This is a genomic window from Yersinia massiliensis CCUG 53443, from assembly GCF_000312485.1.
Taxonomy (GTDB): Bacteria; Pseudomonadota; Gammaproteobacteria; order Enterobacterales; family Enterobacteriaceae; genus Yersinia; species Yersinia massiliensis.
The window spans coordinates 107041-164711 of record NZ_HE997643.1 but is presented as its reverse complement, the minus strand read 5'-3'; the positions used below and the strand labels follow the sequence as shown (position 1 = coordinate 164711).

Sequence of the window (57671 nt, the reverse complement as noted above, 5' to 3'; positions counted from 1 at the left end):
ACTAACCCTACCCGTTGACCTGCCCGGATTAATTCGCTGCCCGCCAGCCCAACGAGGCGCAATGATGAATCGACAGCTTTAACCGCCTGAGCAATGGCATCAGCCAGTAAGGGGTCAACCGCAGCTTGGTTGTACAACATGCCATGGGGTTTTACATGCTGCATCACGCCCCCTTCAGCCTTCACGATAGCCGCAAGGGCACCCAACTGATAAATCACTTGGGCATAGACCGTTTCGGGGGGAAGTTGCATGGCAGTGCGACCAAAATTCTCTCGGTCAGGAAAACTGGGGTGCGCACCAATAGCAACACCGTATTCGATGGCCCAACGCACTGATTGACGCATAGTTTGCGCGTCACCCGCATGGAAACCACAGGCAATATTGGCCGAACTCACCAACTGCAACAAGGCCTGATCATTGGTGCAGCCTTCCCCTAAATCCGCGTTTAAATCAATGTTCATTTGGCCTCCGTGGCATCGAAACCTTTCTGCAAACTCCACTCAATTTGTTGCAAGAAATGCTGTTGTTCTGATTTGGCACGCAGTGCATCTTCAACGGTACAAGGGATAAAATGCACCGGTTCACCGAGTCGAATTTGGGCTAAATGGTAGAGATCGGCTTCGATCACACAGGCAATGCGTGGGTAACCGCCCGTCGTTTGTGCATCTGCCATCAGTACAATTGGTTGGCCGTTATGTGGCACTTGTACCACGCCGGGTAATAAGCCGTGAGATAGCATTTCACGCGAGGTCGTGCGGGATAATTCGCGGCCGGTCAGTCGATAACCCATCCGGTTACTTTGCGGGCTAAGTTGCCAAGCTTCACGCCAGAAAGCCCCTTGCGACACATCGTCAAATTCATGATATTCCGGCCCGGGTACGGCTCGAACACGATTCCCGAATAGCAGTTGTTTGATGCCGACAGATTCACGCGGTAACCGAGTGGGTTTCCCTAATGGCAGCGTATCGCCTTCTTTGATCAGCCGTCCTTGATAACCGCCAAAACCCGCTTTCAGATCTGTACTGCGTGATCCCAACATTTCGGGGACATCTATACCGCCGGAAATGGCCAGATAACTGCGCATCCCACGGTGTGGCACACTGAGTTTTAACTGTTGCCCTGACTTAACCGGATAACGCCAGCCCGTCCATAACAACTGATCATCGAGCCTCGCATCACAACCGGCCCCTGTCAGCGCGATCCAACCTGATTGGGTAAACTCAACCGTCAATTGGCCTAGCGTCACTTCCATCCCTGCAGCATTCGCGTCGTTCCCCACCAGCATGTTTGCCATCTGCATCGCAGGTAAATCGAGTGCCCCACCCTGACTGATCCCTAACCGACGAAAACCACCACGGCCACTGTCTTGTACCGTGGTGTAAATGCCTGCACGAATAATCTTCAGCATACGCCCTCCATTAAAGGCAGAAAGCGCACATTATCCCCAGGCCGTAGCAGGGTTGGCGGCATCTCTAGCGGGTTAAATAACGCCAGTGAGGTGCGGCCGATTAACTGCCAACCACCGGGCGTGGCTAACGGATAGATACCGGTCTGGCTACCACCGATACCCACTGATCCTGGGGCAACCACCAAACGCGGTTCGGCACGCCGCGGGGTCGTCAACTGTTCTGGCATACCGCCCAGATAGGAAAAGCCCGGCTGAAATCCAAGGAAATAGACGATGTAACTTGCCCCTGCATGGCACTCGACCACCTGACGCTCACTCAGGCCGGTATGGCGCGCCACATCAGCCAGATCAGGACCCGCTTCGCCGCCATAAATCACTGGAATAGTGATATCACGAGACTCAGGGATTAATGATTCGCTCTCTTCCCACCAACGCTGGAGTTTTTCGATGGCATCCAGTGCGGTACTTTGCGGATCAGCCAGCAACAAGGTCAGATTGTTCATGCCGGGGATCGCCTCAAGGATATCGGGATGATGAATAAGGCGATCAGCCAGTCCCCAAATCCGCTGCTGGCTCGTTAACGTTATCGGTGGTTCCAGTTCCAGAACCACCGCACTTTCTCCTAGTAAATAGCATCGTGCTCGTTGCACTCACGTCCCCCTGATTAATTTGTATTTTTAGTTTTCATTTTTATTTGGATAACTAACAGTTATAAGTACATATTTATGCGATAGCACATAGCCGCTGTCAATAGAGGTGAATTTAGCGCTTGTAAGGTTAAACCTTAATTTATGAAGGGCTAATGGCGCATAAGAATGAGAGTCGATGGAATGAAAACAGCCATGCACCAATGAAAATCATCAGTGCACATTGCATAAATGCGGTAAATAACGGGTTACGCGGGGTTAGGAATATCGATAAAAATAACCTCGAGCTGATGCTCAGACGCTAACCATTCGCCCAACGCTTTGATACCGTAACGCTCAGTCGCATGATGCCCCGCAGCATAAAAATTCACCCCCATCTCACGGGCAATATGGATGGTTTGCTCAGAAACCTCGCCAGTGATAAAGGCATCCACGCCGAACTCAGCCGCTTGCTGAATAAAGCCCTGCCCACCACCACTACACCACGCAATACGTCGTATATCTGCCGGTGCATGGTCGCCACAATGTAATACGTCACGGCCCAGCAATTTTTCCAGCCGCTCGTGTAGAATCACTGCATTTAGCAGGGCATCAAACTCGCCGTAGGGCAAAAAAGATTCAATTTCCCCCAATACCCGAATGCCCAGTAACTTAGCCAGTTGCGCGTTATTACCCAATTCTGGGTGTGCATCCAGTGGCAAATGATAGCCATACAGATTGATGTCGTTGGTCAGTAACGTTTTTAGGCGGTTGCGTTTCATGCCGCGCACTACCACCGGCTCATTCTTCCAGAAGTAGCCGTGATGGACCAAAATAGCATCGGCTTTCTGCCCCACGGCTGCGTCCAACAGCGCTTGGCTAGCTGTCACACCGGTCACAATACGTCGTACCTCTTGACGCCCCTCAACCTGTAACCCATTAGGGGCATAATCCTGAAAGGCTGTCGTATTAAGCTGATTATTCAGTAGAGTTTCTAGTTCAGTATTACGCATGATGCCGATCCTTACATCTGGGTTATCGTATTGATATTCTATAAATAAAAAACAAATCGCATGTATGGGAAGAAGGAAAATTCCCCGGCTATGAGATCAGTGAAAGAGGATAACTAGAACTGCTGGCGATCCCCTTGCTCCATCAGAATAAAATTCACCCCCATATCATTGCCAGCCTGCAACTCAGTGGCGATGGTTTGACGTACATCTTGCCCCTGCTGTAATGAGGGTTTTATATGGCTAATCACTACCGGCAATCCTGTTAATGGCTGCCCTTCACCACTGTATTTTTCTAAATTTTTCAATTCTTTCAGCAACCACTTTGGCGTCATATGGCCGTACAACTTGCTATCACTCGCAGCATTAGGATAAGAAACTTCGATAATCATCCCTTTGAGTTGCTGCTGTTTGACCTTCTCTGCCAGCTTACGCCAGACAGTATCCAGATTTTTTGACTTCTCAATCTCATCGGGGCCGGTATCACCAAAATAAGCGAACACATTGTTATTGCTACTCACCAGTAGCATCGAAGAGGGAGACTTATCATGGCTGAGTGGATACATTTCACCTGTTAGTCGGGTCAGCCCCAAGCTCAGCGACTGGGCAGGTCGCACGAGTTGCATCCGGTAAGTCCCTAGACGAGTCCCACTGCCACTGTCAGTAAAATTGGGCCAGACGCGCCAGTTAAAATAGTAGTTTCTCAGCACGTCGATAGTATCAGCCGATGCATAAATCGTTTTCTTACTGTCTTCCGGTGAACCAATAATCAATCCAGAGACATGATCAAGATGGGCATGGCTAATAAAATAACTATTGATGCGTTGGCGGAAAATATAACCCTGCCGCGTTAATGGCGCGGCCATTTCGTCGGTAATATCAGGGAAATTGCCCTTCTCTAACGCTTTGGCGATACCCGGTAACACTGATCCTGCATCCAAGGCCAAATACAAGGGTTGGCTGTCATCACGAATCAGATAAGAGGTCAAATTGCCATCGGTGACTCCCCCATCCACGCCAAGCGCCACCACCTCAAAACCTGCCGTCGCCAGCGAACTGAATAAGCCAAAGGAGACAGCCAACCCCACATTCAGGGCTTTTTTAGTCATATTGTTGGTGCGTAGCAGGGAATTACCCGAATAATTCATTAAAAACATGAAGGCTCCTTGTGGTTAGGGATCCTTGCTGCCATCCCGCTTAGCGGCGTCAAATGCCGCGAGTGTAGCCAATCTGGCCTGCTTATGGTCCACCAGCGGTGGGGGATAATTGAGCTGTTGCTGCTGTTGTTGCGCCCAACGCCAAGGTTGGTGAATATCACTGTCTGGCACCGAGGCCAGTTCTGGCAACCAACGGCGAATAAACGTGCCGTCTTTATCAAAGCGCTCTCCTTGCGTGGTGGGATTAAAAATCCGAAAGTATGGCGCTGCATCCGTGCCGGTTGAGGCTGCCCATTGCCAGCCGCCATTATTGGCCGCTAAATCGCCGTCCAACAGTTGGGACATAAAATAGCGTTCACCGAGTCGCCAATCGATAAGCAGATCTTTGACCAAGAAACTGGCACTGATCATTCGCAAGCGGTTGTGCATCCAGCCAGTTTCATTCAATTGCCGCATGGCAGCATCAACAATAGGATAACCCGTCTGCCCCTGTTGCCAGGCGTTTAATTGCTGTTCTGAGTCATTCCATCTTACTGCATCAGTCCAGCCAATAAAGGGGTGGTGTTGGCATAAACGAGGATAGGCCACCAATAAATGGCGATAAAACTCACGCCAGATCAACTCATTAAGCCAAGTAAACGCGCCACTGTCGCTGTTTTCCAATAGGTCTGGGCATTCCGCTCTTAGACGGTTAAAACATTGGCGGGGCGAGAGTATTCCCAGTGCCAGATAAGGTGACAAAACACTGGTCCCCTCCACGGCGGGCAGATCTCGCTGCTGTAGATAATCCTGAACCTGCTCACGACAAAAATGACGTAGGCGCTGCAATGCAGCTTCTTCACCCGCTGGAAATAGTTGGTTATCAACCGGTTGCTGCGGATAATCAAAGGGGGCGAGAGGTTGTACCGTGATGATAGCTGCATTTTTCCGCGCTTTAGGGGCGGGGACACAGCGGCAGTCACTCATCATCAAACGCTGAATAAAAGCACGACGAAACGGGGTAAATATTTTGTACATCTCATTGTTGCCAGTCTGCACGCTCCCCGGCGGCAGTAGCACGCTGTCATGGAAACGGTGGCAAGCAATCGACAAACGATGAAGCTGTGCCATGAGTGCGTCGTCTCGCCGCTGCTCATTTAACTCATACTGTTGATTAAAAAATAGCGCATCGACCTGTTGCTGCTGGCAAAAATCGGCTAGCCAGTCAATCGAATCCAGAAAATCATCACATTGATGATAATGCAGCGGGATGCTCCGTTCGGCGAGCGCGGTCTGTAAAAGTTGCAGATTTTGTCGCAAGAATGTCGCTTGCCTCGGCGCCATATCATGAGCAGCCCATTGCGCAGGGGTCGCAATAAATACCGCCATCACGGTAGCTTGCGGATCCTGACAAGCAGTATGCAAGGCTAAATTATCCGTCACGCGTAAATCATGGCGAAACCAAATCAAATGCGTTGCCATACCTTATCCTTGAGGTGAATAAAACGTGAAGTAGTGCTGCCCAGACAAATACTCATTCGGGAATTCAGCCAGATAAGCCATTATCTGCGCGATAGGTGCACTCAAAGGCAATTCACCCAGTCGATATTGGTCGATAAGCTGCGCCAGCGCCTGACGTTGAGTGGAGCTGAGATAGGGCCGGAAATAGCCCTGCACATGCATTAACACATTGGTATGGTTCGCGGCGGTGGGTTGATGTGACAACAAATGCAGTAAACGTTGGCGGTACTCGGTAGTGAACTCAATGAGCGACGGCCATTTATCCATTGCAGCAATAAAAGGGCCGATCTCTCGATATTCTGGCTGAGAATGAGCCAGTAGCACCAATTTGTAGGCACTATGAAATGCCATCAGTCCCCCCCGAGTGACACCTGCCGCACATAAGGCATCTAATTCATCGCGCGCATGGCAATACTCACGGCTTTGTGCCACCTGATTGCTTTGTTGCATCCTCGCCTCCCTCTACCTGACTGTTCTTAACTTAACCCTAATCATCATAACAGCTATAACCGCTGTCGCCGAAGTACGAGGATATTGGGTGATTGCTTGACTTATCAGTGCAGTAACGCGAGCAATAAAAAGCCCGCGAGCGTTAACTCACGGGCTAGCTGTTTGATTGTGCATTGACCACCGCAAAATGCAGGGTTTTAGCTATCAATAAAAATCTTGAGCGGCCATTTCAGACTGTGCCAACCAAACCGGTTTATCACTGGTTTTCGCCCAAACACGGTGCAGATAGCTATAAAAACGGGCACGGTCTTTACGGAAAATCATCACTGGCAATGCCAGTAACCCAGCCAAAATCACTGCGCAACGGCGCAGGAGAACTTGATGTAATGGGTATGCGTTGTACAGGGACATAACAATCCTCCTTTAAAAACGCCTTCGTGTAGTGGGTGGCCCGAGTGTTCGGTGAGCCAATTTACCCTGTGGCGCTGAAAGTAAAATAAGATAATTGGAAACTGGACAAAATTTTACCGCATTGGTTGAAAGTTTACCACTCATCCGACCACTTAATTTGCATAAAATCTGATAAAAAATGCCATTTCTGTAATTTTGTTACATCGAAGTTAATTTAAAAATGATCATTCGTTACATCACCGTTATCGGTTATCTAGCAATCGACAAATTGAATGTCATCCGCCAATCAATACTCCTTCAGCGGAGCAACATTGCTCCCCCATTTTGTCATCAGAATAACTTACACCCGATATGTGATGATTTTTTGACCGTTTTTATACTTTTTTTACACGCTTCCCCACTCTTTTATCAAGAACTTTTCACCCAACTTCCTAAGCTGCTGTTATCAGGCAATTAGCCATCACAGAGATGGGCTATCAAAAATAGGGACTGCGGAGGTGTATGGTGAATATTGGCATCATGGGTGGTGCGTTGCTGGTTCTACTGCTGCTGGGATATTTGGTTTATGCCCTGTTTAATGCGGAGGACTTTTAAATGGCAGCGTCAGGATTTCTGCTTATCGCCAGTTTCATGCTGGTGCTCTTGGTGCTGTCCCGTCCGTTGGGCAGTTTTTTAGCGCGAATCATCGAAGGCGAACCTTTTGCGCCGTTACAAAAAATTGAGGCCGGTTTATGGCGTTGTAGTGGCGTCAAAAATGAGGAAATGAATGGCTGGCAATATGCGCTGGCGATCCTCAGCTTTAACCTGCTGGGTATTGTCTTGCTCTTCGTATTGCTGATGGCGCAAGGTGCGTTGCCGCTAAACCCTGAAAACATGCCGGGTATGTCTTGGCATCTGGCCCTGAACACAGCAGTGAGTTTTGTCACTAACACCAACTGGCAAGCCTATAGCGGTGAAAATACACTCAGCTATTTGAGCCAAATGGCAGGGTTGACCGTACAAAACTTCCTCTCTGCGGCCACCGGTATCGCAGTCGCTTTCGCCCTCATTCGTGCCTTTGCTCGTCATTCGGCGACCACATTAGGTAATGCGTGGGTCGATTTAGTGCGTATCACCTTATATGTCTTATTGCCTATAGCGCTCATTATCGCACTGATCATGGTCAGTCAGGGCGTCTTGCAAAATCTGGCGGGCTACCAACACATCATGACATTAGAGGGGGTTAGCCAAACCTTACCGATGGGGCCAGTGGCGTCGCAAGAGGCCATCAAGATGCTGGGCACTAACGGGGGGGGCTTCTTTGGGGCCAACTCTGCACATCCGTTTGAAAACCCAACCGCATTGACCAATTTTGTGCAAATGCTCGCCATTTTCCTGATCCCTTGCGCACTGTGTTTCGCCTTCGGTCAGGTAGTGGGCGATAGCCGCCAAGGCCATGCGCTTATCTGGGCCATGTCGCTTATCTTCATCGTCGCGGTCGTGGTCGTGATGTATGCAGAGTCGGCAGGTAACCCGCATTTAATGCAGTTCGGCGCTGACAGCAATATCAACATGGAAGGTAAAGAATCCCGTTTCGGCATCCTTTCCACCAGCATGTATGCCGTGGTGACGACCGCCGCCTCTTGTGGCGCAGTCAATGCAATGCATGACTCCTTTACTGCGCTGGGCGGCATGGTGCCGATGTGGCTAATGCAAATTGGGGAAGTGGTGTTCGGCGGCGTCGGTTCAGGTTTATATGGCATGCTGCTATTCGTGCTGCTGACCGTCTTTATTGCCGGATTGATGATTGGCCGCACCCCAGAATATCTCGGCAAGAAAATTGACGTCTTTGATATGAAGATGACTGCGCTCGCTATTCTGGTCACCCCAGCAGTCGTACTGCTTGGCACCGCGTTGGCACTCTGCACCGATGCGGGCCGTGCTGGCATTCTCAACCCTGGCGCACACGGGTTTAGCGAGGTGCTTTATGCCCTTTCCTCTGCGGCAAACAACAACGGTAGTGCCTTTGCGGGTCTGAGCGTCAACACACCGTTTTATAACCTGCTGCTCGCCGTTGCGATGTTCTTGGGCCGATTTGGCGTCATTCTGCCGGTGTTAGCGATTGCCAGTTCATTGGTCACGAAGAAACGGCAGCCGGCGGGTAACGGCACCCTGCCCACCTTTGGGCCGCTGTTTATCGGTTTGTTGGTCGGAACAGTGTTATTGGTCGGCGCATTGACCTTTATCCCAGCACTGGCCCTCGGCCCTGTGGCTGAACACCTGCAAATCTGGTTACCCCATTGATGACTTTACCCGTTGTCATTGACGTTGCAAGCCGCGCACCCGCCCTTGCGACTCCCCGTACTAACGGTATCGCTAAGAGAGAAGAATGATGACTCACAAACAACGCGCGATTTTTGAACCGGCACTGGTTCGTACGGCGCTGATTGATGCCATTAAGAAACTGGATCCGCGCGTCCAGTGGCGTAATCCAGTGATGTTCGTGGTGTATCTGGGCAGTTGGCTGACGACCCTTATCTGGCTGGCCATTTTAAGTGGGCAAACCACCGGTAGCGCCAGTTTTACCGGCAGTGTCGCCGTATGGTTATGGTTTACCGTGCTGTTTGCCAACATGGCAGAAGCCTTAGCGGAAGGACGTAGTAAAGCGCAGGCTGAAAGTCTACGCGGGGTGAAAAAAACCAGTTGGGCTAAAAAGTTGTCCGCCGCCCGTATGGACGCACCGCAGGAAAGGGTCTCTGCCGACAGCTTGCGCAAAGGTGATTTAGTGCTGATCGAGGCCGGTGATACCGTGCCATGCGACGGTGAAGTACTGGAAGGCGGCGCATCAGTCGATGAAAGCGCCATTACCGGTGAATCCGCACCGGTTATCCGCGAATCTGGTGGCGATTTCTCTTCCGTCACAGGGGGGACTCGTGTGTTATCAGATTGGCTAGTGGTGCAGTGCAGCGTCAACCCAGGTGAAACTTTCCTCGATCGAATGATTGCCATGGTTGAAGGTGCAAAACGGCGTAAAACGCCTAACGAAGTGGCACTGACCATCTTGCTGGTGGCACTGACGATTGTCTTTTTACTGGCGACGGCGACCCTGTATCCGTTCTCCGTATTCAGCATTGAAGCCAATCATGCCGGTGATCCGGTGACCATTACGGTTTTGGTGGCGCTACTGGTTTGCCTGATCCCAACCACGATTGGTGGCTTGTTGTCCGCCATTGGGGTGGCGGGTATGAGCCGCATGCTAGGGGCAAATGTGATCGCCACCAGCGGTCGTGCCGTGGAAGCCGCCGGTGATGTGGATGTGTTGCTACTGGATAAAACCGGCACCATCACGCTGGGCAACCGTCAAGCATCAGAGTTTTTACCCGCACCGGGAGTCACCGAACAACAACTGGCAGATGCCGCGCAACTCTCTTCACTGGCAGATGAAACGCCTGAAGGCCGCAGCATTGTCGTGTTAGCGAAACAACGCTTTAACTTGCGTGAACGTGATTTACGCAGCTTAAATGCCACCTTTGTGCCCTTCTCAGCGCAAACACGGATGAGCGGCGTTAATGTGCAGGACCGGATGATCCGCAAAGGCGCGGTCGATGCTATTCGTCGCCATGTGGAATCCAATGATGGCCACTTCCCGCGCGCTGTCGATGATGCGGTAGAAAGTGTTGCTCGCACAGGCGGCACACCATTAGTCGTGGCTGATGGGGCACGGGTGCTTGGCGTCGTGGCGCTGAAAGATATCGTCAAAGGCGGCATCAAAGAACGTTTTGCTGAACTGCGCAAAATGGGCATCAAAACCGTGATGATCACCGGTGATAACCGCTTAACCGCGGCGGCCATTGCGGCTGAGGCGGGTGTGGATGATTTTCTCGCCGAAGCAACACCTGAAGCCAAACTGGCACTGATTCGTCAATATCAGGCAGAAGGTCGCTTGGTGGCAATGACGGGGGACGGTACCAACGATGCCCCTGCGCTGGCGCAGGCAGATGTGGCTGTGGCGATGAACTCAGGGACTCAGGCCGCCAAAGAAGCAGGCAACATGGTGGATTTGGATTCAAACCCTACCAAGTTGATTGAGGTGGTGCATATCGGGAAACAGATGCTGATGACCCGAGGTTCCCTGACCACGTTTAGTATCGCCAACGATGTCGCTAAATATTTCGCCATCATCCCCGCCGCTTTTGCGGCGACCTATCCGCAACTTAACGCGCTGAACGTGATGCAACTGCATTCACCCGCATCAGCCATTTTGTCGGCGGTGATTTTTAACGCATTGGTGATTGTGTTCCTGATCCCACTGGCGCTTAAAGGGGTCAGCTATAAGGCGATGAGCGCCGCCGCTCTGTTGCGCCGTAATCTGTGGATCTATGGATTAGGTGGCCTGTTAGTGCCTTTTGTCGGCATCAAACTGATCGACTTAGTGCTCACAGCGTTAAGTGTCGGCTAGTCGCGCCTATTTTATTGTGGTCATCACCCGTTCGTGGTTTTAGTCATTTAAGTGGCCGCAGCAAACTCACGCTGTGGCCGGTTTTAAGTTCTATCTGTTTTTAAGTTCTATATTGAGGGAATAAAAGATGTCATCGACCATCAATGTGTCATCTACCGCACGCCAATCTTACTTACGGCCTGCCCTAGTACTCCTTATTTTGCTGACGCTGATCACCGGCATCGCTTACCCATTACTCACCACAGGGCTGGCAAATATCTTGTTTTCCCACCAAGCCAAGGGATCGCTCGTGATGCTAGACGGTGAAGTGGTCGGTTCGAGTTTGATCGGCCAACACTTTACCCAACCAGGTTATTTTGTTGGCCGCCCATCGGTGACGGCGGATATGCCTTATAATGCACTGGCTTCAGGCGGCAGCAATCTGGCGATTAGCAACCCAGCACTGGATCAGGCTATTCATGAGCGAATTCAGCAACAGCGTAAAGCTAACCCAACGCAAACGGGTCCAGTGCCGGTTGATCTGGTCACCGCTTCTGGCAGTGGCCTAGACCCCAGCATTTCGCTGGAAGCGGCGTATTATCAAGCGCCTCGTATTGCTAACATCCGCCAGATGCCGTTATCTGAGGTCAAGCAATTGATTGATAGCAGCGTAGAGAAAGCCACACCGAATTTCTTCGGCGAATCAGTCGTTAACGTGTTAAACCTGAATATCGCATTGGACGCCCAAAGTCACGTATCAGTACCGGCTACCCCGACCCAACCTTAAGGACACATGATGGTGGATGCAGAACCAACCCGCCCAAATCCCGACAGCTTACTGGCCGTCGCCAATGAAAAGCCCCGTGGTCGGCTGAAAGTTTTTTTCGGCGCTTGTGCTGGGGTGGGTAAAACCTACGCCATGTTGCAAGAAGCTCAACGGCTGCGGGCTCAAGGGCTAGATGTGTTGATTGGGGTCGTCGAAACACATGGACGGAGTGAAACTGCCGCTTTATTGGCGGGGTTAACCTCGCTGCCGCCAAAACGCATCCACCACCGCAACCGTCAGGTCCGTGAGTTCGATCTCGATGCCGCACTGGCACGCCATCCGGCCTTGATCCTCATGGATGAGCTGGCACACAGTAATGCCCCCGGTTCCCGCCATCCCAAACGTTGGCAAGATGTCGAAGAACTGCTTGATGCTGGCATTGATGTGCTAACGACCGTGAATGTGCAGCACTTAGAAAGTCTCAATGATGTGGTGGGCGGCGTAACGGGGATTCGGGTGCGGGAAACCGTCCCCGACCATATGTTTGATGAGGCTACCGAAGTGGTCTTGGTTGACCTGCCTCCGGATGATCTGCGCCAGCGCTTAAATGAAGGGAAAGTCTATATTTCAGGTCAGGCGGAACGCGCCATTGAGCATTTCTTCCGCAAAGGTAACTTAATCGCCCTACGCGAACTGGCTTTGCGCCGCACCGCCGATCGGGTTGATGACCAGATGCGCGCTTTCCGTGACACTCAGGGGCGCGAGCGCGTCTGGCATACTCGTGATGCCATCTTGCTGTGTATCGGTCACAACAGCGGTAATGAAAAACTGGTGCGTACGGCTGCTCGACTGGCTGCCCGATTAGGGTGTGTCTGGCATGCCGTGTATGTGGAAACTCCGCGCTTGCACGGTTTGCCCGAAGCGCGTCGTCGGGCAATATTGCGCACGTTGAAACTGGCGCAAGAATTGGGTGCAGAAACCGCTACGCTGTCTGAACCTCAAGAAGAAAAAGCGGTATTACGCTACGCTCGTGAACATAATTTAGGCAAAATCATTATCGGCCGTCGGGTCGAAAAACAGTGGAAACTGCGCGGCAGTTTTGCCGATCGCCTGGGCAAATTAGGACCCGATCTGGATTTGGTGATTATCGCGTTGGAAGATGATCGTGCCGCCAATGTGACGAAAGAGAACGATTCACGTAGCTTCACGGAAAAGTGGCGGATGCAGTTGCGTGGCTGTGCCGCGGCCATCGGTTTATGCGCGCTGATTACCGTTCTATCGCAATGGTTAATTCCCGGTTTCGATCAAGCCAACTTGGTGATGGTTTACCTGCTTGGCGTGGTCATTATTGCCCTATTCTATGGCCGCTGGCCTTCGGTCTTGGCAGCGGTGATCAATGTCGCCAGTTTCGATCTGTTTTTTGTGCAGCCACACTGGTCTTTGGCGGTCACAGATGTGCAATATCTGGTGACCTTTGGTGTGATGCTGATTGTGGGGATTGTGGTCGGTAATCTCACTGCGGGCGTACGCTATCAAGCCAGAATTGCCCGCTATCGTGAACAACGCGCCCGACATTTATATGAGATGTCACGAGGATTAAACCGCGCCCTCACCCCTGCGGATATTGCCAAAACCAGCCGCCATTTTCTCTCAAGCAGTTTTCAGGCTAAAACGGACTTGTTGCTGCCGCAGGAAGACGGCCGTTTGCTGCAAATCGCCACCGATGAGGGCAGCCCCCTTTCTGTTGACGAGGCCATCGCCCGTTGGAGTTTTGATAAAGGTGCACCTGCTGGTGCAGGGACAGATACCTTACCGGGCGTGCCTTATCAGTTACTGCCGCTGACGGCTGCAAAACAAACTTTTGGTGTGTTGGCGATAGAGCCGGCTAATTTGCGCCAATTGATGGTGCCGGAACAGCAGCGGTTATTGCAAACCTTCACCAGTCTAATCGCCAATGCGTTGGAAAGGCTGCATCTGGCCCGCAGTGCTGAATTGGCTAAGTTGGATGCCGAACGGGAGCAACTGCGTAATTCACTGCTTGCCGCGCTGTCACATGATTTGCGCACCCCACTGACAGTGCTATTCGGGCAGGCAGAAATATTGACGCTGGATCTGGCTGCTGAAGGATCACGTCATGCCCCTCAGGCTAACCAAATCCGTCAACAAGTGCTGAGTACCACTCGGTTGGTCAACAATTTACTGGATATGGCGCGTATTCAATCTGGCGGTTTTAGTCTGCGTAAGGAGTGGCAATCATTAGAAGAAATTGTTGGCAGCGCATTGCATCTGCTGGAAGCCACGCTCAGCCATAACCAAATTCGTGTCGAGTTACCGGATGAAATGGTGCTGATCAATTGTGACGGTAGCTTGCTAGAGCGGGTATTTATCAATTTACTCGAGAACGCTCATAAATATGCAGGTTATGATGCCTTGTTGGGTATTCGAGCGGTCGTCCAAGGCGAATGGCTCAATATCGAAGTTTGGGATAATGGCTCTGGCGTCGCGGTGGGGCAAGAGCAGCTAATTTTTGATAAATTTTCTCGCGGTAACAAAGAGTCAGCGATCCCTGGTGTAGGTTTAGGACTGGCCATTTGCCGTGCCATCATTGATGTACACGGCGGGCGTATTTGGGTTGAGAAAAACGCTGAGGGAGGTGCAAGTTTCCACTTTACCTTGCCGTTGGAAGCCGCACCGGATATTGATGCTGATAATGTTGATATCGAGTACATTGATACAACAAAGAATGAGAAATAAGACAGCCTAATGATGGTAGGCGAAAGGAGCCTATCTCAGTGGGCGTCATTGTTGCCGCCAGTTTGGACACGGACAGCGCGCAAGAACCGGAGCGTACACGAAGTACGTGAGGATTCAGAGCACTGCCCAGGTTCAAAATGGCAAATAAAATAGCCTAATGATGTTAGGCGAAAGGAGTCATTATCACCCCAACTAATATCCTCATCGTTGAAGACGAAAAAGAGATCCGCCGCTTTGTACGTATTGCGTTGGAGAGCGAGGGCTGGCGAGTATTTGAGAGCGATACCCTTCAACGAGGCTTGATTGAAGCAGGTACGCGTAAGCCGGATCTGATCATTTTAGATTTGGGCCTACCCGATGGCGATGGTCTGACTTACATTCAGGATCTTCGTCAGTGGAGCGCCATTCCGATTATCGTGCTATCGGCTCGTAGCAATGAAGAAGACAAGGTATTGGCATTGGATGCGGGTGCGGATGACTATTTGAGTAAACCCTTTGGCATTAGCGAATTATTGGCCCGTGTGCGAGTGGCATTACGCCGTCATAGTAGTGGCAGCCAAGAAACCCCATTGGTCAATTTTGCCGATATCAGCGTGGATTTGATTAACCGCCAAGTCACCCGTTCGGGTGAAAGTTTGCACCTCACCCCCATTGAGTTTCGCTTGCTGTCAGCCTTAATAGCCAATGCTGGCAAAGTCATCACACAACGCCAGTTACTCACCCAAGTCTGGGGGCCAAATTATGTTGAACATAGCCATTATCTGCGCATTTACATGGGCCATTTGCGCCAAAAATTAGAAACGGACCCCACTCGGCCAAAACATTTATTGACTGAAACGGGTGTTGGCTATCGGTTCATTTTTTAATTAGTTAATTAAATATTATATGTGCATTAAATTAGTTATTTTTAAAGTTATAGAAATTAATTTTTTAAATTTTAATAAGCATTCATAATAATAATCCACTCGCCCCCACTGAGAAAAAAGATATTCTTACTAGGATGCTACAGTAAATCGCTAGAGGAATATTATGAAAACCACAGAAAATACAAAAATGACGCTCGTTGAAAAACTAATAAAAGAAAACAACAGAAACATGACAATAACAAGGTCAAATTATCTTTGCCAACTTAATTTATGTGACGATAATGATATGATTATTGGCAGCAACACTAATGATCAATTAGTTGGAGGTAAAGGTAATGATACTATTATTGGAAAAGATGGGGCTGACTCTATTTTGGGTGGAGAAGGTGCTGACATCTTATTAGGGGGAGATCACAAAGATTTTATCGTGGGTAACGCAGGGAATGATTATATTTCTGGCGGTGCAGATAATGACTTTCTGTTTGGTGGTAATGGTAATGACTTAATATTCGGTGGTGATGGCGATGACCTGATAGAGAGTGATAATGAAGAGTACCTCGACAACCCTATAAACAAAACAAACATCGGCAATGATCATGTATTTGCCGGTGAGGGTGACGATACCATAGTTTCAGGAGGAGGGAATGATTTCTTAGACGGTGGTAAAGGAGATGACACCTACCGTTTTTACTTTGGTGATGGTGCCAATATAATAAATGAAGTCGCAGAGAACAATAATACACTTGTCCTCTATGAACATTTTCTTGCCAATTTATCCTTTAGTCGACACGGTTCACACATGTTAATTACCAGTAAGCTAAAGGGTGATGATTTACGTATTTTAGTTAAAGATCAATTAAGTCAAGATGGACCTAGAATTAACTGGTTGGAAACCAAAGCACTCCCTGGCAATGGCCCTGCTAATCTTAGAATAAAGATACCTAATATTTTTGCTGAGCGAACTCAGGACCTCGGTGAAATTGAAGATTATGATATCTCCTTCATGCTCAGACATGAAACTGCATATGGCGTTATCAAAGTCTCATCTATTTTCACGCCTAAAATGGCGACGTTTAACACCGAAAATGATCTTGCTATGCTGACAGAGATGATATCAATGCAAGAAGGCCAAACATTAGAAAGCCATTCAGGCCATAGATTCATCCCCAAAAATGCTGTCAATTTTATTCATTCATTGGCTCAACCATAATATGCCTAATGTATCGTCCAAAATAAGGTAGGCAAAGGGTATCTCAGCGCGTAACATCGTATTTTTATTGTAGAAATGGATTTATCGTGATGAGTACATGGCTAATTTACGCCCTGCTGTCTGCCCTCACCGCCTCTCTGGTCGCCATTTTCGGTAAGATTGGTCTGCAACATTTGGATGCCAATACAGCCACCGCTGTACGTGCTGTGGTCATGGCACTGTTTTTAGTCGGGGTGGTGGTGGTTCAGGGGAAATTTAATCTGGTTGGCGCGGTGCTGGCAGATAAAAAAGCCCTCTTGTTCGTGGTGCTGAGTGGCGTCGCTGGGGCATTATCTTGGCTGTTCTATTTTATGGCCATTAAGAACGGCAATGTTTCGCAGGTTGCGCCGGTTGATAAACTCAGTGTCGTTTTCGCCGTGATCTTGGCCTTTATTCTTTTCGGTGAGAAGATTTCGCTGGTGGCTGGATTGGGCGTCGCCTTGATTACCGCCGGTGCGTTGATGGTGGCATTAGGCTGATTTTCGTGAATTGAACACAATAAAAAAGGCAGCACATAGGCTGCCTTTCAATCGAATGACTATTGCTGATTATTTAGCGCCAGCCAGCACATCACTGACAATATCGACGGCTTCCCGCTCTATCTTTTCGCGATGCTCTGCGCCAAGGAAACTTTCACAGTAAATTTTGTACGCTTCTTCCGTGCCTGACGGACGAGCAGCGAACCAACCGTTATCCGTCATCACCTTCAATCCACCAATTGATGCGCCATTACCTGGTGCGGTGGTTAAACGTGCAGTGATAGGGTCACCCGCCAACATACTCGCGCTCACCATTTCAGGTGACAACTTAGACAAGGCATTTTTCTGCGCCTGCGTTGCTGGAGCCTGAATACGGTTATAACTTGGCGCACCAAAACGTTGCGCTAATTCATCATAATGATGTTGCGGGTTCTTACCGGTCACAGCGGTGATTTCTGCCGCCAACAGACACATGATGATGCCATCTTTGTCGGTAGACCAAGGGGTGCCGTTAAAGCGCAAGAAAGAGGCCCCAGCACTTTCTTCACCACCAAAACCAAAACTCCCATCGTGTAACCCATCGACAAACCATTTGAAGCCAACAGGCACTTCGACCAGCTTACGGCCCAAATCAGCCACCACTCGGTCAATCATCGCACTGGACACCAGCGTTTTACCCACCGCCACATCAGCGCCCCATTGTGGACGATGTTGGAACAGATATTTAATCGATACCGCGAGATAATGATTTGGATTCATCAAGCCGGCTGGGGTCACAATGCCATGACGGTCGTAATCGGGATCGTTGGCGAAGGCTAAATCAAATTTGTCACGTAATGCCAACAGACCTGCCATCGCTGATTCTGACGAGCAATCCATGCGGATCACACCATCGTGATCAAGATGCATAAAACGGAAGGTTTGATCGATAGAATCATTGACTAGCGTTAGGTCCAACTTATAGTGCTCACCAATGCGTTGCCAGTAAGCAATGCCTGAGCCCCCCAAGGGATCAACACCTAACTTCAAGCCTGCACGTTGAATCGCGGGGATATCGACCACATCGACCAACCCTTCAACGTACGGCTGAATCAAATCTTGTTCACGCAGATGGTTACCGCGCCACGCTTTATCCAGCGTCTGACGCTTAACACCATCTAACTTCAGAGCCAACAGCTGATTAGCGCGTTTTTCAATGACGGAGGTCAGATTGGTATCGGCTGGGCCGCCATTCGGTGGATTATATTTGATACCACCATCTTCAGGCGGATTGTGGGACGGAGTGATAACAATGCCGTCCGCTAAGGTATTACCTTTAACGTTATGGCACAAAATGGCATGCGAAATAGCGGGCGTAGGGGTGAAACCGTTGTCTTGCTGCACGACAACATCGACACCGTTTGCCGTCAGCACTTCCAATACCGAAATAAACGCCGGTTCAGACAATGCGTGGGTATCTTTACCCACATAACACGGGCCCGTAATGCCGTGTTGGTGACGAACTTCGGCTATTGCCTGTGCGATAGCCAGAATGTGTGCTTCATTAAAACTGTGGCGTACTGCGCTACCACGATGCCCAGACGTTCCAAACTTGACGGCATGGGCTGGGTTTTCTGCATCTGGCTGCAACACATAGTATTGCGAGGTCAACTGAGCAACATTAATCAAATCGCTTTGCTGAGCCGCTTGCCCAGCACGAGGGTGGTTAGCCACAATCACTACTCCCTATATACCCGTTATCTTTCAAAGTGCAGAATAGGTTAGCCGCAATCATTCACAGCCCGTCTGTATATTGAAATCTATCAGGTATAGTTTCAACGAAATTAGATAGTTCCACACACTTTATCAGCCAAATCTTGTGGGAACTGCATAGCCAACATGATGTGTTGCACCATGCTGCGTTTACGCTCGGTATTGGTATTGGTGATTACCCAGTATGGTGTACCAGGAACATGTTTGGGTTTGGTATGCGTCCCATTTTGCAATAATGTTTGCTGATCACCGGCAAAATAAACCCGAGTACGGCCATGTAATGATTCCGTCGCCTCAGCAAATGCCTGAGCATCTAGGGTATAGAGTGTTGATAGCACTAGCATAAAGCGGTTAACCGCTCGGCTTTGCTCGGCATACTCATCGGACAGCAGTAATTCGCGCACAGCACGAACCCGATCCCGTGGTGCTGGTGCGACTGCCACTTTCACCCCATCGTGGCTAGCCGTTGAGCTAGCAACCGGCTGGCCGGCAGTAAACTTCAGCATACGTCGCAAAATATCAGACGCGCTCTCACCAATGTGTTGCGTGTGACTGGCAATATAGCGATAAAGCTCTTCGTCGAGTTCAATAGTTTTCATCATTATCCAGTACAGTTTTCAACTTTCTTATGCATATCGAGGGATTATAAAGTTAAAGCGCGCTGACGAGTACCTTTATCATGGCTTTAGCGGGATAATAATCCGTACCTCCCGCCATCACTCAAGACGCCACCTGTTCTGCCCAATATCGATCTGATAAAACATCACTTGATAAATCATGATCTGATAAACAGTGACCTGATAAAACGCCTGCGCAGCATACCTTCGCTTAATCATGATACCCTAACCAGAATATCTCTTAGCATGAACTTCGCCATGAAATTAAACTTCCGCTTACAAAACGCACTTTCTTCCACGCCATCGTTGCCCATTATTTTGATCCATGGATTATTTGGTAACTTAGATAATCTGGGAGTCCTAGCCCGCGATCTACAAAAAGACCATAACGTGATCGCGGTTGATTTGCGCGACCACGGCTTATCGCCCCGTTCTCCACAAGTGAATTACGCGGATATGGCGCAAGACCTGCTGGAATTAATGGATCAGCTCGCGATAGAGAAAGCCATTATTATCGGCCATTCGATGGGGGGGAAAGTGGCCATGGCATTGACAGCCATTGCACCAGACCGCATTGAGAAAGTGGTCGCGATTGATGTGGCCCCAGTTAATTATCAAGTACGCCGCCATGACCAAATATTTACCGCGCTCAATGCAGTCAGTGCCGCAGGGATCACTCAGCGACAGGAAGCGGCCCAATTGATGCGCGAATCCATAAAGGAAGAAGGTGTGATTCAGTTCTTGCTGAAGTCATTCCAAAACGGCGAATGGCGCTTTAATGTGCCAGCACTGTGGGACCAATACGAGAATATTGTCGGCTGGCAGCCCATTCCTCCTTGGCCCCACCCTATCTTGTTTATTCGTGGTGAGTTATCACCCTATATTCAGGATTCACATCGCGATGAAATTGCCCGCCAGTTCCCACAAGCTCGTGCCCATGTCGTCTCTGGAACCGGTCATTGGGTACATGCTGAAAAACCGGATTCAGTCTTACGGGCTATCCATCGCTTCATAGATGAAGACCTGACAAGTGTGAAAACGAGCTGAATAAAAAAAATACAGCGTGCCACTGTTGTTGATTAAAAAGTATACCTTGGGGAAAAGAAATGTATTTCCTGTGGAAAAATTGTGCAGAAAAGAACGAATTAGCTCAATCTAATCACAGTAAAGCATTGTCGTTGCTCGGTTGGCTGGGGTATTATTGCGCGCTATAAATTTGCTGCGCCGTTTGGTAGCAAATGCAAATTCAGGCTGTTGCTTCATACCCAGTTAATGGGCAATTGGCGTTGCCGCCAGTGAGCGAGTCCCGCAAACAACGCAACAACGTCTAATGAGTGGGGCATCAATCTGAAACGTGTAAACCGAATCATCTGGAAAGGCTACATGACGCTTTCTGATGTCAATCCCTTGTAGTACCGCTACCTATGGCAAAAGAACAAACGGACCGCACGACGCTGGATCTGTTCGCAGATGAACGTCGCCCAGGGCGGCCGAAAACCAACCCATTATCTCGTGATGAACAGCTTAGAATTAATAAGCGAAATCAACTACAGCGCGATAAAGTACGTGGCTTACGCCGCGTGGAATTGAAGATTAATGCTGACGCCGTCGATGTGCTCAACAGCCTTGCTGAGCAACGTAACATCAGCCGCAGTGAACTGATTGAACAAATGTTGCTTGCTCAATTAGCCCACGATCAAGACAGGTTTTAATCCTCTCGATGACCACGATGGCGTGGCGTAATCCTTTGCGCCACGCCGCCATTTATTGCTTTCTTACCTACTGATGCCCAATGTATTGAACCCAATCTATGCCCACACAGTTGAAGCCATAGAGGCGTTCGCGGTTCTCCCTCGCTCCCGCCCCCTAAAACACTAACAGTATTTGGCTGCTATTTAACTAGAACGTTTCCCAATTGGCATTACTGTCCACTTTAACGGCGACAGGGGCGACTTTTAGCGGATTCGTTCGCACTTTCACTACCGGTTTTTCCCGCTCATCATCTGAGCGCAGTTTAAATACCGCGACAGCACGGTTTAATTGCGTCGCCTGCTCTTCCAATGAGGCTGCAGCACGAGACGCTTCTTGCACCAACGCGGCATTTTGCTGGGTCACGCTATCCATTTCAGCGACCGCCTGCCCGACTTGGCTGATACCTTTACTTTGTTCATCAGAAGCCGAGGCAATCTCACCCATTAAATCAGTGACATTCGTGATGGCGCGGACAATTTCATCCATGGTCGTGCCAGCACTCTCCACCAACGCCGAACCGCTTTTGACTCGGTTAACGGATTCGGTAATTAAGCCATCTATCTCTTTCGCCGCTTGCGCACTGCGCTGCGCGAGGTTACGCACTTCACTGGCAACCACCGCAAAACCACGTCCTTGCTCACCCGCTCTGGCAGCTTCAACCGCCGCATTCAACGCCAAAATGTTGGTTTGGAAAGCAATACTGTTAATCACCGTCGTGATATCCGCAATTTTGCGGGAACTGGCCGAGATATCATCCATGGTGTGAATGACGTCAGCCACCAACGCGCCGCCTTTTTTTGCCGTGGTGGAGGCATTCGCCGCCAGTTGGCTGGCATGATGTGCATTATCCGCATTGTGTTTCACTGTGGCGGTTAACTGCTCCATACTGGCTGCTGTCTCTTCCAGCGCAGCGGCCTGCTGTTCGGTGCGAGAGGATAAATCAGTATTGCCGGCAGAGATTTCAGCCGCACCATGATAAATCCCATCGGTACTGCTACGAATAGCCTCAACGGTATTGACCAAACTGGTTTGCACGTCACGCAACAGCGGGAATAGCTGCCCAACACAGTTACGGCCAAAGTCAGCAATAGGCTGCCCTAACTGACCAGAGGCAATAACCCGAAAATGCTCACGTATATCATCCAGCGGGCGGACTAAGTTCACTAATAAATAGCGGTCAGTCGCCAGTAAAATCACTAACCCTGCCACCAAGGCCGAGATAAGTGTGATGCTGCTGATTTTTGTGAGCTGCGAGAATTGCTCTTTTGCTACGCCAATGGCTTTCGAGGCTGCCTGATTAAAATTCTCGGCAACGGTGCCATATTGGCGGCTCAATACGGGGACTGTTTTTTTCGCTAACTCTTGATAAACCGCCGTATTATTATCCATCGCAGCTTGATAAAGCGGTGTCACTCCCTGCTCAATCAATCCGCTCCATCCCTCTATCACCCCTGCGACTAACACAGGATCAATCTGCGCATGGTCGATGATTTTAAATTCTGCGAGTTTCTTCTTCAAATTCTCCAAGGCGACATTCGACGATTTAAGTTCTTTATCTGCATCCGCCATATTGCCGCTTTGACGATAATCGACAGAACGCGCCAAACGCGTCACCATACGGAAATATTGATCTGTCCCCTGATTAACTAAATTCATGTTTTCAACCAAGACACTGTTCGCATTCGACGATTGCGTCAGTTGGTTCAGTGATAGCAACGTATAGGCAGAAACGCCGCCCCAAAGCAGGCAAAAGGCGCCAAGCACCCAAAGTAACGCTGCTCTGATGGTAATATTTTTTAAAAACTGCATGTTCGTTCCCCTTATAAATCGGATGATGACCGATAGAGACTCTGGTGTAATTTGATGACCGAAAAGCAATAAAGGACGTTCCATACAGCTAACGACAACTCCTTCCCCGGCAAATTTTTACCTGCCGGTTTCCCCTGGCACCGCAATTTGCAACCTTTCGGTTACATAACGATTATCGGCAAGAGGGTTATAAGATTGAGCAACTCACAAAAATTTAATATCGCATGAACTTGATACTGCTCTGACGGGGTTTTCTGGCATTATGCCACCCTATGAAATGTGTTATATTATTCGGCAGAAACCGCGATAATCTGCATAACCAATTGAATTTATAAGGTATTAAGTTATATGGCAACTGTAGGCATTTTCTTTGGCAGCGATACTGGCAATACCGAAAACATTGCCAAGATGATCCAAAAGCAACTGGGCAAAGAGGTTGCTGAGGTTCACGACATTGCCAAAAGCAGCAAAGAAGACTTAGAAGCCTTCGATATCCTGCTGATCGGTATCCCAACTTGGTATTACGGCGAAGCGCAGTGTGACTGGGATGATTTCTTCCCGACACTGGAAGAGATCGATTTCAACGGTAAGCTGGTTGCCTTGTTTGGTTGTGGCGATCAAGAAGACTACGCTGAGTATTTCTGTGATGCGATGGGGACAGTCCGTGACATCATCGAACCACGGGGCGCAGCGATTGTCGGCCACTGGCCAACGGCAGGCTACCACTTTGAAGCTTCTAAAGGCTTGGCTGATGACGATCACTTTATTGGTTTGGCTATCGATGAAGATCGTCAACCGGAACTGACGAACGAACGTGTTGATGCTTGGGTCAAACAAATCAGTGAAGAGATGAATTTGTCAGAAATCACGGGTTAATTCGCCCTCACGGAAGCGCTTTGGCATGTGTCACATCGCCTAGCGTTTCCGTTGTCTTTCATCCCTTTCTCAACGCTCTGTTAAGTCACCCACAAATCCGCATCTTCATTCATGAGAAATAAAAATTTACCGCTACAAATTTGTAACGTTATCCGTTGCGTAAATAGTCTAAAATGATGCTATATCCCCATTCATCAATACACTGCATGATTAATCTTACAAAGTGTGCAATTATATCTTTGTTAACAACCACGGTTTTCATTTGGGGCTAGCAGTTCTATAATGAGACGCAATTGTAATTATTGCGCCACGGATGTCATAGGCTGAACAGCCTTAATTTGAATCGATAGTAACAGGACTGAATCCGCATGACTGACAACAACAAAGCCTTAAAAAACGCTGGCCTTAAAGTAACACTGCCCCGGCTGAAGATTCTGGAAGTGTTGCAAGATCCAGCATGCCATCATGTCAGCGCGGAAGATCTTTATAAAAAGCTGATTGATATCGGTGAGGAAATTGGCCTCGCGACGGTTTACCGCGTACTGAACCAGTTTGATGATGCCGGTATTGTGACCCGCCACAATTTCGAGGGTGGCAAATCAGTCTTTGAATTGACGCAGCAGCACCACCACGATCACCTGATTTGTCTAGATTGTGGCAAAGTGATCGAGTTTAGTAATGAAGCGATTGAAACACTTCAGCGTGAAATTTCTAAGCAACACGGTATTAAGCTCACCAATCACAGCCTGTATTTGTACGGCCACTGTGAAACCGGCGATTGCCGTGAAAATGAGTCTGCGCACGATAAAAGATAACATCATGTTATCGCGTTGATCTTAATAAAGATTTTAAGCACTGAATGATATTAAGTTTATTTCACTCAGATAGCGTTAGTGAATGAGTGGGTTAACATAACCCTCAGCAAAATGGCCACCTTTCCCGAACGGTTAACTCAGTTAATCTTGGTCAGGGTTCAGGTGGTCATTCTTATTTATACCCCTTCCCTCTTTCTCTTGCGTAACCTCTTTGTTGCCGGTTTTGTCATCTCGCACTTCTTTATCATCACCTATTTATCATCGCTTACTGCTTTACGGGTCTCCCCATTTTTGACAAAAAAAACCCCGGCAAGCCGGGGGAAAACCATCAACTCAACTTCACTTAAATTTGTTTACTGCAAAGTCTGACAAACAGCAGTTAACAGTAGACACAGCATTTTGAAACCCATGATCAGGCTTTAACCGGCTCGGCACGACTAGTACGCTTGCCATCTGAACTGGTTGAACGGATCAGCACATCACCGCTGACTTTTGGTTGCACCTTGGCATCATACTGCTGCCAGTGTTGGCCACCATCCGTTGAATACTCGATATTCAAACCTGGCAAGGAGATATTGGCCTCCAGTTGACCCGATACCACTCGCGCGCCCGGAACAGGTAGGCGATAAGCGATACCTGCTTTGTCCAGTTTCGCCAATTCACGTTGCCCCATGATATTAGCGAAACGCTGCCAATCGGTGCTCAATGCCTTGGTGTCGACATGATGTGTTTCGCCACCGATATATTCGCGGCCTGCTTCATAATCTTGCTCCCATGACGCACGGTGCCAAGCACGCTCCGCCAGCGGCAGGACGCGAGGGAAGATCATGTACTCCATTTGCTCATCAGTCCGAACGGTTTCATTCCATGACTGACCGGAAATACCGTGCACACCAGGCCAAGGCTTATCACTTTTCGCGCTAAAGTGATTACCATCGCGATCGACAGAGGTTTCGGCATTTTGCGGCATGTTATTTGGCGCAAAACTGAACACTTTAGCTTCATCACTAAAACGGGTCGCCCAGTAGTAACCACGCTCATTTGGGTTAACTTCGTATGGCATATCGAAGTAAACATAATCAGGGTTAGACGCAACGACTTCGTAGCCTTTGTTGGCCCAATCATTGATTGCATCCGCGCCGCCCCAGAACAGGGTGTCCCAGAAGTTGACGCCGACACGCTTGGTCGCAAAGTCTTTCGCGTCTTTGGCATCTTTCAGGCCATCCTGCCACGCTTGCATTCTTTCAATGCCATGGGCGTTAACCAGCTTGCTCACTTCAATAGCGAAGTGGCTGGAAAGATGCTCGACGTCCTGAATCTTGCCTTGTTTGACCATGTCCTGACAGACTTGCGATTTGGCCCATGGCTTATCTTCAACACTCTTATCAATAATGCCTTTACCCGGTTCAATTGGACCGTTCTTATCCTGGAAACCCGCACCCAGCCGGATATTTTTTGCTTCATCTCCACCGAAGTGCCAAGTCGTTAATGGCATACCCGCTTCTTTATGCATCTGAGCCATTTCACCGATCACTTTATCGACGAAGCGCTTAGATGAATCCAAACAAGGGTTTAGGTAGCTTTTGCGCTCATAGAACTGAACCGAGGTCGTGTTGGAATCATCGGTAGGATCCAGTAGGCGGAATTCGTTCGCCTCTTTCTCTTTCCCTTGTTTCATCAAATTGTTGTAGCGAGCCTCCATGGAAACCACGGCGGCGCGGGCATGGGCTGGCATGTCGATTTCGGGAATAACATCAATTTGGCGCGCTTTCGCGTACTTCAGAATGTCGATGTAATCAGCGCGGGTGAAGTGACCACTTCCCAAATTGTTGCTATCTGGGCCTGAACCCAATTGCGGCAATAAACAGGTGTTTTCAGTTAAATCATGGCAACGCTTGCTGCCCACTTCCGTCAGCTCTGGTAGACCGGGGATCTCGATACGCCAGCCTTCATCATCGCTCAGATGGAAGTGGAACTTATTCAGTTTGTAAGCCGCCATTTGATCCAGCAAACGCAACACCGCATCTTTGGTTTTAAAATTACGGCCAACATCAAGGAACACACCACGGTAGTCAAAACGTGGTGCATCCTTTGCATCCAACGTGGCAATTTTCTGGCTGCCATCGGTCGGCACTAAAGAAAGGATCGATTGCAGACCATAAAATACGCCTGTGGGATCAAAACCAATGACCTGAGCACCTTTTTCACCAATTTTCAGTTCATAAGCACCGGAAACCGCCAAGTCACCTTTAAATTTCGCTGGTTGAATCGATGTTTTTATCGGGAAACCGGCTGCATTCGACTTCAAGCCGAGCAACTCGAAACGCTGCTGTACAACTTCGGCAGTCGGTTGAGGCAATGCACTCAGATCCAACGCAACGCCTTGGCCCAGATTCACATCTTGCGGATACACTTTTACGTCCATCGGCGTGGGAATGATCTGTCCACGCAAGTTAGCCGCCGTCAATGTTTTCACCGCTTCGTTTTTCACGAAACGTGATTCTGGCGTCATCAGTACGTTGTTGTCGTCTTTGGTTCGTTTCCACTGATCGCCTGTGAACTGAGTCAGATACTCGTTGATATCTTCCGTATCCGTGCTTTTCAAAACTTTGGGTTTCGCATCGCCCGATGTGGCATACCAGCGCGGCATAAAATCAGTGGCAAACAACTGCCAGTATTCACCCGTTATCGGGATTTCAACTGCCTGATTGGCAGGAAAACCAGCAAACTTAGCCGTAGGTTCAATTTTATGCAGATCGCCAGTCAGGTGCGTAATGCGGAACTGATCGTTATCTATCGCCAGAATTTGGCGAATGCTGTGGAAATAAATGGCCCAATCTTGGCCTTTGATTTCATCCCCGGAGTTGGTCAGCGTAATCATAACTTTATTGCACGATGCCCAATCGGCCCCCAGCTTGGCACAATCAACTCCATTTTCGCCGGCTCGGTTATCCAATATTTTATAGTTAACTTTTAACGTACTGAGTTGATCAACAAGCTGTTGCGGGGTGGTATCCGCCAGTGCAGAGCCCATCAAACCAAAGGTCGCGGTTATCGCTGCCAACGTACTTAATTTAAATTTATTCATCACTAACCTCATCCGTAATTAATAATTCAGCCAGAGCCACTACTGGAAGTATTACTGCTGGCTGAATTATTGTTAGCTTAATTATTGGCGCGAATTTCTTGCCATAATTTTCCACACTGCGCGTCATACGCCTGACCATTACCGGTATGCGCGGCGTCAATGCAACGCTGGTAATCCAATACGCGGACAGTCTCTTTGTCAGTAAACGCCTGATGCGCTTTTTCTTGCTTCAACACATTCAATACGGCTTTGCAGGGAATCAATCTCTCTGGCGAGCCTTCGCTAGCATTGATACAAGCGCTGTAAGCTTGTTTCAGTTTGGTATCTTCTGGCTGAACCGGGGTTTGGGGCGCACAAGCACTGAGTCCCAATACAGCAGCAATAATAAAAAGCGTTTTTTTCATGACACATGCTCCATTATGGCCCCAGCGCGGCCGCTGGGGATGGCAATCAGAAGATGGTAAATGGTGCAATTACGATGAATTTAACGTCTTTCTCATCCTGGAATATGTTGCCGAAACCGCCACCATAGCTTGGGATATTGGTGTGGTTGTCGTACATGGTGTAATGCAGTTTGAACAAGGTGCCTTTTGCACGACCTTCTTGCAGGGTGTAGAGAATGTCAAAGTTCCATGCAGACTCTTTCAGGCGTGTATTTTGGTCAAATTTAGGATTAGAACTCGGTTTTGCATCCCAACCATATGCATAAGATGTCCCGACTGACCAACCGGCTAAATTCCAGTTTTTCAGGTCATACATCACGCCACCAAACAGCGCTTTCTCACCGTTGGCGTTGAAGTCAGAACGGGAATCCCACCAAACGTCCAAGCGGCCATTCGATGTGGCATAACCAGGGGTCATACGTTGCAGGAAGTAACCTTGATTACCTTCAGCTTTGGCCCAAGTTCCTTCTAAGCGCAAGTCAAATGGCCCAGTGGTGTAACCTAATGTCAGCGCTTGCAACCACGCTAAACCGTCATAGACGTCGTTAACATTGCTAGCGCCGCCGTCGACTTTATCTTTCGCACCATAGAACTGGTAAGAAGTACGCAGGTCGTTACCCGCGACAGGGAAGGCGTAAGACGCTTTGGCAAAATACTGATCCATATAGTCTTTGGCTTGACCGAATGCGGCTTCCATGACCAATTTGTTTTTGAAGTCGTATTTAGCCCCGATGGAGTGCAAGTAACTGATGCCAGTCAAGCCATCTGCCTGACGGAAGTTGTACATGTTTTGATACCAAGGCGCTTTATATTCATCAGTCCACATGTAAGACATGGACAGTGCACCTGCTGTATCAAAATCAAATTTTGCGCCGCCTTCCGCACCGCGATAAGTCCCTGGCATAAAGCTCCAATGCGGCGCTAATAATGTCTGGCCAGTCGGCTGGATATAACCGCCGCGTGCCCAGAAGTCACCCAGCTTGAACTTAGCTGCCGCTTTGTAAACGCTCACGCCGCTTTTATCGCCGGTCCATTTTTCATCCCAACGGGTTTTAGCATCACTGAAACCAATTTCGTTGGGTGCGGCTGGGCCGCTGTTGGTCATTTCAACCGCGCCAAAAGCGGCTAAGTCGATACCGAACATGTCTGCTGCGTAGCCGGATGAGAAGTCCAGATTAGCGTTAAACGTTGAATGATGCAGGTTAGCGACATACTTACCGTACTCTGCGCTCCCTGGGGTTAAATCCTTACGGTCACGCTGGCGTTGCCAATAATAAATACCACCGGTCAGTGACGAATCATCAACAAAGCCTTCTGCCTTGGCCTCTGGGGTCACCATAAACCCCGTCCCTAACAATGCACCCGCGACAGCGAGTGCTAACGTTTTGCGTTTAGCAACGTGCGTAACCATAAGAAAAAATTCCTCTTTGACATCACATTTAAAGTGCTTTGCCTATGTCCACCACAGCTCACAGGTTCAGCCTCAAAAAAACCCTAAGTGGGTAAAATTTTGCTGGGGAGAAAAATTCGCCACCAGCGGCTACTGATTTAAAAAAACGTCTCTGTTGATAAACGTTCTGGAGATTGCTGCTGGAACACAGACTATTTTTCGCGACGCGAATTATCAATTAAAAAAGTCGAAAATTATTCAAAATATGACCATGAGCACATAATTGTGAAAAAATATTACAGACATCACAAATTCTTTAAAAACAATGCATAAGGAGATTTTTTAGAAGGCAAATCGTCTCTCATTGACATCTTGAATGGTTTCAGCAAATCCTCATTAACGGGATAAATTTTGAATAAAAATGAGGATATTTCCTCAGTTAATTCGTAAAGCGAATATTTAAGAAAGACTTACAGAATGGGGCGTCATTACAACAAAACTTAGGAATCAGTTGATATTGACCAGCGGAAAAAGCAGAAAGTGAGTCATTCGATGAGGGGGAACCGAATGTTTAATAAACAAAACAAGGATCCTGTTAAAACGCAGAAATGGGCATAAAAGGAATATAAAAAAGGCGTGGACTATGCCACGCCATAGATTATTGCTCCCCACCGATAACTCGATGGGGAACGGTGAGAACAGGTGGAGGAGTAAAGTGTCCGCGCCAAGGATGGCGCGGCTCGAGCCATCAGGGATGATTTTACGGCGTCTTTACGATCTGCCTATTCTCTTCGCTAGGGCTCCTTATCAATATCCTCAGACGTGGACTATGCCACGCCAATTGAATTGAATCGGAGGTAACGCTTAGCTGGTTACTTTGGCTGCCCACGTATCACGCAAGCCAACGGTACGGTTAAACACCAAGGCATCAGGCTTTGAATAGCGGCTATCAGCACAGAAATAACCTTCACGCTCAAACTGATAGGTTTTCTCTGGCACAGCATTTACCAAGCTCGGCTCAACGAAGCCCTGACGAATAACTAATGACTCAGGGTTAATCGTTGACAGGAAATCCTCTGCCGCGGCTGGGTTTGGTACACTAAACAAACGGTCGTATAAACGAATTTCCGCCGGTAACGCGTGCTTAACGGAAACCCAGTGAATCACACCTTTCACTTTACGGCCATCAGCGGGATCTTTGTTCAGTGTTTCTGCGTCATAGCTGCAATACAGTGTCGTCACATTCCCTTCAGCGTCTTTCTCAACACGCTCAGCTTTGATCACATAAGCATTGCGCAGACGCACTTCTTTGCCCAGCACCAAACGCTTGTATTGCTTGTTCGCTTCTTCACGGAAATCTGCGCGATCGATGTAAATCTCACTATCGAACGGAACCTGACGAGTCCCCATGTCCGGATTGTTAGGATGATTTGGCATCGTCAACCACTCTTCCCCTGCCGCACGGTTTTCGATAATAACCTTAATCGGATCAAGCACAGCCATTGCCCGTGGAGCATTTTCGTTCAGATCATCACGGATACAAGATTCCAATGACATCATCTCAACGTTGTTATCCTGCTTAGTCACACCAATACGGCGGCAGAACTCACGGATAGAGGCTGCGGTATAGCCACGACGACGTAAGCCTGAAATGGTTGGCATACGAGGGTCATCCCAGCCTTCTACCACCTTCTCAGTCACCAATAGGTTCAGCTTGCGCTTAGACATAATGGCGTATTCGAGATTCAGGCGGGAGAACTCATACTGCCGTGGATGGCATTCAATGGAGATATTATCCAGCACCCAATCATACAGGCGACGGTTATCCTGGAACTCCAGCGTACACAGTGAATGGGTGATCCCTTCAATCGCATCAGAAATGCAATGGGTAAAGTCATACATCGGGTAGATGCACCACTTGTTACCAGACTGATGATGTTCAGCAAACTTAATGCGATACAGCACCGGATCACGCATCACGATAAAAGGTGACGCCATATCAATTTTGGCACGCAGACAAGCAGTGCCTTCTGCAAAGCCACCTGCACGCATTTTTTCAAACAGCGCTAAGTTCTCTTCCACACTGCGATCACGATACGGGCTGTTTTTACCCGGTGCAGTCAGTGTGCCGCGATATTCGCGCATCTGTTCAGCGGTTAACTCATCCACATACGCCAAGCCCTTGTTAATCAGCTCTATCGCGTATTGGTACAGTTGATCAAAGTAGTCTGAGGAGTAACGTACATCACCGCTCCAGGTGAAGCCTAACCACTCTACGTCATGCTTAATAGACTCAACGAACTCGACATCTTCTTTCACCGGATTGGTGTCATCAAAACGTAAGTTGCATTGGCCATGATAGTCTTGCGCGATACCAAAATTCAGACAAATGGATTTCGCATGACCAATATGCAGGTAGCCGTTTGGCTCCGGCGGGAAGCGGGTGTGGACCGACGTGTGTTTGCCGCTGGCTAAATCTTCGTCAATAATCTGACGGATAAAATTACTCGGGCGGGCTTCTGCCTCACTCATTGTTCTTTTCCTCAATGCAAACGCAACAAATATAACCGCATATAATCCAACAAGCCCGGCCCGGAAACAACCGTTTGTTCGGCAAACAAAATAAAAAAAACGAGAAGAGATGGCTCTCTTCCCGTTACTGTGACGAAAATGTTGGTCAGGTGCTCAGGACTTCAGCACCCCTAGCGAATTATTTGCCACGAATCTCAAACAATTGGCTTTGACCAGCGACCACTGAGTCACCTGCCAGCAATGAGATACCGGCGTAATCATCAATGTTGCTCACCACGACAGGACTAATCATTGAGCGCGCATTGGCGTTCAGATAATCCAGATCAAGCTCCAACACAGGTTGACCGGCAACCACAGTTGCCCCCTCTTCAACCAAGCGAGTAAAGCCTTGGCCATTGAGTTTCACAGTATCAATCCCGATATGAACCACAATCTCAGCACCCGTTTCTGTTTCTAGGCAGAATGCATGGTCGGTATTGAAGATTTTAACGATGGTACCGCTTGCTGGAGAAACTACCGTTTTATCGGTAGGACGTATGGCAACACCATCACCAACGGCTTTGCTGGCAAAGGCTTCATCAGGAACTTGTTCCAGCGCCACAACATCACCACTAATTGGCGAAACCAACACTAGCGAAGCTGTTTTAGCATTGTTAACGACAGCCTGAGGCTGAGCCGCGGCAGCAGCCGTGCTTGCAGCCGGAACCGGACCACCAGCCAACACCACACGCATCGCCGAAGCAATCAGTTCCGCACGCGTCCCAACGATCACTTGCACACTTTGTTTATTCAGGCGAATCACACCCGATGCCCCTAAACGCTTCGCGACACTGTCATTCACCAATGCAGAATCTTTCACGTTCAAACGCAGACGAGTAATACAGGCATCGATACCCGTGAGGTTATCTGAACCACCGATAGCACCAATGTAGCGACGAGCCAGACCGTTAATTTCACTCTCATTAACCGCTGGCGTGTTATTCACGTTCACGTCATAGCCATCTTCTTCACTGCCTTCAACAGCCAGTTCACGGCCTGGAGTCAATAAATTGAATTTCTTGATAGTGAAACGGAATACCACGTAGTAAATGGCGAAGAACACCAGACCTTGTGGGATCAGCATGTACCATTGTGTCGCCAGCGGGTTACGGGAAGACAGCACCATATCCACCAAACCGGCGCTGAAGCCAAAACCTGCGATCCAATGCATAGTCGCGGCGATGAACACGGAAATACCGGTTAACACAGCGTGGATGAAGTACAGCACTGGCGCAACGAACATGAAGGAGAACTCAAGGGGTTCGGTGATACCGGTGAAGAAGGCAGCAAATGCCCCCGCCAACATGATACCCGCCACTTTCGCTTTATTTTCTGGACGTGCACAGTGATAAATCGCCAATGCAGCACCCGGCAAACCAAACATCATAATCGGGAAGAAACCAGCCTGATAACGACCCGTGATACCTGCAACGGCTTTACCGGCGTCGATAGACTGTTGGCCACCCAAGAAGTTAGGAATATCGTTAATACCGGCTACGTCAAACCAGAACACGGAGTTCAGTGCATGATGCAGGCCGACTGGGATCAGTAAACGGTTGAAGAAGGCGTAGATACCCGCACCAATTGACCCCATATCTTTGATGTATTCACCGAAGGTCACCAATGCGTTATAAATCAGCGGCCAGAGGTACATCATGATGAAAGCAACAACGATCATCAGGAAGGACGTCAGAATCGGAACCAGACGGCGGCCACTGAAGAAGGAGAGTGCTTTTGGCAATTCCACACCGCTGTAGCGGTTGTACAACTCAGCCGAGATGATACCAACCATGATACCAACGAACTGGTTGTTGATTTTGCCGAAGGCCGCAGGCACTTGATCAAGCGGGATCTTTTGAATCATTGAAACCGCAGCAGGTGAACACAGCGTCGTTAAGACTAAGAAGCCGACAAAGCCGGTCAGTGCAGCAGCACCGTCTTTATCTTTTGACATACCGTAAGCCACACCAATAGCGAACAGTACTGACATGTTATCGATGATTGCAGCACCGGATTTAATAAATAATGCCGCTAAGGCATTATCGCCACCCCAGCTAACGGGGTCGATCCAATAACCTACACCCATCAATATCGCGGCGGCAGGCAATGTGGCCACAGGGACCATCAATGCTCGACCTACTTTTTGCAAGTAACTAAGAATATTCACTTTTCCCCCTATTCGTCCGAGACCGGACCCTTTAAGTAGTTTATTTATTTTACTCACTACCTTTTAGAAATACGCATTGCACATTTTTATTTATTTACGGCACGAATGACTCATGCTGGAGTGTAAAAAATTTATTTCGTAACGCAAATTAAAACCCCCTATTTTGTGATAAATGTCACCAAAAACTAGCGAAAAAGCACCAATGGACTAGCCATCACATAAAACTTATTTTATCATTCGAAAAATGAACAATGCATTGTACCAACGCACGAGTCAGAATCTGAGTTACGCTTAGCTGAATGATTCAAACCGCGTAGAGTATAGCCACTATTCTCAATCCTAAGAGGTGCAAGATGAGACTTATTCCACTGAAAAACACCACAGAAGTGGGTAAATGGGCAGCACGCCATATCGTTAATCGCATTAATGCGTTCAAACCGACTGCGGAGCGTCCATTTGTTCTGGGCCTGCCGACCGGTGGAACACCGATGGAAGCTTATAAACACTTGGTTGCTATGCATAAAGCCGGTGATGTTAGCTTCAAAAACGTTGTCACATTTAACATGGATGAGTATGTTGGGTTGCCGCAAGAACACCCTGAAAGCTACTACACTTTCATGCACACCAACTTCTTCGATCATGTTGATATCCCTGCTGAAAATATTAACCTGCTCAATGGTAACGCACCGGATATCGATGAAGAATGCCGTCGTTACGAAGAGAAAATTAAGTCTTACGGTAAAATCAATCTGTTCATGGGTGGCGTTGGTGTCGATGGCCATATCGCCTTTAACGAACCCGCTTCTTCTTTGGCGTCACGTACTCGTATCAAAACCCTGACTCAAGAAACCCGTATCGCTAACTCACGTTTCTTTGGTGGTGATGCAAACCTCGTGCCGAAATATGCACTGACCGTTGGTGTTGGGACATTGCTGGATGCGGAAGAAGTCATGATTCTGGTGACCGGCCACGGTAAAGCTCAAGCCTTACAAGCCGCTGTTGAAGGTAGCATTAACCACATGTGGACCATCAGTTGCCTGCAATTGCATGCCAAGGCCATCATGGTGTGCGACGAGCCTTCCACAATGGAATTGAAAGTGAAAACGGTAAAATATTTCCGCGAATTAGAAGCTGAAAACGTCAAGAATCTTTAATTGTTATAAGGGGGCTAAGATGTACGCTTTAACTCACGGCCGTATTTATACCAGCCATGAAGTACTGGATAATCATGCTGTTGTCGTGGCTGATGGATTGATCGAACGTATCTGTCCTGTCGATGAACTTCCGGCTGGTATTGAGATACGTGATTTGGGTGGTGCCATTCTGGCCCCCGGTTTTATTGATGTTCAGTTAAATGGTTGCGGCGGCGTGCAATTCAATGACTCTCTTGAGGCTATCTCAGAAGAGACGTTGGTCATTATGCAACGCGCAAATGAAAAATCAGGTTGTACCAGCTTCCTGCCAACACTGATCACCAGCAGTGATGAATTTATGAAGCATGCCGTTGATGTCATGCGTTCATATCTGCAAAAAAACCCGCATCAGGCACTGGGTCTTCATCTGGAAGGGCCGTACCTGAACCCATTGAAGAAAGGCACCCATAATCCGGCGTTTATTCGTAAGCCAACCGCCGAAATGATTGATTATCTGTGCGCAAATGCCGATGTGATCACCAAGCTCACTCTGGCACCAGAAATGGTCGATGCAAAATATATTCAGCAACTGGCAGAAGCAGGCATTTTAGTGTCTGCCGGTCACTCGAACGCAACCTATAAAGAAGCCCGAAAGGGGTTTGCTGCTGGTATTGGCTTTGCGACGCACCTTTATAACGCAATGCCTTATATCTCAGGCCGTGAACCTGGCTTAATCGGGGCAATTTTTGATACGCCAGAGCTCTATACCGGCGTGATTGCGGATGGTTTGCATGTTGATTGGGCTAATATCCGGACAGCAAAACACCTGAAAGGCGACAAACTGGTACTGGTCACCGACGCGACTGCACCCGCAGGCGCTGAAATTGATCAATTTATTTTTGCCGGTAAAACAATATACTATCGTAATGGTTTATGTGTGGATGAAAACGGCACATTAAGCGGTTCAGCACTGACGATGATCGAAGCCGTTCAAAACAGTGTGGAACATGTTGGCATCGCGCTCGATGAAGCACTGCGTATGGCGACACTTTATGCGGCCCGCGCCATTGGCGTGGAGAAGCAGTTAGGGAGCATTGAAGTCGGCAAAGTAGCCAACCTGACTGCCTTTACCCGCGATTATAAAATCACTAAAACCATCGTTAATGGTAACGAGGTTTTAAAATAAGCGAGTAATTGTATTGATGAGCACTGGCGGACAGTCACAAATTGGTAATGTGGATCTTGTGAAACAACTCAATGGTGCCGTCGTTTACCGGCTCATTGACCAACAAGGCCCGATTTCGCGCATTCAAATTGCCGATCTCAGCCAGCTAGCGCCCGCCAGCGTCACCAAAATTACCCGCCAACTGTTGGAGCGCGGGCTGATTAAAGAAGTCGATCAGCAAGCCTCCACCGGTGGTCGCCGCGCCATTTCCATCGTCACAGAAAATCGCCAGTTCCACACGATTGCCGTCCGCTTAGGCCGCCATGACGCCACCATTACCCTGTTTGACATGAGCGGCAAGTCACTGGGTGAAGAACATTATTCGTTGCCCGAACGTACGCAAGAAACGTTGGAACACGCGCTGTTTAACATCATCAGCCAGTTTATCGACGCCTATCAGCGCAAATTACGGGAATTGATTGCCATTGCCGTTATTCTCCCAGGGCTGGTTGAGCCGAGTAAAGGTATCGTGCGCTACATGCCGCACATCAGTGTCAACAACTGGCCATTAGTCGAAAATCTGCAAAATCGGTTTAACGTCACCAGTTTTGTGGGCCACGATATTCGTAGCTTGGCGCTGGCTGAGCACTATTTCGGTGCAACCCGTGATTGCGAAGACTCCATATTGGTTCGCCTGCACCGAGGAACCGGTGCCGGTATTATCGTTAATAGCCAGATCTTTTTAGGCAGCAATGGCAATGTGGGTGAAATCGGCCACATCCAAATCGACCCTTTAGGTGAACGTTGTTATTGCGGTAACTTTGGTTGCCTAGAAACCGTTGCGTCCAATGCCGCGATTGAAAATCGTGTGCGACATCTGCTCGAACAAGGCTACCCTAGCAAGCTAACACTGGATGATTGCCATATCGGTGCCATCTGCAAAGCCGCTAATCGAGGTGATTTGTTGGCAAGTGAAGTGATTGAGCATGTGGGCCGCTATTTGGGCAAGGCAATTTCTATCGCGATTAACTTATTCAATCCGCAAAAAGTGGTGATCGCCGGTGAGATCATCGAAGCCGACAAAATCCTGCTTCCTGCAATCCAAGGCTGTATTAATACGCAAGTCTTAAAAAACTTCCGCCAGAATTTGCCTATCGTCACTTCACAGCTAGATCATCAATCCGCGATCGGGGCTTTTGCCTTGGCTAAACGTGCCATGTTGAATGGAGTCTTGTTGCAGCGTTTATTGGAAAACTAACCTGAGATAGGGGCGTTGCAGGGTCTTTCTCATCATTGACCATGTTATAGTGACTCATTACCGCGCGAAAAGAGTAATTGAAACAATGACAATTAAAAGCGTTATCTGTGATATCGATGGTGTGTTGCTACATGACAATAAAGCGATACAGGGTGCCAATGACTTTTTGGCCCGAGTGCAAAACGCCGGAATGCCATTGGTTATTTTGACCAATTATCCCTCACAAACTGCACAAGATTTAGCTAACCGTTTCATCACAGCTGGGCTTGATGTGCCAGAAAGTGCGTTTTATACCTCCGCGATGGCGACCGCAGATTTCCTGCGCCGTCAGGATGGGAAAAAAGCCTATGTGATTGGCGAAGGTGCATTGGTTCACGAATTGTATAAAGCAGGCTTCACCATCACTGATATCAATCCTGATTTTGTCATCGTGGGGGAAACACGTTCCTACAACTGGGACATGATGCATAAAGCTGCCTATTTTGTTGCCAATGGCGCGCGCTTTATCGCCACCAACCCAGATAGTCACGGTCACGGCTTTTCACCAGCCTGTGGTGCGCTCTGCGCCCCCATTGAGAAAATCTCGGGTCGCAAACCATTTTATGTTGGCAAACCTAGCCCGTGGATCATCCGCGCTGCACTGAATAAAATGCAAGCGCACTCAGAAAGTACCGTGATTGTGGGTGATAATTTACGCACCGATATTTTGGCCGGTTTCCAAGCCGGTCTTGAAACCATTTTGGTCCTATCAGGTGTTTCAACCTTGCCAGATATCGAAACCATGCCTTTCCGCCCGAGTTACGTTTACCCTTCTGTTGCTGAAATCGATATCATCTAACCCCAGTTGGCGGTCAAGGCCGCCACACTCTTTTGGCTCCCGTCCCTTTTTTAGTGCAATGCACCAAAGTTTCTTGCCATTCCGCCCTGTTTTAGCGCATTTTCTTTTTAGGCCCTTCGTACTTAAGGTTTCAGAGTTGCTTGCGGGTGACTGACCCAGCACGCCCAGTCCTTGGGGAAACGTATGTTGCTGTGCCAGTTGACGTTACTAAAACATGGCACCAGTAAATTGGCGTGTTTTTTGCATCTATTTATTGCATACAGCTTAATAATATTCGGATGACTGCATCGTCATGGGGCATAACTTGCATCAATCACAAGCAAGTTTGCGAAAAAAAGCACCAGCGATGAACGACTCAAATTCAACATCATCACCGCCAAAGCAAAGAAGTTAGGGAGATTACTATGTGTTCTATTTTCGGGGTCCTCGACCTTAAAACCGACCCCATTGAATTGCGCAAAAAAGCGCTGGAAATGTCACGTTTAATGCGCCACCGCGGGCCGGATTGGTCTGGTGTATGGGCAAATGATAAAGCAATTCTCGCCCATGAACGTCTATCTATTGTCGACGTCAATACCGGGGCTCAACCCCTGCTTAATGAGGCGCGCACTCATATTCTGGCGGTTAACGGTGAAATCTATAATCATCAGGCATTACGTCAGCAGTACGGTGACCGCTACGCATTCCAAACGGGTTCAGACTGCGAAGTGATTTTGGCGCTGTACCAAGAGAAAGGGCCTGAGTTCCTTGATGACCTACAGGGCATGTTTGCTTTCGTCTTATACGATACAGAGAAAGATGCTTACCTGATTGGTCGTGACCATCTGGGTATTATTCCGCTGTATATGGGCCACGACGAACATGGCAACATGTATATCGCCTCAGAAATGAAAGCACTGGTGCCTGTTTGCCGTACCATCAAAGAGTTCCCAGCAGGTAGCTACCTGTGGAGCCAAGACGGCGAGATTCGCGAGTATTACCATCGTGACTGGTTTGATTACGATAACGTCAAAAACAATGTCACCGATAAAGTCGAATTAGCTAATGCATTAGAAGATGCCGTGAAAAGCCATCTGATGTCGGATGTGCCTTATGGCGTGTTGTTGTCTGGCGGTCTGGACTCTTCGGTTATTTCTGCCATCACCAAAAAATTCGCGGCGCGCCGAGTTGAAGACGACGAACGTAGCGAAGCTTGGTGGCCACAACTGCACTCCTTCGCTGTTGGTTTGATCGGTTCACCTGACTTACGTGCGGCGCAAGAAGTGGCTAACCACTTAGGTACCGTGCACCATGAAATTCATTTCACCGTGCAAGAAGGTCTGGATGCCATCCGCGATGTGATTTATCACATTGAAACCTATGACGTGACCACTATCCGTGCCTCAACGCCGATGTACTTGATGTCACGTAAAATTAAGGCGATGGGCATCAAAATGGTGCTGTCTGGCGAAGGTTCTGATGAAGTTTTCGGCGGTTACCTTTATTTCCACAAAGCGCCAAACACCAAAGAATTGCATGAAGAAACAGTCCGTAAACTGTTGGCTCTGCATATGTTTGACTGCGCCCGTGCCAACAAAGCCATGTCAGCATGGGGTGTTGAAGCCCGTGTGCCATTCTTAGATAAGAACTTCCTTGATGTCGCGATGCGTATCAATCCGCAAGATAAAATGTGCGGCAACGGCAAAATGGAAAAACACGTCCTGCGTGAATGTTTCGAATCTTACTTGCCACACAGTGTTGCATGGCGTCAGAAAGAGCAATTCTCCGATGGTGTGGGTTATAGCTGGATTGATACATTAAAAGAGAAAGCTGCTGAGCAGGTCACTGACCAACAGATGGAAACAGCCCATTTCCGTTTCCCGTACAACACGCCATCCTCAAAAGAAGGCTATTTGTATCGTGAAATCTTCGAAGAACTGTTCCCGCTGCCAAGTGCCGCAGAGTGTGTCCCTGGCGGGCCATCCGTCGCATGCTCATCAGCCAAAGCTATTGAGTGGGATGAATCATTCAAAAAAATGGATGATCCATCTGGCCGTGCTGTCGGTGTCCATCAGGACGCCTATAAATAACTGAGCCCGATGACGGATAATCACCCTACCCGTTTTCATTCTCTACTAACAAGGTCACCTCAGGTGGCCTTGTTTTTTATGTGTCATAGGCGGCCTCGAGTCACGCACTGTGAATCTCGTCAAAGATTCCTTTTGCTGGCAAATTCAATAATTAATTCCCATTTTCGTTCATTTAATCGCCAGACTGTTCACAAGCCAAACAAACGAACCCTTTCAGCGCTTTTTCGGGAAAAAATTAGTTGACGCAATTCGGCCATATACGCATAATGCGCCCCGCAACGCCGATGAAGGTAATGCGAAATAAAGATGGCTACGTAGCTCAGCTGGTTAGAGCACAGCACTCATAATGCTGGGGTCACAGGTTCGATTCCCGTCGTAGCCACCATCTTTTTGCGGGAGTGGCGAAATTGGTAGACGCACTAGATTTAGGTTCTAGCGCCGCAAGGTGTGCGAGTTCAAGTCTCGCCTCCCGCACCATTATTTGTCATCGGTTTGTTTACAGCGGATGGGATATCGCCAAGCGGTAAGGCACCAGGTTTTGATCCTGGCATTCCCAGGTTCGAATCCTGGTATCCCAGCCATCTTTTTGATGGTGAGTTGTAAGACTAAAGCGTTGTAAGACAGCAAAGTTGCGATGTAAAAAAGAATTGTATTTCAGTTGGGATATCGCCAAGCGGTAAGGCACCAGGTTTTGATCCTGGCATTCCCAGGTTCGAATCCTGGTATCCCAGCCATACAATCTCTTCTCAAAAAAAGACTTTAGGATGGCTACGTAGCTCAGCTGGTTAGAGCACAGCACTCATAATGCTGGGGTCACAGGTTCGATTCCCGTCGTAGCCACCATTTTTGGGGTATCGCCAAGCGGTAAGGCACTGGATTCTGATTCCAGCATTCCGAGGTTCGAATCCTCGTACCCCAGCCAAATTTAGAAAAGCTCGCTTCGGCGGGCTTTTTGCATTTTGGGATTTATGCTTTTGATATGCTTTTAAACATCAAGGTCAAAACCAAGCGTCTTGGGTCTTGACCTTGAGCGCAATCAGAAAAATTGCCGACAAAGATTGCAGGCCGCATGGATGCGGCGAAAAGGACTGTCGAGATCCGCCCCCCCCACCTACAACCCCAACGCATACCTCAAAGCATGCTCTTTAAGCTTACCCGCCCTTTGCGCGGCCATCAGGGCTAAATTTCGCACAAACTTCACGGGCGGCAAATCATTACTGAAGGCGGTATAAAATACATCCATACCGCTCTGCATTATCAGATTATCAGTACGACGGCGACGCTGGTAACGGAGTAGCACCTGCTCGCTGTGCCAAAGTTCAGCCTGCTCACGTGCCTCATTCAGCACATTCAGTAATGCATCGACATCTCGATATCCCAGATTAACCCCCTGCCCAGCCAATGGGTTGATGGTATGAGCTGCATCGCCCAACAAGACTAATCCCGGCTGAACATATTGCTGCGCATGGCGACGAACCAACGGGAAAGACCCTGCTGCAATCGCCTTAACAGCTCCTAATCGAGATGGGAAGGCGGCCGCTATTTCCTGATTCAATTGTGACATTGGCATCGCTTGAAGCTGGCGAATGCGCTGTGGGCTGTCATACCACACCAACGATGCCCAATGGTCAAACAGCGGTAGAAAAGCACGGGGGCCGGAGGGAAAGAACTGCTGCCAAGTGGTGTCTTGCTGAGCTGTATCCGTTTCTACCGTGATTAACATGCAAGATTGGCGATACTGCCAACCATTGGTGCCAATACCGGCTAAACGTCGCACCAGAGAGTTCGCACCATCGGCACCTATCACTAAACGGCCCTGTATCTCTTGCTGAGCATCTAAGGTGATTTCCCAGTGCTCATCTACTCTGGCCATCGATTGCAGTCTTGACGGGCACAGCAGCGCCAAATTTGAGCATTCCGTCATCTGTTGCCACAGTGCTAACTGCAAAACTCGGTTTTCAACCATAAAACCGAGTTCAGGCAAAGAAAGAGAAGTGGCATCAAAGACAACTTGTGAGCCGGGTTGCTCCCATGTCTCCAACCGGCGATAAGGCGCATAACGCATTTGTTGAACTCGCGACCAAGCCCCAAGCTGCTTTAGTAATGCGACTGAGGTGCAACCAATAGCTGAAACCCGTAAATCCGGTACGCTATTAGCGTCAAATGGTATGGGCGCTTCATGTTCCAACAACGCGACTGACCAGCCCGTTTGCGCTAATCCAAGTGCAGCAGCAGCCCCTACCATGCCACCGCCCACGACCACAACATCATAATTTGGTTGCGATTTATTCATTTTGGCTACGCTTTATAAAGTTAAGTTTATGCCCACACTGGCAATATAATTTATCCGATGCAGTTTACCGGATTTTTCATCACCCATCAGAATAAGTAAGCCGTTATGCGGTGGTCATCGCACTGCCAAATGACTACAATACCCTTCAATGACTGAGCCTTCGTGCTACCCACTATCCGATTGCGATACTCGCAACACTCAATTCACTTGCAAGACACTATGCTCACTTGCAATACACGGCATGGAATACTGTGCCGCACGATGTGACTTTTATGATGACTAATCCAATGACGAAAAAACTGCATATCAAAACATGGGGCTGCCAGATGAATGAGTATGATTCATCTAAAATGGTTGATTTGTTGGCTAGCACCCATGGTTACCAGTTGACTGACATCCCCGAAGAAGCTGACTTACTGCTGTTGAACACCTGCTCCATTCGTGAGAAAGCCCAAGAAAAAGTATTTAGCCTGCTCGGGCACTGGAAATTACTCAAAGAGAAAAATCCAGGGCTAATCATTGGCGTTGGCGGTTGCGTGGCCTCACAGGAAGGGGACCATTTGCGTCAGCGCGCCCCCTGTGTTGATATTATTTTCGGGCCACAAACCCTGCACCGCTTGCCAGAAATGATCAACCACGTCCAAGGTACAAATAGCTCAGTGGTGGATATCAGTTTCCCTGAAATTGAAAAATTTGACCGCCTCCCCGAACCTCGCGCTGAAGGCCCAACCGCGTTTGTCTCCATCATGGAAGGCTGCAACAAATACTGTACTTTCTGCGTGGTCCCTTATACCCGTGGTGAAGAGGTCAGCCGCCCAAGTGACGATGTTCTATTTGAGATAGCGCAGTTAGCAGATCAAGGTGTGCGAGAAGTGAATCTGCTGGGTCAAAATGTAAATGCCTACCGCGGCGCTACCTATGATGGCGATATCTGTAGCTTTGCCGAATTATTGCGACTGGTCGCCGCGATTGACGGTATTGACCGCGTGCGTTTTACCACCAGCCATCCCATTGAATTTACCGATGACATCATCGATGTATACCGCGATACGCCTGAGCTAGTCAGTTTCTTGCACCTCCCCGTGCAAAGTGGTTCTGACCGCATCTTAACAATGATGAAACGCGCGCATACGGCATTAGAATATAAATCCATCATTCGCAAACTGCGTCAGGCACGCCCCAATATCCAAATTAGCTCTGATTTTATTATTGGCTTCCCCGGCGAGACTCAGCAAGATTTTGAGCAGACCATGAAACTGGTCGCAGATATCCGTTTTGATACTAGCTACAGCTTTATTTACTCTTCGCGCCCTGGTACGCCAGCAGCAGATCTTCCAGACGACGTTTCGGATGAAGAGAAAAAGCAGCGGCTGCACATCTTGCAGCAACGCATTATTCAGCAAGCCATGGAAATCAGTCGTGAGATGGTGGGCAGCGTACAACGTATTTTGGTAGAAGCCCCCTCGCGTAAAAATGCGATGGAATTGGCTGGGCGAACTGAAAATAATCGCGTGGTCAATTTTGAGGGAACGCCGGACATGATTGGTAAATTCGTTGATGTGGAGATTGTTGACGTTTATGCCAGTTCGCTACGCGGTATCTTGCTACGTACCGAAGACCAAATGGATTTGCGTGTACATGAATCACCACAATCAGTGATTGCTCGTACGCGTAAAGAGAATGAAATCGGCGTCGGTCTGTATCAGCCCTGATAGCCATTTACTCGAGTAAGCTCGCATAAATAGGCACTGGATTATCAGTGCCTATTTTAATTTAGCGGCGCATTGCGCAGATTTTGATTTTTTAAGTTGCGCTGATCAAGGACCGCTATTTGAATGGGCGACGGAAGCAGTAAACTTGCGTCTGTCTCATGCACCATGAATAATGACTGAATGACATGTATGATTGACGTTATACCAATGAATGATTTACCCAGAGGAATGCAGTGACTCAGAGAAACAGTTTGCACGTCGTGACACAAGAAATCTTGCTGGAACCCGCCGATAATCAGCGTTTGCTGAGTTTATGCGGCCCTTTTGATGACAACATTAAGCAGTTGGAGCGCCGATTAGGGATTGAAATTAATCGCCGTGATAACCGTTTCAAGTTAGTCGGTAAGAATCTCTGCGTGGTTGCAGCGGCAGATATTCTGCGCCATCTGTATGTTGATACTGCGCCTATTCGGGGTGTGATCCCTGATATTTCGCCAGAAGATATCCATCTCGCGGTCAAAGAGAGCCGTGTTTTGGAGCAAACTGCCGAAAGTGTGCCGGATTACGGTAAAGCCGTAAATATCCGGACTAAGCGCGGGATGGTCAAACCACGAACGCCTAATCAAGCACAGTACATCGCAAACATTCTCGATCACGATATCACTTTCGGGATTGGCCCTGCCGGTACGGGTAAAACTTATCTGGCGGTTGCTGCGGCAGTCGATGCGTTAGAGCGTCAGAATGTCCGGCGTATCTTACTGACTCGCCCTGCCGTTGAAGCCGGTGAAAAACTGGGTTTCTTGCCTGGCGATCTGAGCCAGAAAGTGGACCCTTATCTGCGCCCACTGTATGACGCCTTATTTGAAATGCTAGGCTTCGAGCGGGTTGAAAAACTGATTGAACGCAACGTGATTGAAGTGGCACCACTGGCCTACATGCGTGGCCGTACGTTGAATGACGCGTTTATCATTTTGGATGAGAGCCAGAACACGACCATCGAACAGATGAAAATGTTCCTAACCCGGATGGGCTTCAACTCAAAAGCGGTGATAACCGGTGATATCACGCAAACAGACTTACCTCGCCACCAGAAATCAGGTTTAAGCCACGCCATAGAAGTGCTCTCTGGGGTCGAAGAATTAAGCTTTAACTTCTTCCACAGTGAAGATGTGGTGCGTCACCCTGTGGTTGCTCAGGTGGTTATTGCCTATGAAGCATGGGAAGCGGCGGAACAAAAACGCAAAGAGGCCATCGCCGAACAGCGTAAGCGGGAAAGTCACACCCCATCTGAACAGGAGGCACCGTGAGCCAAGTCATACTTGATTTACAAATTGCCTGCGCCGACAGCCAAGGTTTGCCGGCAGAAACTGATTTTCAGCATTGGTTAGAAGCGGTGTTACCTCAGTTTCAAGACGTCTCTGAAGTCACTATCCGTATAGTGGATGAAGCAGAAAGTCATGAATTAAATTTGACCTATCGTGGCAAAGACAAATCAACCAATGTGTTGTCTTTCCCTTTTGAGGCTCCACCTGAAATTGAACTGCCACTTTTGGGTGATTTAATCATTTGTCGTCAGGTGGTTGAGCAAGAAGCTATCGAGCAAGATAAAGCACTCTTTGCTCATTGGGCGCATATGGTTGTTCACGGTAGTCTCCATCTGCTAGGGTATGACCACATCGTTGACGATGAAGCTGAAGAAATGGAGTCGATTGAGACTGAAATTATGCAAAGTTTGGGTTATCCAGATCCCTATATTTCAGAGAAAGACCCCGAATAAATCCACCCTATTAGGTCTAAATCATCTAAAGGGTAAGTGAAAAACTGTCGGCGGTGTGAGTCTACCGCTGCCGATAACAATAAAAACCAACATAGGTAAACTTAACTAAAACGCCATGAGCGACGACCACTCACAAAACAATGATAGCCCCAGTCCCAAGAAAGGGTTTTTTACTCTTATCCTTAACCAATTATTTCACGGCGAACCTAAAAACCGTGGTGATCTGGTAGAGCTTATCCGTGATTCTGAGCAGAACGATCTGATCGATCCCGATACCCGAGACATGCTGGAAGGCGTGATGGATATCGCCGAACAGCGCGTGAGGGACATTATGATCCCCCGCTCTCAGATGGTCACATTAAAGCGTAATCAAACGCTGGATGAGTGTTTGGATGTGATTATCGAATCTGCTCACTCCCGCTTCCCTGTGATCAGCGAAGATAAAGATCACATCGAGGGTATCCTGATGGCTAAGGATTTGCTGCCGTTTATGCGCACAGATTCTGAGCCATTTAGCATCGATAAAGTCTTACGGCCCGCAATAGTGGTACCTGAAAGTAAGCGTGTCGATCGGATGCTGAAGGAGTTTCGTTCTCAACGCTATCACATGGCCATCGTCATTGATGAGTTTGGTGGTGTTTCAGGGCTGGTAACCATTGAAGATATTCTTGAGCTGATCGTTGGCGAAATAGAAGATGAGTATGACGATGAAGAAGATAGAGATATTCGTCAACTCAGTCGGCACACCTACACGATCCGTGCGTTGACCCAAATTGAAGATTTCAATGAAGTGTTCGACACCCATTTCAGCGACGATGAAGTGGACACCATTGGTGGTTTGGTCATGCAAGCTTTCGGCCATTTACCATCCCGAGGTGAAACCATTGAAATTGAAGGTTACTTATTTAAAGTTGCCATGGCGGATAGCCGACGTATCATTCAGGTGCATGTAAAAATCCCGGATGATGCTCCGCAACCCAAACTGGAAGAATAAATCCTCGATGCCTAACGCTTCATACTTGCAACGCCAGTGGGTTCGCGCCCTACTGGCGCTATTTTTTGGTGCCTGCGGTACGCTGGCTTATTCGCCATTTGATCATTGGCCTGCGGCTATCGTGTCACTTTTTGGCTTACTCAGCCTGACACTGAATCGCAGCACTAAACAAGCCGCATTTATTGGGTTTTGTTGGGGAATGGGGCTGTTCGGCACTGGGATTAACTGGGTGTATGTCAGCATTTCCGAATTTGGCGGTATGCCGACGGCAATCAATATTTTCCTCGTTGTACTCCTCGCGGCATATCTCTCGCTCTACACGATGCTGTTTGCCGGTGTATTAGCGCGTGTATGCCCGAAAACAACGTGGTGGCGGCTCGCCATTGCTGCACCTGTAGTGTGGCAATTGACCGAATTCTTACGTGGCTGGGTGCTCACTGGTTTCCCGTGGCTACAATTTGGCTATAGCCAAATTAATGGCCCATTGCGAGGAATTGCGCCGATTCTCGGCGTCGATGGCATCACTTTTATGTTGATGGCAATCAGTGGGCTACTGGTCTATGCGTGCTATCAGCGACGTATTGTTGCCGCCGTTATTGCGCTAGCGCTGCTATTGTTACCGTGGCCACTGCGCCAATTGCAATGGTTCACACCAGAGCCTGAACGCGCCGTTAATATTGCCATGGTACAAGGTAATATTGCTCAGTCATTGAAGTGGGACCCTAAGGTCTTGCTCGCGACACTACAAATTTATATGGATGAAACTCGTCCATTTATGGGCAAAGCGCCCATCATTATATGGCCAGAATCAGCCATTCCCGATATTGAAACCGATCAGGCTCCCTTCCTCACCATGGTTGATAGCCTGATGCGCGCAAATCACAGCAGTTTGATCACCGGTATTGTTGATGCTAAACCTCGCCCTGAAGGCAAAGGCTATCACTTCTTTAACAGCATTATTGTGTTGGGTGGGGAAACGCCATACCAATACCCTACCCCCAATCGATATAGCAAACACCATCTCGTGCCCTTTGGTGAATTTGTGCCATTGGAATCGCTGCTTCGCCCGCTGGCCCCTTTCTTTGACTTACCCATGTCGTCGTTTAGCCGGGGGAATTATGTTCAGCCACAGCTCAATGTGGCCGGATTTAACCTGACAGCAGCGATTTGCTATGAAATCGTGCTAGGTCAACAGGTTAGGGATAACTTTAATCCTGATACAAATTTCCTGCTGACTATCTCAAACGATGCATGGTTCGGTCACTCTATTGGGCCGTGGCAGCATTTCCAGATGGCACGTATGCGCGCACTTGAGTTAGGTCGACCACTGCTGCGCAGCACCAACAATGGCATTACCGCTGCGGTTGGCCCAAGTGGTGAAGTGTTAGCACAGATCCCGCAATTTACTCAGCAAGTGCTGGACGTAAAAGTGACACCAACAACGGGCGTCACACCTTATGCACGCTTCGGTTCATGGCCGATGTGGTTAATCACATTGGTTCTAGGTGCTGCCACCCTGTACCGTGCGATACGTTGCCGAGCAGATAAAAAATAACCTATATAGGCTCTACTTAGTGGGCGTTGCTGATGGGCGTAAGCGAGTCAATCGTGATGTGCTTTCGACCTATCAACAACCTCAACGATAAAGGGCCAGCAATGAAGTTAAAATTGAGAATGTTATGCCATTGAAACCTGAATTTATCCTGACCAGTGAAGCCCAATTAAGCGAGCATTACGCACTGCCCAATAAGAATGTGTTGAAAAAACAGATTGATCATATTGATGATTATGCCCAAAAACTGATCGCTGCCGCTCCGTTTGCCGTATTAGGTACGCAGGGAGTCAACGGAATAGACTGTTCGCCTAAAGGTGGGGAACCTGGGTTTATTCACGTGCAAGACAGCAAAACGCTGATGTTGCCAGACCGTCCGGGGAATAATCGCCTTGATGGTATACGCAATCTACTGCATAACCCATTAATCGGTATTCTGTTCCTGATCCCCGGTTGGACCGAAGGTTTTCGCGTGAATGGCCGCGCAAAGATTTCAGTTGATCCTGAGCTTTGTCAACGCTTTAGCCAAAACGGCCATCCCGCCTGCAGTGTATTAGTGATTGAAGTGGACGAGGTATTTATCCATTGCGGTCGTGCGATTACCTTTGCTGACCTATGGAATCCAGAAAAACATGTTGGGAAAGAAGATATCCCAACCGCATTAGCGGTGTTTAAAGCGCATCTGGCACTCAATAATCATGAGCTAAGCTGATCCTAGTATCAGTCACTGCTTGGCGACTGATTCGTTCACCTTCCCCAATTTGTCACCGAAAGCCCTCAATCTGTAGGGCTTTATCCTGCTATTTTATCCCTCTTGTTGCATCGCGTCTGGCACAGACCTTGCATTAATTCTTAATATGAAATGTTAGCTGCTTGCGAAGACCTGCCAGCCCTTTAGCCATTGTTGGGTATGACCGCCACCGTCGCGCAAAGATGAGTTTAACATGCAATATTTCAGTTTTTTGTTCGCACATTTATAGGGCACAACACGCACCGCAGAGGTGCATCGGTGTTTTATTGCCTCTATTTGGTGCGATTTACGTCTCAAAAAACAAACATTTATTCATCATTTACATAACATTTTGCTATTTTTTAAAGATAATCTGATACAAGTAACAGCGAAAATCGAGCGTTAACCAACAAAACATCGGTGGTTGTACCGCTAAAACAAGACAAACGATTTTTCGTCTAACCATTTAGCTGAACACTGTTTTTTTGTATCACCTTTTTGTATGACCTTTTGTATAAAATAATTCGTATAACATTGTTTTTAAACACAACATTAAGTAATAAAACAACAGCAAAGGAGTTGGACCATGCATATGCGTAAATTGGCGTTAGCGCTACTGTTAGCTGGGATGGCAAGTAGCGTTGCCCAAGCAGAAGAAGCGGCAGCACAACCCGCAGAAAAAGCGGCAGCCTCCGCTGACACCTTGAAGAAGATTAAAGACAGTGGCGTTATTGTGGTCGGCCACCGTGAGTCTTCCGTTCCATTCTCATATTATGATAATCAACAGAAAGTCGTTGGTTATTCACAAGATTATTCTAATCTGATCGTCGATGCCGTTAAGAAAAAACTCAATGCGCCTGATTTACAGGTAAAACTGATTCCGATCACATCACAGAACCGTATTCCATTACTGCAAAACGGGACTTTTGATTTCGAGTGTGGTTCTACCACCAACAATCTGGAACGTCAGAAACAAGCCGCGTTTTCTAACACCATTTTTGTTGTCGGTACCCGTTTGCTGACCAAAAAAGGTTCTGACATTAAAGATTTCAAAGATTTAGCAGATAAAACAGTAGTTGTCACTTCTGGTACAACGTCTGAAGTTCTGCTGAACAAACTGAATGAGAAAGATAAATTGAATATGCGCATCATCAGCGCTAAAGACCACGGAGACTCCTTCCGTACTTTGGAAAGTGGCCGTGCCGTTGCATTTATGATGGATGACGCACTGCTGGCTGGCGAACGTGCCAAGGCGAAGAAACCTGATCAATGGGAGATCGTCGGTACGCCACAATCTCAAGAAGCTTACGGTTGCATGCTGCGTAAAGATGACCCTGCGTTCAAAGCATTATTGGATGAAACCATCGCAACAGCACAAACCTCGGGTGTGGCTGAAAAGTCATTTGACCGCTGGTTCAAAAACCCAATTCCACCTAAAAATCTTAACCTGAATTTCTCACTGTCAGACGAAATGAAGGCGCTGTTCAAAGCACCTAACGATAAAGCATTGAACTAAAAATAATAATCAGGGCGGGCCTTGCCTGCCCTACTGATTGATGATGGACCGATTGGGTAATTGACTGCGGGGTGGCCGTTCCCCACTCCGCCTTTTTTTGTTACCTCTCGGGAAGCCGAAACGCATTGAATCATCAGTCATCAGGATGGCTTATCCATCCTTTTAAGGGAGTTCGTTATGTCAATAGACTGGAACTGGGGCGTTTTTTTGCAAGCTGCCCCCTTCGGCAATACTACCTATCTCGGCTGGATTTGGTCCGGCTTTCAAGTCACTGTCGCGTTGTCACTGTGCGCTTGGGTGATCGCTTTCTTTATCGGCTCTTTGTTTGGTATTTTAAGAACAGTACCCAATCGGATTCTGTCAGGAATCGGTACTTGTTACGTAGAACTGTTTCGTAACGTTCCCCTGATTGTGCAATTCTTTACTTGGTATCTGGTGGTTCCTGAACTTCTGCCGGTCGATATTGGCATGTGGTTTAAAAGCGAATTAGACCCCAATATCCAATTCTTCCTCTCCTCTATGATTTGCCTTGGCTTATTTACTGCTGCGCGGGTATGTGAACAAGTACGCGCTGCCATTCAATCCCTGCCCCGTGGTCAAAAAGCAGCGGGTTTGGCGATGGGATTGACCCTGCCACAAACCTATCGCTATGTTTTGCTGCCCAATGCTTATCGAGTGATTATTCCCCCGATGACCTCTGAAATGGTCAACTTGGTTAAAAACTCGGCGATTGCCTCAACGATCGGTTTGGTGGATATGGCGGCACAAGCGGGTAAATTGCTGGATTATTCAGCTCACGCTTATGAGTCTTTCACCGCCATCACTCTTGGTTATGTGCTGATCAACGCCGTGATCATGTTAGTGATGCGATTAGTTGAAAAGAAAGTGCAGTTACCCGGCAATCTGGGGAGTAAATAATGTACGAATTTGATTGGAGTTCTATCGCCCCCAGCATTCCTTACCTGCTGCAAGGCTTGGTGGTGACCGCCAAGATAACCATCACTGCAGTGGTGTTTGGGATAATATGGGGTACGGTTCTGGCCGTCATGCGCCTATCACCGATTAAAGCCATCAGTTGGTTTGCCACCATCTATGTCAACGTGTTCCGCTCTATTCCGTTGGTCATGGTGCTGTTGTGGTTTTATCTGGTGGTCCCGAGCTTATTACAAAATGTGCTGGGCTTATCACCAAAAACTGATATTCGGTTAATCTCCGCCATGGTAGCCTTTTCGCTGTTTGAAGCGGCCTACTACTCAGAAATTATCCGTGCGGGGATCCAAAGCATTTCCCGCGGGCAATCCTCTGCAGCCTTGGCGTTAGGTATGACGCAGGGCCAATCGATGAGATTGGTTATTTTGCCACAAGCCTTCCGCGCCATGGTGCCGCTACTGTTAACTCAGGGAATAGTGTTATTTCAGGATACATCATTGGTGTATGTCCTTAGCCTGGCCGACTTCTTCCGTACCGCCACCAACATCGGCGAACGGGACGGTACACGGGTCGAAATGGTGCTGTTTGCCGGTTTAGTTTATTTCGTTATCAGTATTTCCGCGTCAATGCTGGTTAACTATTTGAAGAAAAGGACTGTTTGATGATTTCCCTGAAAAATGTTTCTAAGTGGTACGGCCACTTTCAGGTGCTGTCTGACTGCACCACCGAAGTTAAAAAAGGTGAGGTCGTGGTGGTCTGCGGCCCTTCGGGCTCAGGTAAATCAACCTTAATCAAAACCGTTAATGGGCTGGAACCCATTCAAAAAGGCAGCATTACGGTCAATGGTATTGGTGTTAATGATAAAGGGACCAATCTGGCGCAACTGCGTTCCAAAGTCGGCATGGTATTCCAGCATTTCGAACTCTTCCCACATTTATCCATCATTGAAAACCTGACCTTAGCGCAAGTAAAAGTACTGAAGCGGGATAAAGCTGAAGCGCGTGAGAAAGGCCTAAAACTGCTCGAACGCGTCGGTTTGACGACTCACGCCGATAAGTACCCTTCTCAGCTATCGGGTGGTCAGCAGCAACGTGTGGCGATTGCTCGCGCACTTTGTATGGACCCCATCGCCATGCTGTTTGATGAACCGACTTCAGCGCTTGACCCAGAAATGATTAATGAAGTGTTGGACGTCATGGTGAAACTGGCCTTAGAAGGGATGACCATGATGGTGGTGACGCACGAAATGGGCTTTGCTCGTAAAGTGGCTAACCGAGTAATCTTTATGGATGAAGGGAAAATCGTCGAAGACAGCAACAAAGATGATTTCTTTAATAACCCTAAATCTGACCGCGCCAAAGACTTCTTAGCAAAAATCCTGCATTAATCTCTGGAGTGCCCTTTCGTCAATATACTGCCCCTCTCACGATAAAGAGAGGGGTTATTGCTGCGGTGTGAGTTTTAGTGCACCGAGCTAGGGTTGGAATGGCCGGCGATTGAATTGATCATGACCACATTTGGGGCAAAGGGGTAACACTTCAGGCGTATAGAAAGCCAGATGGTAATGGCATTTTTCGCAGACCAGATTCCCCAGCCCAACCACTTCACCGCTGTGATAAACCCCATGGTGACTGACATCTTTGAATACTTCGCGCCACTCTAACTGGGTTTTATCCGTGATATCCGCTAATTCCTGCCATAAACTTTCTTTAATCACGCGCATAAATACGCTGTCAGTGAATTCTTCCTTACTCTCTTCATAGCTACGAGCAAATTCTTCCAGATCACGACGCACAGCCTGAGTAATCTGCTCAACTTCACTGTGAGTTAACTCTTCTACTGCGTTCAGCCGTTGCTCGGCACTGTCTACCAGTTTATCGATATCACGTTCACCATTTTTCAAGCGTTCCGTCAGTGATGCCACTAACTCACGATAATATTGAGCTACCTTGTTCATAATGTCTCCTCGATCCACGGTTGTGATAAAGAAAAATTGTGATAAAGCAAAATCATAATGAAGCAAACAGCGACAAGATTATTCCAACAACTGGCGCTTGCTTGTCTCTTTGTTTTGAATCGATTTACCTCAGTAATAAAGTTAACGTTAATAATTTTAGTCGTAAATGACTCAAATCACTTCATCATCAGGTTGTTTCTCCCCCACTTTAGCCATTTCTGCCATCCACTACGCAGAAAAAACCGACTGTAGGGTGCTGAGTGTTGTTGCCGCTGCCGCTTATCGGCTATGCTATGCGGATCTCTCTTTATGATATGAAACAGATGATGCTACAGGCGTAGCTGTTTTTCACTATAGGACCACCGGCCGCCATGCAAGAGCAATACCGCCCCGAAGATATCGAAACGCAAGTACAGCTTCACTGGCAAGAGAAGCAGACGTTTAAAGTCACTGAAGACGCTAGCAAAGAAAAATATTACTGCCTATCCATGCTGCCGTACCCTTCAGGGCGTCTACATATGGGGCATGTTCGTAACTACACCATCGGTGATGTTATCTCCCGCTACCAACGTATGCTGGGTAAGAACGTGTTACAGCCAATTGGCTGGGATGCATTTGGTCTGCCGGCTGAGGGTGCCGCGGTAAAAAATAACACCGCACCTGCACCTTGGACTTACGACAATATCGAATACATGAAGAACCAGCTAAAACTGCTGGGCTTCGGCTATGATTGGGATCGCGAAATTGCTACCTGTAAGCCTGACTACTACCGTTGGGAACAGTGGTTCTTCACCAAGTTATACGAAAAAGGCATGGTCTATAAAAAGACGTCTGCCGTTAACTGGTGCCCACACGACCTGACTGTACTGGCTAATGAACAAGTGATCGACGGCTGTTGCTGGCGCTGCGACACCAAAGTTGAACGCAAAGAGATCCCACAGTGGTTTATTAAAATCACCGATTACGCTGATCAACTGCTCAATGATCTGGACACGCTGGAAAGCTGGCCTGAGCAGGTAAAAACCATGCAACGTAACTGGATTGGTCGCTCCGAAGGTGTGGATATCGTTTTCGATGTCGTCGATAGCGAAGCAAAACTCTCCGTTTATACCACTCGCCCAGATACCTTTATGGGTGTGACCTACGTCGCCGTTGCTGCCGGTCATCCTTTGTCACTGCAAGCGGCTGCGACCAACCCTGCACTGGCAGATTTTGTTGCTGAATGTCGTAACACCAAGGTTGCCGAAGCTGAAATGGCCACCATGGAGAAAAAAGGCATGGCGACCGGCTTGTACGCCATCCATCCGCTGACCGGCGAGCAATTACCTATCTGGGCTGCTAACTTTGTTTTGATGGACTACGGCACTGGCGCAGTCATGGCCGTTCCTGGCCACGATGCCCGTGACTGGGAGTTCGCGACCAAATACAACCTGCCCATCAAACCGGTCATTTTGGCGGCAGATGGCAGTGAGCCAGATTTGAGTCAAGAAGCCATGACCGAGAAAGGCACCCTATTCAATTCGGGTGAATTCGATGGTTTGAGTTACGAAGACGCATTCAATGCCATCGCTGATAAACTGGTCGCGTTGGGTGTCGGCCAACGTAAGGTTAACTACCGTTTGCGTGACTGGGGGGTCTCCCGTCAACGTTATTGGGGTGCCCCAATCCCAATGATTACGCTAGAAGACGGCACCGTGGTCCCAACACCTGAAGATCAGTTACCTGTTATCTTGCCAGAAGATGTGGTGATGGACGGTATTTCCAGCCCCATCAAGGCCGACCCTGAATGGGCTAAAACCACCGTGAACGGTGTACCGGGCCTGCGTGAAACTGATACCTTCGATACCTTTATGGAATCATCTTGGTATTACGCACGTTACACCTGCCCGCAATTTGATGAAGGCATGCTGGACCCAGCAGCAGCCAACTACTGGCTGCCAGTTGATCAGTATGTTGGTGGTATCGAACACGCCATCATGCACCTGATGTACTTCCGCTTCTTCCACAAATTGCTGCGTGATGCAGGTTTGGTGGACTCTGATGAGCCCGCTAAACGCCTGCTGTGTCAGGGCATGGTGTTAGCCGACGCTTTCTACTACACCGGTACGAGCGGTGAGCGTGTCTGGGTTTCACCAGTTGATGCCATCGTTGAGCGTGATGATAAAGGCCGTATTGTTAAAGCGACCGATGGCGAAGGCCATGAGCTGGTGTATGCCGGCATGAGCAAAATGTCGAAATCGAAAAATAACGGCATCGACCCACAAGTCATGGTAGAGAAATACGGCGCTGATACCGTACGCCTGTTTATGATGTTCGCCTCCCCTGCAGAAATGACGTTGGAATGGCAAGAATCTGGCGTTGAAGGTGCTAACCGCTTCCTGAAACGTGTTTGGCGTCTGGCCTATGATCACACGGCAAAAGGGGCAACTGCACCGTTAGATATTGCCAGCCTGACGGATGAACAAAAATCCCTGCGTCGTGACCTGCACAAGACCATTGCCAAAGTCACCGACGATGTTGGCCGCCGTCAAACTTTCAACACCGCTATCGCCGCAGTGATGGAGTTGATGAACAAGTTGGGCCGCGCACCACAGGAAACTGAGCAAGATCGTGCTCTGTTACAAGAAGCATTACTGGCAGTTGTTCGTATGCTTTATCCATTCACCCCTCATGTCTGCTTTAGTTTGTGGCAAGCACTGGGTGGCGAAGGTGATATTGACACCGCACCGTGGCCAGCCGCTGATGAACAAGCGATGGTCGAAGACTCTAAATTAGTCGTTGTACAGGTTAATGGTAAAGTGCGAGGCAGAATTACTGTGCCTGCCGATGCCACTGAAGATCAAGTTCGCGAACGTGCTGGTCAAGAGCATTTAGTGGCTAAATACCTGGATGGGGTTACCGTGCGTAAAGTAATCTATGTCCCTGGCAAACTGCTTAACCTGGTTGTGGGTTAAGACAAGGAGGAGTTGTGCGACATCGTATTGCGACGCTGTTGCTAGGCTTGGCGGTGCTGGTCACCGCTGGCTGTGGCTTTAATCTGCGAGGCACCACTCAGGTGCCGCCTGAATTGCAAAAATTATTGCTCGAAAGTGCTGACCCTTACGGCCCATTAACCCGAGCAGTGCGTCAACAATTGCGTCTAAGCAACGTTACTATTGTTGATGACCCGATGCGCAAAGATCTACCGGCCCTGCGGATTATCGGTTCTTCCGAAAATCAGGATACCGTGTCAATCTTCCGAAACGGTGTAACGGCTGAGTATCAACTGGTGCTGCATGTGCAGGCGCAGGTATTAATTCCTGGCCATGATATTTATCCTCTACGGGTTAATGTCTTCCGTTCATTCTTCGATAACCCGTTGACTGCACTTGCAA

At 48.4% G+C, this 57671-nt stretch carries 47 protein-coding genes and 6 tRNA genes (2 of these 53 only partly in view); 35 read left to right on the top strand and 18 right to left on the bottom strand.

Going from position 1 to position 57671, the window contains the following annotated elements; genetic code table 11:
* The 8 genes from pxpA to BN68_RS00865 all read right to left on the bottom strand — a co-directional run.
* On the bottom strand, nucleotides 1-461 hold the 5' portion of the coding sequence (gene pxpA / locus BN68_RS00900; protein WP_019209271.1) for a 5-oxoprolinase subunit PxpA. Its footprint begins 277 nt before the window's first position; 461 of the gene's 738 nt are visible here — the first part of the coding sequence; its start codon is at nucleotides 459-461; the stop codon falls past the left edge of the window.
* On the bottom strand, nucleotides 458-1408 hold the full coding sequence (gene pxpC / locus BN68_RS00895; RefSeq protein ID WP_019209270.1) for a 5-oxoprolinase subunit PxpC: 951 nt from the start codon (nucleotides 1406-1408) through the stop codon (nucleotides 458-460). The genes pxpA and pxpC overlap by 4 nt, the downstream gene beginning before the upstream one ends.
* Nucleotides 1402-2058, bottom strand: a complete 657-nt coding sequence (gene pxpB / locus BN68_RS00890) for a 5-oxoprolinase subunit PxpB (protein ID WP_019209269.1) — start codon at nucleotides 2056-2058, stop codon at nucleotides 1402-1404. Before pxpB ends, pxpC begins: the two co-directional genes overlap by 7 nt.
* 245 nt (nucleotides 2059-2303) lie before the next feature.
* Entirely contained in the window at nucleotides 2304-3047 is a 744-nt protein-coding gene (locus BN68_RS00885; protein ID WP_019209268.1) for a type 2 GTP cyclohydrolase I, read from the bottom strand.
* Nucleotides 3048-3160: 113 nt separating this feature from the next.
* Entirely contained in the window at nucleotides 3161-4153 is a 993-nt protein-coding gene (locus tag BN68_RS00880; RefSeq protein WP_186375659.1) for an MBL fold metallo-hydrolase, read from the bottom strand.
* A gap of 63 nt (nucleotides 4154-4216) precedes the next feature.
* Complete coding sequence (gene phrB, locus BN68_RS00875; RefSeq protein WP_019209266.1) at nucleotides 4217-5662, bottom strand: deoxyribodipyrimidine photo-lyase; 1446 nt, start codon at nucleotides 5660-5662, stop codon at nucleotides 4217-4219.
* A 3-nt stretch (nucleotides 5663-5665) separates the two neighbouring features.
* Nucleotides 5666-6151: a YbgA family protein gene (locus BN68_RS00870; RefSeq protein WP_019209265.1), complete on the bottom strand. Its 486-nt coding sequence runs from the start codon at nucleotides 6149-6151 to the stop codon at nucleotides 5666-5668.
* Nucleotides 6152-6355: 204 nt separating this feature from the next.
* A complete protein-coding gene (locus tag BN68_RS00865; protein ID WP_019209264.1) occupies nucleotides 6356-6562 on the bottom strand; it encodes a YbfA family protein in 207 nt (68 codons plus the stop codon).
* Between the two features lie 501 nt (nucleotides 6563-7063).
* Here BN68_RS00865 and BN68_RS23080 point away from each other — a divergent pair.
* The 8 genes from BN68_RS23080 (at nucleotide 7064) to BN68_RS00830 (ending at nucleotide 17093) form a co-directional block, all read left to right on the top strand.
* On the top strand, nucleotides 7064-7156 hold the full coding sequence (locus BN68_RS23080; protein ID WP_019209263.1) for a K(+)-transporting ATPase subunit F: 93 nt from the start codon (nucleotides 7064-7066) through the stop codon (nucleotides 7154-7156).
* The gene (kdpA, locus tag BN68_RS00860; RefSeq protein ID WP_019209262.1) at nucleotides 7157-8845 is read left to right on the top strand and encodes a potassium-transporting ATPase subunit KdpA; all 1689 of its coding nucleotides are present in this window, start codon (nucleotides 7157-7159) and stop codon (nucleotides 8843-8845) included.
* Nucleotides 8846-8933: 88 nt separating this feature from the next.
* On the top strand, nucleotides 8934-11000 hold the full coding sequence (gene kdpB / locus BN68_RS00855; protein ID WP_042806464.1) for a potassium-transporting ATPase subunit KdpB: 2067 nt from the start codon (nucleotides 8934-8936) through the stop codon (nucleotides 10998-11000).
* A gap of 127 nt (nucleotides 11001-11127) precedes the next feature.
* Entirely contained in the window at nucleotides 11128-11766 is a 639-nt protein-coding gene (kdpC, locus tag BN68_RS00850) for a potassium-transporting ATPase subunit KdpC (protein WP_019209260.1), read from the top strand.
* Nucleotides 11767-11775: 9 nt separating this feature from the next.
* Nucleotides 11776-14499 (top strand): two-component system sensor histidine kinase KdpD, encoded by a 2724-nt coding sequence (gene kdpD / locus BN68_RS00845; protein ID WP_019209259.1) that lies wholly within the window; start codon nucleotides 11776-11778, stop codon nucleotides 14497-14499.
* A gap of 182 nt (nucleotides 14500-14681) precedes the next feature.
* A complete protein-coding gene (gene kdpE / locus BN68_RS00840) occupies nucleotides 14682-15365 on the top strand; it encodes a two-component system response regulator KdpE (protein WP_145513518.1) in 684 nt (227 codons plus the stop codon).
* Nucleotides 15366-15528: 163 nt separating this feature from the next.
* Nucleotides 15529-16575, top strand: a complete 1047-nt coding sequence (locus tag BN68_RS22860) for a calcium-binding protein (protein ID WP_019209257.1) — start codon at nucleotides 15529-15531, stop codon at nucleotides 16573-16575.
* 89 nt (nucleotides 16576-16664) lie between these two features.
* The gene (locus BN68_RS00830) at nucleotides 16665-17093 is read left to right on the top strand and encodes an EamA family transporter (protein WP_019209256.1); all 429 of its coding nucleotides are present in this window, start codon (nucleotides 16665-16667) and stop codon (nucleotides 17091-17093) included.
* Nucleotides 17094-17162: 69 nt separating this feature from the next.
* Here BN68_RS00830 and pgm read toward each other — a convergent pair whose 3' ends face one another.
* Nucleotides 17163-18806: a phosphoglucomutase (alpha-D-glucose-1,6-bisphosphate-dependent) gene (gene pgm / locus BN68_RS00825; protein ID WP_019209255.1), complete on the bottom strand. Its 1644-nt coding sequence runs from the start codon at nucleotides 18804-18806 to the stop codon at nucleotides 17163-17165.
* 110 nt (nucleotides 18807-18916) lie between these two features.
* Entirely contained in the window at nucleotides 18917-19444 is a 528-nt protein-coding gene (gene seqA / locus BN68_RS00820) for a replication initiation negative regulator SeqA (RefSeq protein WP_019209254.1), read from the bottom strand.
* Between the two features lie 276 nt (nucleotides 19445-19720).
* Here seqA and ybfF point away from each other — a divergent pair, with 276 nt between their 5' ends.
* Complete coding sequence (gene ybfF, locus BN68_RS00815; RefSeq protein WP_042806351.1) at nucleotides 19721-20509, top strand: esterase; 789 nt, start codon at nucleotides 19721-19723, stop codon at nucleotides 20507-20509.
* Between the two features lie 377 nt (nucleotides 20510-20886).
* The gene (ybfE, locus tag BN68_RS00810) at nucleotides 20887-21174 is read left to right on the top strand and encodes a LexA regulated protein (protein WP_019209251.1); all 288 of its coding nucleotides are present in this window, start codon (nucleotides 20887-20889) and stop codon (nucleotides 21172-21174) included.
* A gap of 187 nt (nucleotides 21175-21361) precedes the next feature.
* Here ybfE and BN68_RS00805 read toward each other — a convergent pair whose 3' ends face one another.
* On the bottom strand, nucleotides 21362-23023 hold the full coding sequence (locus BN68_RS00805) for a methyl-accepting chemotaxis protein (RefSeq protein WP_019209250.1): 1662 nt from the start codon (nucleotides 23021-23023) through the stop codon (nucleotides 21362-21364).
* Between the two features lie 348 nt (nucleotides 23024-23371).
* Between BN68_RS00805 and fldA the strand changes: the two genes are divergently transcribed.
* Together fldA and fur are read left to right on the top strand one after the other, a co-directional pair.
* Nucleotides 23372-23899 carry a flavodoxin FldA gene (gene fldA, locus BN68_RS00800; protein WP_004875620.1) on the top strand — a complete coding sequence of 176 codons (528 nt, stop codon included), beginning with the start codon at nucleotides 23372-23374 and terminating at the stop codon, nucleotides 23897-23899.
* A 368-nt stretch (nucleotides 23900-24267) separates the two neighbouring features.
* Nucleotides 24268-24714, top strand: coding sequence for a ferric iron uptake transcriptional regulator (fur, locus tag BN68_RS00795; RefSeq protein WP_019209249.1), 447 nt, complete (start codon nucleotides 24268-24270; stop codon nucleotides 24712-24714).
* Nucleotides 24715-25126: 412 nt separating this feature from the next.
* On the opposite strand, the gene BN68_RS00790 is transcribed toward fur, so the two are convergent.
* The 5 genes from BN68_RS00790 to nagE all read right to left on the bottom strand — a co-directional run bounded on the left by BN68_RS00790 (nucleotide 25127) and on the right by nagE (nucleotide 34373).
* Nucleotides 25127-27802 (bottom strand): beta-N-acetylhexosaminidase, encoded by a 2676-nt coding sequence (locus BN68_RS00790; protein WP_019209248.1) that lies wholly within the window; start codon nucleotides 27800-27802, stop codon nucleotides 25127-25129.
* A 77-nt stretch (nucleotides 27803-27879) separates the two neighbouring features.
* Nucleotides 27880-28206 carry a ChiQ/YbfN family lipoprotein gene (gene chiQ, locus BN68_RS00785; protein ID WP_019209247.1) on the bottom strand — a complete coding sequence of 109 codons (327 nt, stop codon included), beginning with the start codon at nucleotides 28204-28206 and terminating at the stop codon, nucleotides 27880-27882.
* A 46-nt stretch (nucleotides 28207-28252) separates the two neighbouring features.
* Nucleotides 28253-29656 (bottom strand): chitoporin ChiP, encoded by a 1404-nt coding sequence (gene chiP, locus BN68_RS00780; RefSeq protein WP_019209246.1) that lies wholly within the window; start codon nucleotides 29654-29656, stop codon nucleotides 28253-28255.
* Nucleotides 29657-30499: 843 nt separating this feature from the next.
* On the bottom strand, nucleotides 30500-32167 hold the full coding sequence (glnS, locus tag BN68_RS00775; RefSeq protein WP_019209245.1) for a glutamine--tRNA ligase: 1668 nt from the start codon (nucleotides 32165-32167) through the stop codon (nucleotides 30500-30502).
* A 178-nt stretch (nucleotides 32168-32345) separates the two neighbouring features.
* Nucleotides 32346-34373, bottom strand: a complete 2028-nt coding sequence (gene nagE / locus BN68_RS00770) for an N-acetylglucosamine-specific PTS transporter subunit IIBC (protein WP_019209244.1) — start codon at nucleotides 34371-34373, stop codon at nucleotides 32346-32348.
* Between the two features lie 353 nt (nucleotides 34374-34726).
* Here nagE and nagB point away from each other — a divergent pair, with 353 nt between their 5' ends.
* The 11 genes from nagB to BN68_RS00715 all read left to right on the top strand — a co-directional run bounded on the left by nagB (nucleotide 34727) and on the right by BN68_RS00715 (nucleotide 41758).
* Nucleotides 34727-35527 carry a glucosamine-6-phosphate deaminase gene (gene nagB, locus BN68_RS00765; RefSeq protein ID WP_019209243.1) on the top strand — a complete coding sequence of 267 codons (801 nt, stop codon included), beginning with the start codon at nucleotides 34727-34729 and terminating at the stop codon, nucleotides 35525-35527.
* 19 nt (nucleotides 35528-35546) lie between these two features.
* Entirely contained in the window at nucleotides 35547-36692 is a 1146-nt protein-coding gene (gene nagA / locus BN68_RS00760; protein ID WP_019209242.1) for an N-acetylglucosamine-6-phosphate deacetylase, read from the top strand.
* Between the two features lie 16 nt (nucleotides 36693-36708).
* Nucleotides 36709-37929 (top strand): DNA-binding transcriptional regulator NagC, encoded by a 1221-nt coding sequence (nagC, locus tag BN68_RS00755; protein WP_019209241.1) that lies wholly within the window; start codon nucleotides 36709-36711, stop codon nucleotides 37927-37929.
* A gap of 85 nt (nucleotides 37930-38014) precedes the next feature.
* On the top strand, nucleotides 38015-38767 hold the full coding sequence (locus BN68_RS00750; protein WP_019209240.1) for an HAD-IIA family hydrolase: 753 nt from the start codon (nucleotides 38015-38017) through the stop codon (nucleotides 38765-38767).
* A gap of 404 nt (nucleotides 38768-39171) precedes the next feature.
* Nucleotides 39172-40836 (top strand): asparagine synthase B, encoded by a 1665-nt coding sequence (gene asnB, locus BN68_RS00745; RefSeq protein WP_019209239.1) that lies wholly within the window; start codon nucleotides 39172-39174, stop codon nucleotides 40834-40836.
* Nucleotides 40837-41144: 308 nt separating this feature from the next.
* Nucleotides 41145-41221 (top strand) — tRNA-Met (locus BN68_RS00740).
* A gap of 7 nt (nucleotides 41222-41228) precedes the next feature.
* Nucleotides 41229-41313: transfer RNA gene (locus tag BN68_RS00735), tRNA-Leu, on the top strand.
* Nucleotides 41314-41342: 29 nt separating this feature from the next.
* Nucleotides 41343-41417 (top strand) — tRNA-Gln (locus BN68_RS00730).
* 78 nt (nucleotides 41418-41495) lie between these two features.
* Nucleotides 41496-41570: transfer RNA gene (locus BN68_RS00725), tRNA-Gln, on the top strand.
* Between the two features lie 32 nt (nucleotides 41571-41602).
* Nucleotides 41603-41679, top strand: a tRNA-Met gene (locus BN68_RS00720).
* Between the two features lie 4 nt (nucleotides 41680-41683).
* Nucleotides 41684-41758: transfer RNA gene (locus tag BN68_RS00715), tRNA-Gln, on the top strand.
* A gap of 189 nt (nucleotides 41759-41947) precedes the next feature.
* On the opposite strand, the gene ubiF is transcribed toward BN68_RS00715, so the two are convergent.
* Complete coding sequence (gene ubiF, locus BN68_RS00710) at nucleotides 41948-43129, bottom strand: 3-demethoxyubiquinol 3-hydroxylase (RefSeq protein ID WP_019209238.1); 1182 nt, start codon at nucleotides 43127-43129, stop codon at nucleotides 41948-41950.
* Between the two features lie 287 nt (nucleotides 43130-43416).
* Here ubiF and miaB point away from each other — a divergent pair, with 287 nt between their 5' ends.
* The 10 genes from miaB to BN68_RS00660 all read left to right on the top strand — a co-directional run bounded on the left by miaB (nucleotide 43417) and on the right by BN68_RS00660 (nucleotide 53727).
* A complete protein-coding gene (miaB, locus tag BN68_RS00705) occupies nucleotides 43417-44841 on the top strand; it encodes a tRNA (N6-isopentenyl adenosine(37)-C2)-methylthiotransferase MiaB (RefSeq protein ID WP_042806462.1) in 1425 nt (474 codons plus the stop codon).
* Between the two features lie 233 nt (nucleotides 44842-45074).
* A complete protein-coding gene (locus BN68_RS00700) occupies nucleotides 45075-46148 on the top strand; it encodes a PhoH family protein (protein ID WP_019209236.1) in 1074 nt (357 codons plus the stop codon).
* The gene (ybeY, locus tag BN68_RS00695; RefSeq protein WP_019209235.1) at nucleotides 46145-46618 is read left to right on the top strand and encodes an rRNA maturation RNase YbeY; all 474 of its coding nucleotides are present in this window, start codon (nucleotides 46145-46147) and stop codon (nucleotides 46616-46618) included. The genes BN68_RS00700 and ybeY overlap by 4 nt, the downstream gene beginning before the upstream one ends.
* Before the next feature lie 115 nt (nucleotides 46619-46733).
* Nucleotides 46734-47612: a CNNM family magnesium/cobalt transport protein CorC gene (gene corC / locus BN68_RS00690; RefSeq protein WP_019209234.1), complete on the top strand. Its 879-nt coding sequence runs from the start codon at nucleotides 46734-46736 to the stop codon at nucleotides 47610-47612.
* A gap of 7 nt (nucleotides 47613-47619) precedes the next feature.
* Complete coding sequence (gene lnt / locus BN68_RS00685; protein WP_019209233.1) at nucleotides 47620-49167, top strand: apolipoprotein N-acyltransferase; 1548 nt, start codon at nucleotides 47620-47622, stop codon at nucleotides 49165-49167.
* A gap of 124 nt (nucleotides 49168-49291) precedes the next feature.
* Entirely contained in the window at nucleotides 49292-49876 is a 585-nt protein-coding gene (locus BN68_RS00680) for an MSMEG_1061 family FMN-dependent PPOX-type flavoprotein (RefSeq protein WP_019209232.1), read from the top strand.
* Nucleotides 49877-50480: 604 nt separating this feature from the next.
* Entirely contained in the window at nucleotides 50481-51410 is a 930-nt protein-coding gene (locus BN68_RS00675; protein WP_019209231.1) for an amino acid ABC transporter substrate-binding protein, read from the top strand.
* Between the two features lie 177 nt (nucleotides 51411-51587).
* On the top strand, nucleotides 51588-52328 hold the full coding sequence (locus BN68_RS00670) for an amino acid ABC transporter permease (protein WP_019209230.1): 741 nt from the start codon (nucleotides 51588-51590) through the stop codon (nucleotides 52326-52328).
* Nucleotides 52328-53002, top strand: a complete 675-nt coding sequence (gene gltK / locus BN68_RS00665; protein ID WP_019209229.1) for a glutamate/aspartate ABC transporter permease GltK — start codon at nucleotides 52328-52330, stop codon at nucleotides 53000-53002. Before BN68_RS00670 ends, gltK begins: the two co-directional genes overlap by 1 nt.
* The gene (locus tag BN68_RS00660; protein WP_019209228.1) at nucleotides 53002-53727 is read left to right on the top strand and encodes an amino acid ABC transporter ATP-binding protein; all 726 of its coding nucleotides are present in this window, start codon (nucleotides 53002-53004) and stop codon (nucleotides 53725-53727) included. The genes gltK and BN68_RS00660 overlap by 1 nt, the downstream gene beginning before the upstream one ends.
* Before the next feature lie 87 nt (nucleotides 53728-53814).
* Here the strand turns inward: BN68_RS00660 and BN68_RS00655 are convergent, their stop codons facing one another.
* Entirely contained in the window at nucleotides 53815-54297 is a 483-nt protein-coding gene (locus tag BN68_RS00655; protein WP_019209227.1) for a zinc ribbon-containing protein, read from the bottom strand.
* Between the two features lie 371 nt (nucleotides 54298-54668).
* Between BN68_RS00655 and leuS the strand changes: the two genes are divergently transcribed.
* Together leuS and lptE are read left to right on the top strand one after the other, a co-directional pair.
* On the top strand, nucleotides 54669-57251 hold the full coding sequence (gene leuS / locus BN68_RS00650) for a leucine--tRNA ligase (RefSeq protein ID WP_019209226.1): 2583 nt from the start codon (nucleotides 54669-54671) through the stop codon (nucleotides 57249-57251).
* A gap of 14 nt (nucleotides 57252-57265) precedes the next feature.
* Nucleotides 57266-57671, top strand: the 5' portion of a protein-coding gene (gene lptE, locus BN68_RS00645; RefSeq protein ID WP_019209225.1) for an LPS assembly lipoprotein LptE. It continues 218 nt past the right edge of the window; 406 of the gene's 624 nt are visible here — the first part of the coding sequence; its start codon is at nucleotides 57266-57268; its stop codon lies beyond the right edge, outside the window.

What these genes read in the sequence shown, in the direction of transcription:
- glnS (WP_019209245.1), bottom strand. Translation starts at nt 32,167, where the DNA reads ATGAGTGAGGCAGAAGCCCGCCCGAGTAATTTTATCCGTCAGATTATT.
- BN68_RS00670 (WP_019209230.1), top strand. Translation starts at nt 51,588, where the DNA reads ATGTCAATAGACTGGAACTGGGGCGTTTTTTTGCAAGCTGCCCCCTTC.
- nagB (WP_019209243.1), top strand. Translation starts at nt 34,727, where the DNA reads ATGAGACTTATTCCACTGAAAAACACCACAGAAGTGGGTAAATGGGCA.
- BN68_RS00870 (WP_019209265.1), bottom strand. Translation starts at nt 6,151, where the DNA reads ATGCAACAAAGCAATCAGGTGGCACAAAGCCGTGAGTATTGCCATGCG.
- chiQ (WP_019209247.1), bottom strand. Translation starts at nt 28,206, where the DNA reads ATGAAAAAAACGCTTTTTATTATTGCTGCTGTATTGGGACTCAGTGCT.
- miaB (WP_042806462.1), top strand. Translation starts at nt 43,417, where the DNA reads ATGACGAAAAAACTGCATATCAAAACATGGGGCTGCCAGATGAATGAG.
- BN68_RS00680 (WP_019209232.1), top strand. Translation starts at nt 49,292, where the DNA reads ATGCCATTGAAACCTGAATTTATCCTGACCAGTGAAGCCCAATTAAGC.
- lnt (WP_019209233.1), top strand. Translation starts at nt 47,620, where the DNA reads ATGCCTAACGCTTCATACTTGCAACGCCAGTGGGTTCGCGCCCTACTG.
- gltK (WP_019209229.1), top strand. Translation starts at nt 52,328, where the DNA reads ATGTACGAATTTGATTGGAGTTCTATCGCCCCCAGCATTCCTTACCTG.
- fur (WP_019209249.1), top strand. Translation starts at nt 24,268, where the DNA reads ATGACTGACAACAACAAAGCCTTAAAAAACGCTGGCCTTAAAGTAACA.
- seqA (WP_019209254.1), bottom strand. Translation starts at nt 19,444, where the DNA reads ATGAAAACTATTGAACTCGACGAAGAGCTTTATCGCTATATTGCCAGT.
- chiP (WP_019209246.1), bottom strand. Translation starts at nt 29,656, where the DNA reads ATGGTTACGCACGTTGCTAAACGCAAAACGTTAGCACTCGCTGTCGCG.
- kdpB (WP_042806464.1), top strand. Translation starts at nt 8,934, where the DNA reads ATGACTCACAAACAACGCGCGATTTTTGAACCGGCACTGGTTCGTACG.
- kdpC (WP_019209260.1), top strand. Translation starts at nt 11,128, where the DNA reads ATGTCATCGACCATCAATGTGTCATCTACCGCACGCCAATCTTACTTA.
- BN68_RS22860 (WP_019209257.1), top strand. Translation starts at nt 15,529, where the DNA reads ATGAAAACCACAGAAAATACAAAAATGACGCTCGTTGAAAAACTAATA.
- BN68_RS00675 (WP_019209231.1), top strand. Translation starts at nt 50,481, where the DNA reads ATGCATATGCGTAAATTGGCGTTAGCGCTACTGTTAGCTGGGATGGCA.
- BN68_RS00805 (WP_019209250.1), bottom strand. Translation starts at nt 23,023, where the DNA reads ATGCAGTTTTTAAAAAATATTACCATCAGAGCAGCGTTACTTTGGGTG.
- ybfE (WP_019209251.1), top strand. Translation starts at nt 20,887, where the DNA reads ATGGCAAAAGAACAAACGGACCGCACGACGCTGGATCTGTTCGCAGAT.
- ybfF (WP_042806351.1), top strand. Translation starts at nt 19,721, where the DNA reads ATGAAATTAAACTTCCGCTTACAAAACGCACTTTCTTCCACGCCATCG.
- BN68_RS00790 (WP_019209248.1), bottom strand. Translation starts at nt 27,802, where the DNA reads ATGAATAAATTTAAATTAAGTACGTTGGCAGCGATAACCGCGACCTTT.
- kdpD (WP_019209259.1), top strand. Translation starts at nt 11,776, where the DNA reads ATGGTGGATGCAGAACCAACCCGCCCAAATCCCGACAGCTTACTGGCC.
- BN68_RS00750 (WP_019209240.1), top strand. Translation starts at nt 38,015, where the DNA reads ATGACAATTAAAAGCGTTATCTGTGATATCGATGGTGTGTTGCTACAT.
- nagA (WP_019209242.1), top strand. Translation starts at nt 35,547, where the DNA reads ATGTACGCTTTAACTCACGGCCGTATTTATACCAGCCATGAAGTACTG.
- pxpC (WP_019209270.1), bottom strand. Translation starts at nt 1,408, where the DNA reads ATGCTGAAGATTATTCGTGCAGGCATTTACACCACGGTACAAGACAGT.
- BN68_RS00880 (WP_186375659.1), bottom strand. Translation starts at nt 4,153, where the DNA reads ATGACTAAAAAAGCCCTGAATGTGGGGTTGGCTGTCTCCTTTGGCTTA.
- kdpA (WP_019209262.1), top strand. Translation starts at nt 7,157, where the DNA reads ATGGCAGCGTCAGGATTTCTGCTTATCGCCAGTTTCATGCTGGTGCTC.
- BN68_RS00885 (WP_019209268.1), bottom strand. Translation starts at nt 3,047, where the DNA reads ATGCGTAATACTGAACTAGAAACTCTACTGAATAATCAGCTTAATACG.
- fldA (WP_004875620.1), top strand. Translation starts at nt 23,372, where the DNA reads ATGGCAACTGTAGGCATTTTCTTTGGCAGCGATACTGGCAATACCGAA.
- corC (WP_019209234.1), top strand. Translation starts at nt 46,734, where the DNA reads ATGAGCGACGACCACTCACAAAACAATGATAGCCCCAGTCCCAAGAAA.
- phrB (WP_019209266.1), bottom strand. Translation starts at nt 5,662, where the DNA reads ATGGCAACGCATTTGATTTGGTTTCGCCATGATTTACGCGTGACGGAT.
- BN68_RS00830 (WP_019209256.1), top strand. Translation starts at nt 16,665, where the DNA reads ATGAGTACATGGCTAATTTACGCCCTGCTGTCTGCCCTCACCGCCTCT.
- BN68_RS00655 (WP_019209227.1), bottom strand. Translation starts at nt 54,297, where the DNA reads ATGAACAAGGTAGCTCAATATTATCGTGAGTTAGTGGCATCACTGACG.
- leuS (WP_019209226.1), top strand. Translation starts at nt 54,669, where the DNA reads ATGCAAGAGCAATACCGCCCCGAAGATATCGAAACGCAAGTACAGCTT.
- asnB (WP_019209239.1), top strand. Translation starts at nt 39,172, where the DNA reads ATGTGTTCTATTTTCGGGGTCCTCGACCTTAAAACCGACCCCATTGAA.
- ubiF (WP_019209238.1), bottom strand. Translation starts at nt 43,129, where the DNA reads ATGAATAAATCGCAACCAAATTATGATGTTGTGGTCGTGGGCGGTGGC.
- BN68_RS23080 (WP_019209263.1), top strand. Translation starts at nt 7,064, where the DNA reads ATGGTGAATATTGGCATCATGGGTGGTGCGTTGCTGGTTCTACTGCTG.
- BN68_RS00660 (WP_019209228.1), top strand. Translation starts at nt 53,002, where the DNA reads ATGATTTCCCTGAAAAATGTTTCTAAGTGGTACGGCCACTTTCAGGTG.
- BN68_RS00865 (WP_019209264.1), bottom strand. Translation starts at nt 6,562, where the DNA reads ATGTCCCTGTACAACGCATACCCATTACATCAAGTTCTCCTGCGCCGT.
- nagC (WP_019209241.1), top strand. Translation starts at nt 36,709, where the DNA reads ATGAGCACTGGCGGACAGTCACAAATTGGTAATGTGGATCTTGTGAAA.